This window comes from Brachybacterium sp. GU-2, assembly GCF_030866705.2.
GTDB lineage: Bacteria > Actinomycetota > Actinomycetes > Actinomycetales > Dermabacteraceae > Brachybacterium > Brachybacterium conglomeratum.
On record NZ_CP133037.2, the window covers coordinates 113362 to 168462 of the forward strand.

A 55101-nucleotide genomic window follows, 5' to 3' on the forward strand; every position below is an offset into this window, starting at 1 on the left:
GCCGCGCGTGCTCAGACCGTTCTCCGCCCAGGTCAGGAGCTTGTCGCCGGCGCGCCTCGAGCGGATCCGGCCGGTCAGCGGCCCGGCGCCGCGACCCACGTGATGGGAGATCAGGTCCCCGCTGAGCGCGGCCGCGATCGTCACCGCAATCAGCACCAGCGCCTGCGGCGACTCCTGCGCGACCGCATAGGCGCCTGCGGTGATCACCACCGTCTCCCCGGGGAAGACCGGGAAAACCGAGTCCGCCGCGACGATCGCGAAGAGCAGGACGTACAGCCACGGCGAGGCCATGACCGCCTCGACCAGGTGGAGGACGGAGTCCATGCGGGCGATCACCTCGGGGTTCGGGAGAGGGGCGGACCGACCGAGGCTAGGGTCCCCCGCCGCATGTTCCCTGGGCGGACGCCCCGGGTTCCCTGGACGTCCCCCTCGTAGAATCGGGACATGGACGACCAGTCACCTCCCGTCGAGTCGGCGGTCCGCGGCGCCGCCCGCGCCGCGAAGGACGCCCAGCCCGTGCTGGCGCGCCTCCGCCGCGCCGAGAAGGACGCGCTGCTGCACGCCATGGCCGAGGCGCTCATCGCCCGCGCCGACGAGATCGTCGCCGCCAACGCCCGGGACCTCGCCGCCGCCGACGAGTCGGGCATGGCCGCCGGCCTGCGCGACCGGCTCGCCCTGGACCCGCAGCGGATCGCGTCGATCGCGCAGCAGCTGCGCGACGCCGCCGCGCTGCCGGACCCCGTCGGCGAGGTGGTGCGCGGCTCCGTGCTCGCCAACGGACTCGAGCTGCGTCAGGTGCGGGTGCCGATGGGCGTGATCGGGATGGTCTACGAGGCGCGCCCGAACGTGACGGTCGACGCCGCCGGCCTCGCGCTGAAGGCCGGCAGCGCCGTCGTGCTGCGCGGCGGCTCCGCGGCGCTGCACTCCAACACCGCGCTGATCGCGGTGCTGCGGGACGTGCTCGCCGAGCGCGGGCTGCCGGCGGATCTCGTCGTCGGGATCGACGCGCACGGCCGCGAGGGCGCCGACGTGCTCATGCGCGCCCGCGGCCTGGTCGACGTGCTGATCCCGCGCGGCGGGGCGGGCCTGATCCGCCGCGTGGTCGAGAACGCCCAGGTGCCCGTCATCGAGACCGGCACCGGCACCACCCACGTGCTGGTGGACGCGAGCGCCGACCTCGACCAGGCCGAGCAGATCGTGCTCAACGCCAAGACCCAGCGGGTCGGGGTGTGCAACGCGCTGGAGACGCTGCTGGTCCACCAGGACGTCGCCGCCGAGGCGCTGCCGCGGCTCGGCACCGCACTCGCGGAGGCCGGGGTGCGCCTGCACGTGGACGAGCGGGCGGCCGCGCTGCTGCCGGCGGGCGTCGAGCACGTCCCCGCGACGGAGGAGGACTGGGACGTGGAGTATCTCGCCCTCGAGCTCGCCGTCGCCGTCGTCGACGACCTCGACGCCGCGCTTGCGCACATCCGCGCCCACTCCTCGGGCCACACCGAGTCGATCCTCACCCGCGACCTCGTCTCCCAGCAGCGCTTCCTCGCCGAGGTCGACTCCGCCGTGGTCATGGCCAACGCCTCCACCCGCTTCTCCGACGGCGGGGAGTTCGGCTTCGGCGCGGAGATCGGGATCTCCACCCAGAAGCTCCACGCCCGCGGCCCGATGGGGCTGAGCGAGATCACCGCCACCAAGTGGCTGGTGGTCGGCCATGGCCACGTCCGCCCGTGACCCCACTCCCACCCGGCGGGTTCCGGCCGGCACCCCGCCCGCGCTGTGGGATGATGGGCCGGTCACTCGAGGAAAGGCCTTCTAGAACATGATCGACCAGCTCATGATCCTCGCCGAGTCCGGCGCCGGCGCGAGCGAGGGCATCCCCGCACCCTTCATCGGGATCGGTGCGTTCGCGATCCTGATGACCATGCTGGCCATCACCTGGCTCACCGGGGGTGCGCACCACCGCAGCCTCGACAAGAAGCACGACGCGGACACCGACTCGGACACCGACCGCTGAGACCGGTGGAGCTGCAGCGACGACGGATCGGCGTGATGGGCGGGACCTTCGATCCCATCCATCACGGCCACCTCATCGCCGCCAGCGAGGTGCAGAGCGTCTTCGCGCTCGACGAGGTCGTGTTCGTGCCCACGGGCCGGCCCTGGCAGAAGGCGTCGCAGGAGATCTCCGACCCGGAGCACCGCTACCTGATGACCGTCGTCGCGACCGCCGCGAACCCGGTCTTCACCGTCTCGCGCGTGGACGTCGACCGGCCCGGCGCGACCTACACGATCGACACGCTGCGCGAGCTGCACGCCGAGCACCCCGACGCGGACCTCTTCTTCATCACCGGCGCGGACGCCCTCCAGAACATCCTGACCTGGAAGGACACCGAGGAGATCTTCCAGCTCGCGCACTTCGTGGGCGTCACCCGGCCGGGGCACGAGCTGGACACCTCGGGACTGCCGGACGACGGCGTCACCCTGATCGAGGTGCCCGCCATGGCGATCAGCTCCACCGACTGCCGCACCCGCGTCGCCGCCGGCGCCCCTGTCTGGTACCTGGTGCCCGACGGGGTCGTGCAATACATCAACAAGTACGCGCTCTACACAGGAGGTGACGGCCGATGACCGAGCCGGAGACCACCCCGCGGCGCGGCCGCCGCGCCCGCGCGCTGAGCCCCGAGGAGCTCGCCGTCGCCGAGCCGAGCCCCGAGGCCCCGGGACGCCGCGGCGCCGTGCCCCCGCCCGACGCCGACGCGCCCGTGCCCGCCCTGCGCAAGTTCGGCCGCCGTGCCCGCATCATCGAGCTCAGCCACCAGCCCGCCCCGGAGCCCGTCGGCGCCCCCGCGCCCCGCGGCGCGGAGGCGGAGATCGTCCGCGACAGCGACGGCGTCGAGCTCGGCGAGCTCTCCGTCACCGACGCGCCCGATCCGCGCCCCGCACCGCGCTTCGACGGCAAGGTGCTCCACCGCCCCGAGAGCGCGGGCGGCCGCCGCCTGCTGTGGCTGGTGTGGGTGCTGATCGCGCTCGCGCTGATCGCGCTGGTCGCCCTGCTGCTGACCGGCGTGCTCCCGCCCTCGGAGGCCTCGGCCTCCGCCAACGCCCTGCTCGACACCACTCCCGCCCACCTCGTCCTGGAGGACCCCTCAGCGTGACCGCTCCCGAAGAATCCCTCGACCTCGCCCGCGTGGCCGGCCAGGCCGCCGCCGACAAGCTCGCCGAGGAGGTCATCGGCCTGGACGTCTCGGAGCTGGTGGTGATCACCGACGTCTTCCTGGTGTGCAGCGGGGACTCCGAGCGCCAGGTCTCCGCGATCGTCGACGGCGTGGAGGAGGCGCTGCTGACCCAGCGCCGCCGCAAGCCGCTGCGCCGCGAGGGCGAGCGCGACGCGCGCTGGGTGCTGCTGGACTACGGCGACATCGTCGTGCACGTCCAGCACGCCGAGGACCGCGCCTTCTACGCCCTCGAGCGGCTGTGGCGCGACGCCCCCGTGCTCGACCTCCGGATCGACGAGGGCCGCACCGAGTGAGGCCGGCCCATCGCACCCGGCTCGTCCTCGTGCGTCACGGCCAGACCGATCACAATCGGGAGGGCCGCCTGCAGGGACAGGTAGACATCCCCCTGAACGAGAACGGTCGGCGCCAGGCCGAGTCGCTCGCCCGCACCGTCGCCGCCTCCCCACCCGACGTCATCGTCTCCTCGCCGCTGTCGCGCGCCCGCGACACCGCCGCGGCGATCGCGCGCGCCTGCGGGCTCCAGGCCTCCACCGACGAGGCCTTCCTCGAGCGCAGCTTCGGGCAGTGGGAGGGTCTGCGCGGGGAGGACATCCGCAGCCGCTGGCCCTCCGAGCATGCCGACTGGCGCGCCCATCGGTCGATCACGGGCCTCGACATCGAGGACCGCCCCGAGGTGGGCGAGCGCGTCGCCGCCGGCTGCCGCCGCCTGCTGGAGGAGAACCCCGAGAGGACCGTCATGGTCGTCGCCCACGGCGCGGCGATCACGCTCGGGATCACCGCCCTGCTGGGTCTGGACATGCGCGGATTCCGCGGCATCGCCGGGCTCGAGAACTGCCACCGCTCGGTGCTCGAGCCGCTCCATGCGGAGCCGACGGAGGGCCTGATGAGGTTGCTGTCACACAACCTGCCTCCCGATTTCACCTGAGCGGGGACGCGGGGTATTCTCGACGAGTCGCCTGATGGGGCGGCACCCGATACGGGGCTATGGCGCAGTTGGTAGCGCGCTTCCATGGCATGGAAGAGGTCAGGGGTTCGAATCCCCTTAGCTCCACTCGAGAATCTCGTGAGACAGTGACTCGTCAGAAGGGCCCCGGCAGAGCCGGGGCCCTTCTGCTGTGTGCCGGGAGGCTCAGCGCACCGGCTGGCGCTGCACCGTGCGCAGGCGCTCGGGGGCGGCGCGTCGCGCGGCATGCGCGCGAGCACCGGCCCTACTGGTCGTGGGGGCCGAGGAGCGCGTCGGAGATCTGCACACTCAGGATCTGGACGCGTTCAACCTCGCGGTGCGGGAGCTGCTGGACGTGCTCTGAGCTTCCCCTCCTCGACGATCAAGCCGTGCAGCTCCGCCAGCTCCGGCACGGTGAAGGCCGCCTCCTCGAGCGCCGGGACGAGCGCGCGGGCGAAGGCCCGGTAGGTGCCCGGGACCTCGGCGCCGCGCTCGCGTAGAGCCCGCCGCGCGTACTCGTCGCAGAGGAAGGCGGGCCGGGAGAAGCAGAACAGCGAGATCGCATCGGCCGTCTCCTCGCCGACGCCCTCGACGGAGAGGAGCTCGCGGCGGAGGGCGATGTCGTCCAGCCCGTCGGCGACCTCGGCGCGGTCTGCCCACCAGGTGGCGAGCGCGATCACACGGCGGGGCTTCGTGCGCGGGAAGCCGGCCGGGCGGACGAGCTCCCGCACGCGCTCCTCGTCGGCCGACGCGAGCGCGGCCGGTTCCCGCAGCCCGGCGGCGGTGAGCGCGTCGAGGGCCTGCGCCGCCTGGTCCCAGCGGGAGCGCTGGACAAGCACCGCCCCGAGAGCGATCTCGAAGGGCTCCTCGCCGGGCCACCACCAGCCCTGCGGGCCGTGGCGGGCGAGCAGCTCGCGGTGCAGGGCGCGCAGGTCGATCATGCGAGGTAGGTTGTCACGTCCTCAGGGGCGACCGCGAGATGCACCGCCGTGCCGGGGGCGAGATGCCGGGCGGCGGCGTCCAGCGGGGAAAGGTCCGCGGCGAGATCCACGGTGCGCACCCTGACCAGGTCGCCGTGCGGGGTCAGAGAGCGGACGGTGCGGGGGAGCCCCTGCTCGGCGAGGCGCACCGCGGCGGGGCGGAAGGCGGCGAGCACCACGGTGCCGGGGCTGAGAGGGCTCTCCGCCGAGAGGCGGCCGCCGCCCTCGACCTCGATCCGGTGCCCGTCCCATCGGCCCGCGACGAGGTTCAGCCCCGCCAGCCGTGCCGCGAAGGCCGAGCGCGGCCGGGCGAGGACCTCGGTCGTCGGCCCCGCGTCGACCTCCCGGCCCTGCTCGAGCACCACGACGCGATCGGCGAGCGAGAGCGCGTCGAGCACGTCGTGGGTGACGACGATCGCCGTGCGCTCGGCGAGGAATCCGCGCAGCTGCTCGCGCAGCGCGGGCGCGACGTCGACGTCCAGTGCCGCCATCGGCTCGTCCAGCAGCAGCAGCCGGGGATCCGCCGCGAGCGCCCGGGCGATCGCGACCCTCTGAGCCTGACCGCCGGAGAGCTGGGCGGGGCGGCGGGCGGCGAGTTCGGCGAGACCCATCTGCTCGAGATGCACCTCGGCCCGTCGACGCGCCTCCCGGCGCGGGACGCCCTGGGCCCGCAGCGGGAACATCACGTTGCCGAGCACGGTGAGGTGCGGGAAGAGCACCGGGTCCTGGCTCAGGGTGGTGACGCGGCGGTCGTGCGGCGGCACCCAGGTCCGCCCGTCGACCAGGATCCGTCCGTCGAGGGAGACCGAGCCGGAGCTGGGGCGCAGGTCCCCGGAGATCAGCGACAGCGCGGTCGACTTCCCGGCGCCGTTCGGGCCGACGACCGCGAGGGTCTCGCCGTGTCCGACCTCGAGGTCGAGCTCGACGTCGCGCTCGGCGACGGCGGCGCGCAGCACCAGGCTCATGCGCTCCGCCTCCGGTGCGCCAGGGCGATCACCGCGATCGCGACGAGCATCAGCACGAAGGAGAGCGCCACCGCGGCCTCCGGATCGCTCTCGCGCTGCAGGTAGATCTCCAGCGGCAGGGTGCGGGTGGTGCCCTGCAGGGAGCCGGCGAAGGTGATCGTCGCGCCGAACTCGCCGAGCGCACGGGCGAAGGAGAGCACGGTGCCGGAGAGCAGGGCGGGCAGCACCAGCGGCAGCGTGACGTGGGTGAGGACGCGGGAGGGGCGCGCCCCGAGGGAGGCGGCGGCCCGCTCGTAGCGGGTGCCGGCCGTGCGCAGCGCCCCCTCCAGGCTGAGCACCAGGAAGGGCAGGGCCACGAAGGTCTGCGCGAGCACCACCGCGGTGGTCGAGAAGGCGATCTGCACCCCGAGCAGCTCCAGATGCCGACCCAGCAGGCCCTGCCGCCCGAAGGTGTACAGCAGCGCGATGCCCCCGACCACCGGCGGCAGCACCAGCGGGATCAGCACCAGCGAGCGGAGCAGCGACATGCCGCGGCCGTCCGTGCGGGCGAGCAGCAGCGCCATCGGCACGCCCAGCAGCACGCAGAGCGCGGCGCTGGTCAGCGAGGTCTGCAGGCTCAGCCGCAGCGCCGCGAGCGAGGACTCCGAGGTGATCAGGTCCCAGAAGTCGCTCCACTCGACCCGCAGCGCCATCGCCACGAGCGGCAGGACGACCAGCAGCGCGCCGAGCCCGGCGGGCAGCAGGATCCAGCGGGGGAGGGTCCTCATGCGCCGCGGAAGCCGTATCCGGCGAGGACCTTCTGGCCCTCCTCGCCGGTGACGAGGTCGACGAACTCCTGGCCCAGCTGCGGGTTCGCCGAGCCGTCGACGGTGGTGATGGGGTAGGTGTTCACGGCCTCCTGCGCCTCGGGGAAGTCGATCCCCTCGACGGCATCGCCGGCCTTCTCCACATCGGTGACGTAGACCAGGCCCGCATCGGCCTCGCCGCTGGTGACCTTGTTCAGCACGTCCGTGACGGACTGCTCCTCGCTGACGGGGGCGAACTCGAGTCCCGCCGCCTCCTCCACCGTCTCGGTCGCCGCGCCGCACGGCACCTCCGGCGCGCAGACGACGAGGTTCAGGTCGCCAGTGAGGGAGGCGAGGTCCGTGACGCCCGCGGGGTTCCCGGCCGGCACCGCGATCCTCAGCGTGTTCGTGGTGAAGTCGACGGGATCCGCCTCCTCGAGGCCGGCGTCGGTGAGCTTGTCCATGTTCTTCGTGTCCGCGGAGGCGAAGACGTCGGCCGGGGCGCCCTGCTGGATCTGCTCGACCAGCGTGGAGGAGCCGGCGAAGCTGAACTCGACCGTGACGTCCTCGTGCTCGGACTCGAACTGCTCGCCGAGCTCCTCGAAGGGCTCCTGCAGGGAGGCGGCGGCGAAGACGTGGAGGGTGACCGGTGCGGCGGCCGGGTCCTCGGCGGAGCCGCCGGAGCCGCAGGCGGCGGCGGTCAGCGCGATCGCCGCGGCGGCGGCCGCGGAGCGGAGCAGGGTCTTCATGACGGCTCCGCCTCGATCACGACCTGCGTGGCCTTCACGACGGCGCTGGCGACCCTGCCGGCCTCCAGCCCGAGCTCCCGGGCGGCCTCGCTGCTCATCAGCGAGACGACGCGGAAGGGACCGCACTGCAGCTCGACCTGCGCCATCACGGTGTCCATCACGATGTGGGTGACCAGGCCCGTGAAGCGGTTCCGGGCGGAGGAGGCGGTCGCGCCGTGCAGCTCGGGCGTCACCGCCAGCTCCCGGGCGAGACGCGCGACCTCGACCCCCTCGAGCACCTTCCGGCCGCTCGTGTCGTGGGACGCCTCGAGGGTCCCCTTCTCGATCCACCGACGCACGGTGTCCTCGCTCACCCCGAGGAAGGTGGCGGCATCGCGAACCCGCATCTGCGTCATGGGGACCACCATAGCGGCGCAGATGCGGGTGCATGGGACGGAGGTCCTCAGGCGACGAGCAGCACCCCGCCGAGCGCGACCGAGGCGACGAGCACGGTCGAGAGCGCGGCGAGGAGGAAGGGACGCGGACCCACCTGCTTCAGCAGCGAGATCCTCACCCCGGTGCCGAGCGCGAACATCGCCGCGGCGAGCAGGAGGGTCTGCAGCAGCGACCCCGCCTCGAGCACCGGCTCCGGGAGCGGCACGAAGGAGCGCACGAGCACCATGACGAGGAAGCCGACCACGAACAGCGGCACCAGCGGCGGCTGCTTCCCGTCCTTCGCGCCGTGCCGGCGCTGCTGCATCGACATCACCGCCATCACCGGCGCGAGCATCAGCACGCGGGCGAGCTTCACGATCACGGCGACGGTGAGCGCCGCGCCCCCGCCGATCGCGCCGCCCGCGGCGACGACCTGGGCGACCTCGTGGATCGACGCGCCCGCCCAGAGGCCGGCGGTCTCGCCGTCCAGGCCCATCAGCGCGGCGGCCGCAGGCACCAGCGCGATCATCAGGGACCCGCAGAGCACCACCAGCGCCACGGCCGTGACCGTGTCCTCCTCGCGCTCGTCGTCCGGATCCGTGACGCCGGCAGCCGCTGCGACGGCCGCCGCGCCGCAGATCGAGAACCCGCAGGCGATCAGCAGGGTGAGGTGACGGCCGACGCCGACGAGCCGGCCCAGCAGCACGGTCCCGAGGATCCCGACCCCCACCACCACGACCACGACCAGCAGCATCCCGATGCCGAGGGAGGCCAGATCGCCGAGCGCGACCTGCAGTCCCAGCAGCACGATCCCGGCGCGCAGCAGCTTCTTCGAAGCGATCGCGAGACCCGGCGCCGCGGCCCGGGGAGCGGGACGAGGTTCGCGAGCACCACGCCGACGACGATCGCGAGGACCAGGGCGCTGATCCCCGGCAGTAGCGGTGCGACGAGCATCGAGACGACCGCGACGCCGAGGGCGAGCGCGAGGCCCGGCAGGATCGAGGGGGCCGGGGGCGTCGAGGGCGTCGATGTCGAGGGGGTGGCGGGCATGACGTCCACGGTTCCATCGCCTCTGAACTGCCGGTAGTCGGCAGTTCACCAGGAGGGCATATAGTTCTGATATGCCTGCCTCTCTGCCGAACCTGTCGGCCCTCGCCCTGTTCGTGGCCGTGGTGGACGAGGGCGGGCTCGGCGCCGGCGCCCGGCGCGCCGGGATCCATCAGCCCAATGCGAGCCGGATGATCGCCCAGCTCGAGGCGCAGGCGGGCACCGCCCTGCTCGAGCGCGACCCGCGAGGCTCCCGCCCCACCTCCGCCGGGCTGCTGTACGCGGCACAGGCACGGCAGCTGCTCGACGCGGCCGAGCAGTTCTCCGACTGGCTGCGGCACAGCCGCGAGGAGGGCGCGCACGAGCTGCGCGTGGGGGCGTCGATGACGATCGCGGAGCACCTGATGCCCGCCTGGCTGGCCGAGCTGCGCCGCCGCAGCCCGCGCACCCGGGTCGACCTCGAGGTGCTCAACTCCACCCAGGTCCTCGCCGGGGTGCACGACGGGCACCTGCGGCTCGGCTTCGTCGAGACGCCCCGCCTCCCGCGGGACGTGCACACGCTGACGCTGCGTGAGGACGAGCTCGTGGTGGTCGTCGCCCCAGAGCATCCCTGGGCGCTGCGCGAGGGGCCGCTCGAGCTCGACGAGCTCGCCTCGACCCCGCTCGTGGTGCGCGAGGGAGGGTCCGGCACGCGCGAGGCCTTCGAGGAGCTCGTCCCCGCGGCGGGCGGGACCCCGCCCGTCCAGGAGCTCGGCAGCAACGCCGCCGTCCGCATCGCCGTCGCCTCCGGCGCAGGGCCCGCGGTGCTCAGCATGCTCGCCGTCCGCTCCGGGCTCGAGAGCGGGCAGCTGCTGCGGGTGCCGCTGGCAGGCTCCCGTCTGCGCCGCCCGCTGACCGCGGTGTGGAACGGGCCCCGCCGGCTCAGCGGCCCGGCAGCGGATCTCGTCGCCGTCGCGACAGCAGCCACGCCGCCGCCCCGGTGATCGCGCCGAGCAGCGCGCCGTCGCCAGACCCGAGCGCGCGGCCGGGGTACGTTCGGAGGCGACATCGAGAGCAGGGAGGGTGCGACATGCCGATCCTCACCAACACCGCGGAGCAGCCCGAGCAGCCGCGCCGCGGCGCCGTCTGGTCCATCGCCGTGCCCGAGCGCGAGCTGGACTCCAACCTGATCCGACTGCCCGCGGGGAAGAAATCCCCGCCCACATCGGCGCCGAGGTGGACACGCTCGTGCACGTGGTGCGCGGCGAAGGCGTGCTCACGACGGAGGACGGCGAGGAGCTGCTGCGCGCCGGGGACGTCGCGCTGCTGCCCCGCCGCACGGTGCGCGGGTTCCGGGCGGGGGAAGACGGTTTGGAGTACCTCACCGTGCACCGGCGCCGCCGGTCGTTGACGATCCAGGGGCCGCGAGACTGAGCGCGATGCAGCGGACACCCGCGTCCGGACGTGCCGCCGCAGTGGCGCGTGGCGCTGTTCGACGTGAGGGAGCAGGTCAGAAGGGTGGCGGATCCTCGTAGGGAGTACTGCCGGGCTCCTCACCTCGTGCAGCCGGCTCGCCCAGGGCGGGAGGCCCCTTCGGGATCGGCGATCCCGGCGGAGGTGGTGGCGGAGAAGGTGGTGTCTGAGCCAGCGGCGGCGACGGAGGCGTTCGTCGTTCGACGAAGGCCCGCCAGGCGCGGTCGAGGTCCTCGACGGCGAGTCGTGTGCCGAGGTCGATGTCGTCGGCGGTGATGACCTGCTCGCCGCGGGTGCCGATCCGCCAGCGGGTGCGTCCCGGGCCGCGTCCCTCACCGGGCTGTGGCCCGCTGACGGGGACGGGGAGCCTGGTCGGGTCGAGATCGCCGGCGGTCTTCGCCTGATGGTGCTGCCAGCACAGCAGGTGGAGGTTCTCGAGCTCGGTGCGACCACCTCGGGTGGGGTCGGCGTGGACGAACTCCTCGATGTGGTCGGCCTCGGAGGCCCAGGAGACCGGTCGCGTGCAGCCGGGGACCGCGCAGGTCGAGCTGCGCAGGCGGAGATGCTCGAGCATGGCCTGCGTCGGCGGATAGCGGTCCGGGGGTAGCGGCAGGAAGGCTCCCGTGCACGCATCGGTGAGGATCCGGTACCAGACGCTCTCGCCGCCGGCGATCTCCCGCGCGACCGCGGGAGGGAGCGGGATCGTGCCCTCGAGCATGCCGGGGGCGTCGGAGAGGCCCAGCAGGGTGAACACCGGCACGGTGACGTTCAGGCGGAAGCGCGGCGCGGGCACGCGCACGCCGTCGGTGTCGAACTCGGCGTTCAGCATCAGGTCGTAGCGGAGCCGGTCGAGCGGCACGGGGCGCTGGGTCGCGCTCGCGATGCCGTCGAGGTCATAGGGGATCTCGGTCCCCTCCCGCAGGGCGTGACGTTGTGCGGCCTGGATCGCGTGCGCGGTCTCGTCCAGGCGCTTCCAGAACGCGAGGACCTCGGGGATCGGGCCGCGCAGCGACGCCGCTCCGGTCCCGGCGCGCCCGTCAGGGGCGAGCTCGACCTCGCGCGGCAGAGCCTCCTCCGGAGCTGACGGGTCCTGCTCGCGCTCGGCGAGCAGCCTCACCAGGGCGCGCAGCAGAGTGAGGAAGCGCTCGACGGGGATGTCGGCGGGCCAGGCGGTGAGCGCCGCATCCAGCAGCCTCCGGGACTCGTCGCCGAGATCCTCCGACTCGCGCAGCACCTTCTGGAACCACCAGCTGGGCAGCGCACCCGCCTCCAGGCGTGCGAGCGTGCGCGGCAGCTGGTCCACCGCGCGGTGCGCCGCCAGGAGCTCTCGGTGCGCGGCGCCGTTACTCACCCGCAGCGCCATCGCGGCGCGGAGGGTGTCCACGTCGTCCGCGCAGTCCCCGCCCTCGGACTCGATCAGCGCGGCGAGGGCGCGGAGGCGCGCGGCCAGGGCGCGGGCGCTCGCCGTCTTGGCGTCCCAGACCCGCTGGGCCGCCTCGCCGAGCAGCGTGTCCTCCTCGCAGCCGGAGCGTGCGGGGAGGTCCTCCCGCGTGCGCGGCGCGCGGGCACGGACGAGGCGCAGACGGGAGGGGAGGGAGTCGAGAAAGGCGAGGGCGGCCGGGTCGAGGGCGGTGCCGTCGATGTCGGAGCGGTGGGTGTCGTCGTCGCCGGAGCTCGCCGGCGTGCTCGTCGCGGTGCTCATGTCCCCCCCTCAGCCGTCCTGGAATATCTCGAGACTACGGCGTCGGTGTGACAGAAGAAAGGCGTGTGGATGGGTTTCGGAGGTTTCCAGGGGGTATCCACAGAATGGTGCGCTCGGGGTGTGGAAAAGTGGGGTGTGGGGAGGAGGGGTCGCGTGAGGGAGAGGGGGATCTGGGGCGTCATCCACAATCTGAGCTGTGAGTGCATCGTGTGTCGGGGGTGGGGTGCAGGGCGTGTCGCGTGGGGGTGGGACTGTGGGTCGTGTCTTGTTGCTATTCCGTAGAGCCGCATTCTGCGAATGTGTCCAAGAGACTCTCTTCGGCAGTATGTTCCAGGCCTTTCGGTGGATGATGGTCCGGCGGTGCGGAAATGTGCTAGACGTTATATCGCGGTTTCGCCTCGGGCGCGTGCGACGGCCCGACACTCTCGCGTCTCCCGGCCTCGCTCGCGTTCTCCCGGCGACCGCACTCCGTCAGCCTCCGGCTTCGCTCCGCCGCCCGCGGTTCGCGCGTCCTCCCCACGACCAGGCAGACTGGGGGCATGGCTGACCCACAGGATCCCCGCGTCGCGGTCTATCTCGATTTCGACAACATCGTCATGTCCTGGTACGACCGGGTGCACGGACGGCAGGCGTACAGCCGCGACCGCCACCGCATCGCGGAGGACCCCACCGAGCCCGAGATCGCCGAGCGGCTCGCGAAAGCGACCGTCGACGTCGGCGCCGTGATCGACTTCGCCGCCTCCTTCGGGTCCCTCACCCTCACCCGCGCCTACGCGGACTGGTCCTCGCCGGTCAACGCCGTCTACCGCAGCCAGCTCGTGGCCCGTGCCGTCGACCTCGTCCAGCTGTTCCCCGCTGCGGCCTACGCCAAGAACGGCGCCGACATCCGCCTCGCCGTCGACACCGTCGAGGATCTCTACCTCCTGCCCGACCTCACCCACGTCGTGATCGTCGCCGGGGACTCCGACTACGTCCCCCTCGCCCAGCGCTGCCGCCGCCTCGGCCGCTACGTGATCGCGCTCGGCGTCGCCGGCTCCACCGCGAAGTCCCTCGCCGCCGCCTGCGACGAGTTCGAGTCCTACGAGAACCTCCCCGGCGTCGAGCGGCCCTCCGCCCCCGCACGCTCCCGCTCCCGGCGCCTCGGCGGCGGGGACGAGGAGGGACGCGGGACCACGCGCTCCCGCAGCCGGCGCGGCCAGGGCGGCGCCGACAGCACGGACGGCACCGACGGCGCAGAGAGCACCGAGAACAGCGGCGGCTCCGGCTCGCGCCGCGGCGGCCGCGGCCGGCACAGCGGAGCCGACAGCAGCGCGGGCACCGCCTCGCAGGAGATCGAGGACCGCCTCGACGACACGCTCGAGGACGAGGGCGAGGAGGACCCCCGCGAGTCGGCCACCCGCCTGCTCGAGCGCGCCCTCCAGCTCGGCGGCCGCGGCGACAGCGAATGGCTGCACAGCTCGGCCGTGAAGTCCCACATGCGCCGCATGGACCCCTCCTTCAGCGAGAAGGCCCTCGGCTACCGCTCCTTCTCCGAGTTCCTCAAGGCGAACTCCGACATCGCGGTGCTCGAGGAGACCGGGCACGAGCGCCTCGTGCGCGCCAAGGACTGACGGGGGCCGGCGCGCCATGACGACCCTGCTCTCCGACGCCCTGGCCGGGCGCACCGTCATCACCGCAGTGGACCGGCGCTCCGAGGAGCTCGCCGCCGCCCTCGAACGGCACGGCGCCCGCGTCGTGCCCGCCGCCGCGATGTCCACGATCCCGCACGTCGACGACGAGACGCTGCTCGAGCGCACCCGAGCTCTGGTCGCCGCGCCGCCGGACGCGACCGCCGTCCTCACCGGCGTCGGGATGCGCGGCTGGCTCGAGGCGGCCGACGTCGCCGGGCTCGGCGAGGACGTCCGCGCCGCCCTCGGCACCTCCCGCATCCACTCCCGGGGCACCAAGGCCCACGGCGCGGTGCGCGGGGCGGGGCTGGACAGCGTCTTCGTCGCGGCCTCGGAGACCGCGGCCGAGCTCGGCGAGGAGCTGCTGCGCACGGGGGTGGACGGTCTGCGGATCGCCGTCCAGCACCACGGCTCCGGCGACGACGGGCTCGACGAGCTGCTCACCGCGCACGGCGCCGAGGTGGTCAGCCTGACCGTCTACCGCTGGGGGCCGCCGTCGGATCCCGCCGCGCTCACCCGCGCGGCCCGGCTCGCCGGCGCCGGAGGGGCCGACGCCGTTCTGTTCACCTCCGCGCCCGGCGCGACCGGCTGGCTCGACGCCGCCGCACGAGCCGGGACCCTGGACGCGGTGCGGGAGCGCGCCCGGGCGGGCGAGCTGGTGCTCGCGAGCGTCGGCCCCGTGACCTCCGCGGCGCTGACCGCCCGTGACCTGCCCGTCCTGGAGGCGGAGCGGGCGAGGACGGGCTCCCTCGTGCGCACCGTCGTGCAGCACTTCGCCGCACTCTCCTGACAGCAGGAGGCGGGGAGGGGGATACTGGGGCGCCCGGGACAAGGAGGTCGTCCGATGAACACGTTCCTGTGGATCCTCGCCGTCGCCCTCGCCGCGGTCTTCGTGGCCAGCGGCGCGATGAAGCTCCTCGCACCGCGCGAGCAGCAGATCGAGAAGACCCCCTACGCCGAGGACTTCCCCCACAGCGTCATCCAGGGCATCGGCGCCCTGGAGATCCTCGGCGCGCTCGGCCTCGTCGCCCCCGCCCTCACCGGCATCGCCACGATCCTGGTGCCGCTGGCGGCCGCCGGCCTCGCGATCACCATGGTCTTCGCCGCGCTCGTGCACGCCCGACGCGGCGACCCGTTCCGCGCCATGCTCCCCTCGATGCTCCTGGCGCTCGGGTCGGTGGTGGTGGCCTGGTCCCGCTTCGGCCCCTACCCGCTGTGAGCCCCTACCCGCTGTGAGCTGAGCCCGTCCGGCGCCACGCCCGCAGCAGCGCCCGCAGCGCGAGCCCGACCAGCAGCGCCCAGAACGCCGCGCTGATCCCCGCCACCGCGATGCCCGAGGCGGCGATCAGCACCGTCACCCCGGCGGGGAGCTGCTCCTCGGGCTCCGCGAGCGCGGAGCGCAGCGAGGCCACGAAGGTGCCCAGCAGCGCGAGCCCCGCCACCGCCGGGATCACACCCTCCGGGGCGAGCGCGATCAGCTGCGCGAAGGCGGTCGCGCCGAGACCGCACAGCACCAGCACCACGCCCGAGGCGGTCGAGGCGATCCAGCGCCGCTGCCGATCCTCCCCGGCCTCCGGCCCGGCCGCGAGGGCGGCAGTGATCGCCGCGAGATTCACGCCGTGCCCGCCGAGCGGCGCACCGATCATCGTGCCGAGACCGGTGGTCGCCATCGACGCGCGCCACGACACCTCATAGCCGAGGCTCCGCATCACCGCCACGCCCGGCACGTTCTGCGACGCCATCGTCACCAGGTACAGCGGGAGCGCGACCCCCACGACCGCGCCGACGGTCAGCGTCGGGACGGTGAGCTCCACCGCCGGGAGCAGGGGGAGCGGCCGACGGGGAGGGCGCCGCCGTCAGGGACACGACGATCACGACGCTCGCGGCGAGGAACGCGAGCGGGGAGGCCCAGCGCGGTGAGAGCCGCTGCGCGAGCGCCCACACCACGATCACCGGCGCCACCGCGAGCGGATTCGCCGCCACGCCGAGCACCGGGCCCAGGCACAGCTGGAACAGCACCCCGGCGAGCATCGCCTGCGCGATCGGGGTCGGGATCCGGGCCATCAGGGCGCCGAGCGCGGGCACCAGGCCCGTCAGCACGATCAGCGCCCCGACCAGCACGAACGCGCCGACCGCGGCGGGCCAGCCGCCGTCCACCGCGCCCGTCGCCGCGAGCAGCGCGGCGCCCGGGGTGGACCAGGCCACCGTGATCGGCAGACGGGTGCGCAGAGAGAGCAGCATCGAGCACAGCCCCATCAGCACGCTCACCGCGAGCAGTCCGCTCGCCGCCTGCGCGGGCGAGGCGCCGACCCCCTCGAGACCCGCGAGGACGACGACGAAGGAGCTCGTGAACGCGACGAGACCGGAGATGATCCTGGCCGAGACGGGGCGCAGCATGAGCGCAGACTAGGCGGCGGGCGGGGTTGCCCGCGCCACGGTTCGCGGGGAGGATTCCAGGGTGGCTCCCACCGACGTCGTCTCCTGGCTCCTCGACACCGACCCCGCCCTCCGCTGGCAGGTCGAGCGCGATCTGCTGGACCAGCCGGCCGAGGTGTGGGAGGCGACCCGCGCCCGCATCCCCCACGAGGGCTTCGGGGCGCGGCTGCTGGACCACCAGGACCCGGAGACCGGGCTGTGGGCCGGGGGCGCGTTCTTCCCCGCCGGGTTCTTCGACGCCCCCGAGAACCTCGAGCTGCCCGGCCAGCCCTGGACCGCGACCACCTGGTCCCTCACCACGCTGCGCGAATGGGGCATGGACCCCGCTCCGCTCGTCGAGCGCGACACCGCCGCGAAGCTCGCCGAGCACGCGCACTGGGAGCACGACCCCTCCCTGCCCTACTGGGGCGGCGAGGTGGACTGCTGCATCAACGCGATGACGCTGGCCAACGGCCTCTGGCTCGGAGCCGACGTCTCCGCCCTGCCCCGCTGGTTCCTCGCCCACCGCATGGACGAGGGCGGCTGGAACTGCGAGTGGGAGGACGGCTCGACGCGCGCGAGCTTCCATTCGACCCTGAACGTGCTGCGGGCCCTGCACGTGCACGAGCAGGCCACCGGCGGCTCGCCCGTGCTGTGCGCCGCGAGGGGCGAGGCGGAGGAGTACCTCCTGCAGCGGCGCCTGATGCGCCGGGCGAGCACCGGGGAGATCGTCGGCCCCTGGGTGGAGCACTTCCTGTATCCGCCGCGGCACATCTACTCCGCGCTGCGGGCGCTCGACCACTTCCGCGAGCGGGATCTGCGCGATCCGCGGATGGCCGACGCCGCCCGGTCCGTCCTCGACGCGCAGCAGGAGGACGGCACCTGGCTCCAGCAGCACCGCCTTCCCGGTGCGGTCTGGTTCGAGGTCGACGTGCCGGTGGGGGAGCCCTCGCCGTGGCTGACCCTGCAGGCGCTGCGGGTGCTGCGCTGGTGGGGCGAGGGCTGAACCGACCGCCCGATCCGTCAGCGTCGCAGATCACAGTTCGATCACCGTGAGCGCTCTGCGGGCGAACCCGCCGCGGCCGCCCCTGGGGGAGGGGTACTGTGCTGGCCACCCCTGTGCGGGTGCGCTGGATCACATCCCCGCCCGTCCCCTGCACGGCATCACCACCCCTGATGCCGACCGGCCTCCTGGAGGACCCCGATGTTCGACGCCGCCATGACCCCCACGCGACGCACCATGCTGCTGACGATGGCCGGGGTCCCCGTGCTGGTGACCGCCTGTGCCCAGACCACCGAGGACGGGGGATCCGACGGCGGATCCGGCGGCGGGGGCGGCGGCGCCCTCACCATCGGCACCACCGACAAGGTCACCGCGCTCGACCCCGCCGCCGCCTATGACAACGGCTCCTCGACGGTGTGGACCCAGTGCTACGCGTACCTGATGAACACCTCCGTCGGCTCCGAGGACGGCGTCCCCGAGCCGGACCTCGCCGAGACCGCGGAGTTCACCAGCGACAACGTGTACACCGTCACCCTCAAGGAGGGGCTGACCTTCGCGAACGGCAACGAGCTCACCAGCGAGGACGTCAAGCACACCTTCGACCGGCAGCTCGCGATCGCCGACCCCAACGGCCCCTCGAGCCTGCTGGGCAACCTCGAGAAGGTCGAGGCGGTCGACGAGCTCACCGTCGAGTTCCACCTCAAGGAGCCCGGCGACCAGACCTTCCCCTACGTGCTGTGCTCCCCGGCCGGCCCGATCGTCGACGCCGAGGTGTTCCCGGCCGACGCCGTGCTCTCCGACGCCGAGATCGTGGACGGGAACGCCTTCTGCGGCCCTTACGCGATCACCAGCTGGAAGATCAACGAGCTGGTCACCTTCGAGGCCTTCGACGGCTACCAGGGGCTGTTCGGCGCGCCGGCGACCGCGAGCGTGTCGATGTCGTACTACGCCGACCAGAACAACATGAAGCTCGACATCCAGCAGGGCAACATCGACTGCGTGTGGCGCTCCCTCTCCGCGACCGACATCGCCGACCTGCAGGGCGACGACGCGGTGACGGTCCACGAGGGCCCCGGCGGCGAGATCCGCTACATCGTCTTCAACTTCCACACCAACCCCTACGGCGAGAAGACCGAGGACCCGGACCCCGACAAGGCCCGCGCCGTCCGCCAGGCGGTCGCCGACCTCATCGACCGCCAGGCCATCGCCAGCTCCGTCTACAACGACACCTACACGCCGCTGTTCTCCTACATCCCCGAGGGCCTGCCCGGCGCCGGCACCCAGTTCAAGGACATGTACGGCGACGGCTCCGGCGGCCCCGACGCCGAACGCGCTCGCGGCCGGCTCGAGGACGCGGGCGTGGAGATCCCGGTGCAGCTGAGCCTGCAGTACAACCCTGACCACTACGGCAACTCCTCCGGCGACGAGTACGCGGCGGTCAAGGGCCAGCTCGAGGCCGACGGGCTGTTCGCGGTGGACCTGAAGTCCACCGAATGGGTGCAGTACAGCGACGACCGCGTCGCCGACGTCTATCCCGCCTACCAGCTGGGCTGGTTCCCGGACTACTCCGACGCAGACAACTACCTCTCGCCCTTCTTCGTCACCGAGAACTTCCTGGCCAACCACTACTCGAACCCCAAGGTCGACGAGCTGATCCAGAAGCAGCGCGGCACCTCGGACCCCGCCGAGCGCGAGGCGCTGTTCGTGCAGATCCAGGACGTCGTCGCCGAGGACATCTCGACCCTGCCGCTGCTGCAGGGCGCGCAGATCGCGGTCTCCACGGCGGAGGTCCAGGGCGTCACGCTCGACTCCTCCTTCAAGTTCCGCATCTCGCCGCTGTCCAAGTGACCGCCGCCCCCGAGACCGAGGTCGAGCACGCCCCCCGACGCCCGCGCCGCCGGGCCTCGGGGGCGGCCTCGGCCGCTACATCCTGCTGCGCTTCCTGCTGATCATCCCGACCGTCTTCATCCTGATGACGGTGGTGTTCTTCCTGATGCGGATCACAGGCGACCCGATCACCGCCGCGCTCGGCGGCCGGCTCACCCCGAGCGAGCTCGCCGCCCGCCGCGCCGAGGCGGGCTACGACCGGCCGCTGATCATCCAGTACTTCGACTACCTCGGCGGGGTGCTGCGCGGCGACTTCGGCACCACCTACACCGACCGCACCCCCGTCACCGAGATCCTCACCACCTACGGGGCGGCGACCTTCGAGCTGGTCGTCTACTCGGTCGTCGTCGCGCTCGTGATCGGGGTGCCGCTGGGGATGATCGCGGCCCGCACCCGCGACCGCTGGCCCGATGCGGTGCTGCGGATCGTGGCGATCCTCGGCTACGCCACCCCGGTGTTCTTCGTCGGCCTGCTGCTGAAGCTCGTGTTCTCCGTCGGGCTCGGCTGGCTGCCGGTCGCCGGGCGGATCTCCACCCGCGGCGAGATCACGATGAGCACCATCCTGAACCCCAGCCCGTTCTTCCTCCTGGACGCGCTGCGGCTCGGGGATCTGGAGCTGCTGCGCGACGTGGTCTCTCACGCGATCCTCCCCGCGGTCGCGCTGGGGATCCTCACCGGGGGATCTTCCTGCGCCTGGTGCGCACCAACATGATCGGAACACTCGAGATGCAGTACATCGAGTCCGCCCGCTCCCGCGGCGTGGCCGAGTCGCGCCTGACCACCCGCCACGCCCTGCGCCCGGCGCTGATCCCGATCATCACCGTGATGGGCATGCAGATCGCGATGATGCTCGGCGGGGCCGTGCTCACCGAGACCACCTTCGAATGGAACGGCCTGGGATACATGCTCGCCGAGTACATGAAGGCCCGCGACTACGTCGCCGTGCAGGGCATCGTCATGATGCTCGCCGTGATCGTCGCGATCTCGAACTTCGTCGTCGACGTGATCGCGGCGCTCATCGACCCGAGGGTGAGGTACTGAGATGACGCTGTCGAACCCCGAGCCCGTCGACGAGGGCGACGCCGCCGGCACCGACCTCGCCGCCGAGTCCGCGTCCGTCGCCGCGACCGCCCGCGCGCCCTGGTACCTGCGCCTGCCGGTGCTCAGCCACCTGCGTCGCAGCGTCGGCCTCCAGCGCGGGATGCTGGTGGCCGGCATGGTGCTGGTGGGCCTGCTGCTGCTGACCGCGCTGCTCGCCCCGCTGCTGGCCCCCTACGGCTTCGCCGACACCGCGGCGGACGGCGAGGCCTTCGGCACCCAGCGGCCCCCGTCGGCCGCCCATCCGCTGGGCACCACCGTCACCGGCTTCGACGTGCTCTCCCGCGTGATCTGGGGGACCCGCACCGCGGTCGCCGTGATGGTCTGCGCGGTCGCGGCCTCCCTGTTCCTCGGCGTCGCGCTCGGACTGCTCTCCGGCTACATGGGCGGCTGGCTGGACCGGGTGCTGGTGATGCTGGCCGATGCGATCTACGCCTTCCCCTCCCTGCTGCTCGCGATCGTGATGTCGATCGTGATCTCCGGCGGGCAGTCCGACGCCTGGGGCGGCATCCTCGCCGCCGCGCTGTCGATCACGGTGGTGTTCGTGCCGCAGTACTTCCGCGTGATCCGCGCCGAGGTGGTGCGGCTGAAGGCCGAGCCCTTCGTCGAGGCCGCGAAGGTGGTGGGCACCGGGCACCGCCGCATCATGGGCACCCACCTGCTGCGCAACGCCACCCGCACCCTCCCGCTGATCTTCACCCTCAACGCCTCCGAGTCGATCCTCACCCTCGCGGCGCTGGGCTTCCTCGGCTTCGGCATCGAGCCGACCAGCGCCTCCGAATGGGGCTACGACCTCAACCGCGCCATGTCCGACGCGACCAGCGGCATCTGGTGGACGGGGCTCTTCCCCGGCCTCGCGATCGTGCTGGCCGTGCTCGGGGTGACCCTCGTGGGCGAATCCGTGAACGACCTCAACGACCCGCGGCTGCGCACCCGGCGCCGACGCCGACGCAGCGAGAGGACGGTGGCCGCATGAGCCAGGCCCCAGCACGTCTCGAGATCCGGGACCTCGACATCCGCTTCGCGACCGACGGCGGCGAGGTCCACGCTGTGGACGGGGTCAGCCTCGAGGTCGCACCCGGGGAGATCCTCGCCGTGGTCGGGGAGTCCGGCTCCGGCAAGTCCGTCACCGCCCGCTCGGTGCTGGGGCTGCTGCCGGAGACGGCGGAGGCCACCGGCACCGTCCTGGTCTCCGGCACCGACGTCGTGCGCCTGACCGCCGCGCAGATGCGCCGGCTGCGCGGCGAGGACGTCTCGATGATCTTCCAGGAGCCCTCCAGCGCCCTGAACCCCGTCTTCCCGATCTGGTGGCAGATCGGGGAGGGGCTGCGCGCCCATCGCGGGCGGATCTCCCGCAGGGAGATCCGGGCAGAGGCCGTCCGGGCGCTCGAGTCCGTCGGGATCCCTGACGCGGCCGAGCGCATCGACCGCTACCCGCACGAGTTCTCCGGCGGGCAGAAGCAGCGCATCATGATCGCGATGGCGCTCGCGCTCGGCGCCGAGCTGATCGTCGCCGACGAGCCCACCACCGCCCTCGACGTCACCGTCCAGGCGGAGATCCTGGACCTGCTGCGCGACGTGCGCGACCGCTTCGGCACCTCGATCATCCTGATCACCCACAACATGGGCGTGGTCGCGGATCTCGCCGACTCCGTCGCCGTGATGCACCACGGCCGCGTCGTCGAGCGGGCGACGGCCCGCGAGCTCTTCGCGAACCCGCGCGAGGAGTACACGCAGAAGCTGCTCGCCGCCGTGCCCCATCTCGGCCGGGACTCCGCCTGGAGCGCGCTCGCCCCCGAGGCGCAGCAGGCGCTCGAGGAGGCGGAGCCGCTCGTCGTCGCCCGCGACCTCGTCGTCGAGCACCCGGGCCGGCTGGGCCGCGCCCCCTTCCGCGCCGTCAAGGGCGTGGACCTCACCATCCGCCGCGGCGAGGTGTACGGCCTGGTGGGGGAGTCCGGCTCCGGCAAGACCACCATCGGCCGCGCCATCGCGGGGCTCGAGCGCACCACCGGCGGGAGCCTCGCCGTGCTCGGGCACGAGATGCGCGGGATGCGGGAGCGGAGCTTCACCCCGCTGCGGCGGCGGATCGGCTTCGTCTTCCAGGACCCCGCCACCTCCTTCAACCCGCACCTGACGATCGAGCAGTGCATCGCCGAGCCGCTCGTCGTCCACGAGCAGCAGCTCGACGCCGCCGAGCGCGGCCGCCGCGTGCGCGAGCTGCTCGAGGCGGTGGAGCTGCCGGGCGACTACGCACGGCGCTACCCCCACGAGCTCTCCGGCGGGCAGCGCCAGCGGGTCTCCCTCGCCCGCGCGCTCGTCCTCGGCCCCGAGCTGCTCGTCGCCGACGAGCCGACCAGCGCCCTGGACGTCTCCGTGCAGGCGACCGTGCTGGACCTGTTCCGCGAGCTGCAGCAGCGGCTCGGCTTCGCGGCGCTGTTCATCAGCCACGACCTCGCCGTCGTCGACTCCCTCGCCCACCGCATCGGGGTGCTCTACCGCGGCGAGCTCGTCGAGGAGGGGCACGGACCGGACGTGCTGCAGCGGCCCCAGCACCCGTACACACGCCGCCTCATCGCCTCCCTGCCCGTTCCCGACCCGGCCGAGCAGGCGCGGCGGCGCGAGGCGTACGCGCAGGAATGGGGGAGCGGGCGCGCGGAGGGATGAGGAGGAGGGCCGGGCAAGTTCACCCGATGCTCATGCCCGCGTCCCGGAGCCGGGGGAAGGACGTCATGCCGGAGGGGTTCCACCTACGGGCTCGGCGGCGCCGAGGACCACCGCCTGCGCGGCGCCCGCGTGTTCCGCCTCGACGATAGCGTCGAGGGGATCTACGCCGGGACCGAGCTGCGCCACGCGGCGGACTACGGCATCGACCTCACCGCCGGCACCCTGCCGGGCGAGCCGGCAGAGTTCCCGGCCGGGGTCAGCTGAGCCTCAGCTCCAGATGACGAGCAGGAGTGCTACGACCACGAGGAGCACGACCACGCACCCTCCCCCGGCGAGCACCGACGCGATGATCAGGTTCTGCTGTGCGGAGGACCGGGGCACCGGCTCCGCCGGCGGCGGGGTGACGTGCTGCGAGCCCTGCGGAGGTCCCTGCGGCTCGTCCTGGGGCGGGGGAGTCGGTGCGGTCATGACGGATCCTCCCGGAGTCACCGTGGACGTGTGTCCGCAGGGTAGTCGGGGCGGTGCTCAGCCGGCGTCGGCGCCCGAGAGCGCCTCGAGGACGTCCTCTCCGTACTCGGCGAGCTTCTTCGCGCCTACCCCGCTGACCGTGCCGAGCTGCTGGACGGACTGCGGGGACGTCTCCACGATCCCGACCAGGGTCGCGTCGGAGAAGACCATGTAGGGCGGGATCTGCTTCTCCTTCGCGACCGAGGTGCGCCAGGCGCGCAGCGCCTCGAAGCGCTCCCGCTGGGCGGGTTCGAGGGTCTCGGCGGCGCGGGAGGCGCCGCCGGCGCGTCGGCCGCCGCCGCGCGCACCGCGCTGCGGGGCGCGGTCGACGGCGAGCTGCACGGTCTCCTCGGAGCGGAGCACGGGGCCGGCCTGCGGGCCGGGGACGAGCACGCCGTAGTCGCCCTCCGCATCGAGGACCCCCCGTGCGAGCAGCTGCCGGATCGCGGTGCGCCACTCCTTCTCCGAGAGCTCCTCGCCGATGCCCCATACGCTCAGCTCGTGGTGGCGGGAGGCCAGGGAGCGCTCGGACTCGCGGCCCAGCAGCACGTCCACCACCTGCCCGGAGCCGAAGCGCTGGCCGCGCTCCCGGTCCAGGCGGATCACGGCGGAGAGGAGCTTCTGCGCCGCGACCGTCGCGTCCCAGGTGTGCGGAGGGTTCAGGCAGGTGTCGCAGTTCCCGCACGGGGAGGAGTCCTGGCCGAAGTAGCGCAGCAGCTGCACGCGCCGGCAGTCGACCGTCTCGCACAGGGCGAGCATCGCGTCGAGGTGCGAGCGGGCGTTGCGCTTGAACTGCTCGGAGCTCTCCCCGCCCTCGATGAACTTCCGCTGGCTGACCACGTCGCCGAGGCCGTAGGCCATCCACGCGGTCGAGGGCAGGCCGTCGCGGCCCGCGCGGCCCGTCTCCTGGTAGTAGCCCTCGATGGACTTGGGCAGGTCGAGATGGGCCACGAAGCGCACGTCGGGCTTGTCGATCCCCATGCCGAAGGCGATCGTCGCGACCATGATCAGCCCGTCGGCGCGCAGGAACCGCTCCTGGTGGTCCTGGCGCACCTCCGGCGGCAGGCCCGCGTGATACGGGAGCGCGGGGATGCCGCGGTCGGCGAGCCACTGCGCGGTGGTCTCCACCGACTTGCGGGAGAGGCAGTAGACGATCCCGGAGTCGCCCTCGTGCTCGGCGGTGATCAGGCGCAGCAGCTGCTCGCGCGGGGAGGACTTCGGCTCGATGCGGTACTGGATGTTGGGGCGGTCGAAGCTCGAGACGAAGTGTCGGGCCTGCTGCATCTGCAGGCGCTCGGTGAGCTCGCGGTGCGTCGCCTCGGTCGCGGTCGCGGTCAGCGCGATCCGCGGCACGCCGGGGAAGGCGTCGGCCAGCATCGACAGGCCCAGGTAATCGGGGCGGAAGTCGTGGCCCCACTGGGAGACGCAGTGCGCCTCGTCGATCGCGAACAGCGCGAGCTGCGCGCGCTGCAGCAGCTGGACGGTGCGGGGGAGGACCAGGCGCTCCGGCGCCATGTACAGCAGGTCCAGCTCGCCGGCCAGGAGCTGCTGCTCGACCGCCTGGGCCTCGTGCATCTCGAGGGTGGAGTTGAGATAGGCGGCGCGGATGCCGACGCCCTCCAGGGCCGCGACCTGGTCCGCCATCAGCGCGATCAGCGGTGAGACGACGATGCCGGTGCCCTCGCGCAGCAGCGCCGGGATCTGGTAGCACAGCGACTTGCCGCCGCCGGTGGGCATCAGCACCACCGCGTCTCCGCCGTTCGCGACCTGGTCGATGATCGCGGCCTGCTCGCCCCGGAAGGAGTCGTAGCCGAAGACCCGCGAGAGTATCGCGAGCGCCTCCTCCGTCCGTCCGGCATCCCCCTCGCGCAGGGCGGAGACGGGGTCGGCGGAAGGAGGGGTGCTCATGCCCGCCACTCTAGGCCGCGGGGCCGACGGGCCGCGAGCGGAAGGGCCCGGCTGTGGACGGCGGTGGGGAGTGCTCCCCATCGCTCCGGGACGCCTCCCCGGTTACCCTGCGGTGACACTGGCTTTGGGAGGCGAGGACGGAATGATCCCGCTGCGAGCACGACTCATCGCCCGGCGCCACCGGGAGCTCGTCGGGAAGCCGCTGCGGTCCCGGCGGGTCGGTGCCGGCCCGCTGCTTCCTCTGTTCCTGGCGGGTGTCGTGGTGCTGATCTGGTTGCTGCTGGTGCTCAGCCCGGGCGAAAGCCCTGCTCTGACCATCGGGTTCACGCTCTTCATGGCGCTGCTCATGCTCGGCGTGTATCTGTTCACCATCGACGCGCGACTGGTCGTGTGCGAGCGCGGGATCCTCCTGGGCAGGCTCGTCCCCGGCCTCCCCTTCAGCCCCACCTACGTGATCGCCGGCCGGGAGATCGACCCGCGCACGGTCGCCGTGGTCACCGACGGTGCGAAGACCGCCGCGGAGCTCGGCATGCCGTTCTTCTTCTTCCAGTACAAGACGTTCCCCGGCGCGCTCGGGGTGCACGCCGTCGTGTTCAACGGGCCGTGGGGAGCCGACATCGAGACGCCCCGACAGCCGCGTCACCGCCGCCCGGTGCGCAAGTCGCTGTTCCTGTTCTCCCACCGGAACGCGGCGCGGATCGCGGAGGAGATCCTCCATGCGATCGGCCGCGACGGGGCGATCCCGCCGGGGTTCGCCCCGCACGAAGGACTGCGGCCCATCCCCGTCACGGGGCGGCGCGAGGACGCGGTCGCCCAGATCCCGGGCGCCTGGCCGCCGGACGGCCACCGCTGAGCTCTCACTCGTCCTTCGCCCACACCCCGGTGTCGACCGGTCGGCCGATGGCGAGCGCGGCGAGAAGGCCGACCGCGGCGAGGCCGACGGGAAGCCACATGGCGTCGGCCATCGCCGCGGCGTACGGGGCGTGCAGGAACGGGGGCAGGGAGCCTGCTCCGGACTCCGCGCCCGCAGGCGCAGCGCCCTGGCCCCTGGTCGCCTCACCGAGGCGGGCCGCGATCCGGTCGGCCATGAGCGTCGCGATGCCGGCCGAGCCGAGCACCGAGCCGACCTGCCTCATCTCGTTGTAGACGCCGGATCCGGCGCCGGCCTGCGAGGGCGGGAGATTGCGGGTCGCGGTCAGGGACAGCGGCCCCCAGATGCAGGCGTTCCCGATCCCGATCAGCACGAACGGCAGCAGCAGGACCAGCACGGAGGCGTCCGGGTCCATCAGCAGGGAGAGCCACAGCAGCCCGCCCGCCAGCGAGGCGAAGCCGATCAGCGCCAGCGGTCGCGGGTCGTGGCTCGACATCCAGCGGCCGACCAGCGGCGCGAGGACCAGCGAGAGCACCGCGGAGGGTGCCGTCATCAGCGCCGCTTGCGTCGGCGACATGCCGAGCACCTGCTGGAAGAACAGCGTGGTGGGGATCGCGAAGCTGAGCACGGTCGCGCCCATCATCGCGATCGCCACGTTCGCGACCGAGAAGTTGCGGTCGCGGAACAGCGACAGCGGCACCAGCGGTTCGCGCCGCATCACCGCCTGCCACACCACGAACACCACCAGCACCAGCACCCCGGCGAGGATCATCCCGGGCACCGTCACGGGCACGCCCGTGTCCACGGGGCCGATCACCAGGGAGTCCGTGATCGTGCCCCAGTCGTAGCTGTCGCCCTCCTGGATCCCGAACACCAGCAGGAACAGGCCCGTCGCCGAGAGCGCCACGCCGAGCCAGTCGAAGGAGTGCGAGCGGCGCGGGAAGCGCGGCACGTTGCGGAGCACCAGCGCGATCGCGAGCACCCCGACGGGCACGTTGACGAAGAAGATCCACTCCCAGCCCGGCCCGTCCACCAGCAGCCCGCCGAGGACGGGGCCGACAAGGCTCGCGACCCCTGCCGTCGCGCCCCACACGGCCATCGCCTGACCTCGCCGCTGCGGCGAGAACATGCGGGTGATCATCGACATGGTCTGCGGGGTCATCATCCCCGCACCGAGGCCCTGCACCACGCGCGCCACGATCAGCATCTCCACGCTCCCCGCGAGCCCGCACCACAGGCTCGACGCGGTGAACACGACGAGCCCGACGAGATAGACCGACTTCAGCCCCAGCCGGTCCCCGAGCCGCCCCGTGATCAGCAGCGGCACCGCGTAGGCGAGCAGATAGGCGCTGGTCACCCACAGCAGGCCGGTCAGCTCCGCCCCCAGGTCCTCCTGCATCCGCGGGACCGCGACCGTGACGATCGTGGTGTCGACCAGGATCATGAAGAAGCCCAGCACGATCGACCACAGCGCGGGCCAGGGACGGTCCAGGCGGGGGTCGCGGGCGGGGCTGGGACGCGTGGCGTCGGGCATGCATGTCCTCCAGGAGGGGAGCGGCGCATCGGCGGGGGCGCAGGGGACGAGGCAGAGGAAGAGTACGCCTGGTGCGCTCCTGGCCTGTGCGTCGTCGTGTGAACCGTGCCGGATCGCTCCCGGGCCGATGCTGTAGAACAGGGGAGCGGCAGGGAGCCCGCCGCACCGATCCACCGCGCGAGAGGACAGCCGTGACCAGCACCGAGAGCACCACCACCCCGAGCCTCCCCGCCGGGCGCGTCCAGGACCGGATCGCCCTGGTGACCGGCGCCGCGGGCGGCATCGGCTCCGCGACCGCGCAGCGGCTGATCGAGGAGGGTGCCCGCGTGATCGCTGCCGACCTCGAGCGTCAGCAGGAGGCTCTCGAGGCGCTTCGTGCCTCCCTGCCGGACCCCTCCGCCCTCCTGCCGGTCGTCGCCGACGTCACCGACCGGTCCTCGCTGGACGCCGCCGTGGCGCGCGGGGTCGAGGAGTTCGGGCGGATCGACATCGTCTTCGCCAACGCCGGGGTGCTGCTCCAGGAGCCGCCGGTCGAGGATCTCCCGGACTCCACCTGGCGCACCGTCCTGGACGTGAACCTGACGGGCGTGATGAACACTGCCCGCGCCGTCTTCCCGGTGCTGAAGCAGAACCCGAACGGTTCGGCCGTGGTGCTCGCCTCCTCCACCGCCGGGATCCGCGGCGGCGCGAACTCGTCGGCCTACACCGCGGCCAAGACGGCGCTCGTCGGCCTCGCCGAGACCTGGGCCCACGAGCTCGGCCCCTTCGGCGGCCGGGTCAACACCACCCACCCCACAGCGGTGGGCACCGAGCTGGTGCTGAACCGGGACTTCATGCGGAAGTTCCGTCCCGACCTCGAGGACCCGCAGCCCGCGGACGTCGTCGAGGGCTTCTCGAAGGGCAAGCTGCTGGACGTGCCGTGGATCGACCCGATCGACGTCGCCAACGCGGTGCTCTTCCTGGTCTCCGACGAGGCCCGCTACATCACCGGCGTTCACCTGCCGATCGACGCCGGCTCGACCATCAAGTGGGGCTGAGCGTCGGCCCCATCCCGGCTCCCGCGCCTGACCCGCTGCACCGAGAGGATCCCTCATGACCGCCACCACCGTGCAGGACCTGCTGGACCGCGCCGGCATCGACGACGCGATCAACGCCTACTCCCACGCGCTGGACCAGCGCGACTGGTCGATCCTGCCCGAGGCCTTCACGCCAGATGCCGAGATCGTGCTGATCGACCGCGAGAAGGTGCTCGACCCCCGCTCCCTCGTCGAGCTGCTCTCCCGCAACGACGCGACCCGCCTGGGCGGGCAGCACCTCGTGGGCAAGACCCGTCACCGGATCGACGGCGACAGCGCGCACGCCGTCACCGAGGCGCTGTGGACGACCCTGCAGACCACCGAGGAGGAGGGCACCTTCCTGCTCATCCGCGGCACCGGGATCTACGTCGACGACCTGGTACGCGGCGAGGACGGCTGGCGGATCGCCCGTCGAGAGCTGGCGCTGAAGTCCATCACCCGCGACCGCGTGCAGGTGGCGGAGGCGGACCTCGCCGACATCCGCTACACGCTCGAGAAGGACAGCTGGTACTGAGCGCCCCTCAGCGCGCGAGGTCCGCGGTGGTCGTCTCCGCATGCAGGTCCTTGGCCCGGGTCTCCGGGACCGTGGCCAGCACCACCACGATGGAGACGACCGCCGCGGCGGTGACGTAGAGGGCGAAGTACTGTGGCCCCCAGGTCCCGCCGATCCACGCCTGCCGGGCCGGGACGGTGCCGCCTGAGCAGCGAGGCGCGGCGCCGCCGGGTGTCGGAGATCCGCGCCGAAGAAGGACGTGGCGAAGAAGGAGGCGAGGGTCGAGTAGATCGTCCAGTCGAACATCTCCACGCCGGTGCCGACGAGGGTCTTGGCGAAGGAGCCGCGCCCGACGGGCCGGGCGGGACCAGGGGAAACGAACACTCCGGGCGGCTCGCGCGCCTGCGATGGTCCGCGTCCCCTCCGACGGCGGCCAGCGGATCACCATGATCCCGCTCTTCCGGACGCTCCCGCGGCCGGCGATCGCCGGGCTGACGATGCGTGGCATCCTCGGGTGCACCACGATCGCGCTGATCGCCTCCGGACTCGTCGTCGGGGTGACGCTGCTGATCGTCTCGCTCTGAGCCCGAGGAGGACCCCGCATGCAGGTCGTCGATTCCGTCGAAGGTCTCGAGGCGCTCGGCGACGCGCCCGGGTGCGCGTTCGCCCGTGACCTCCAGGACCCGGTCGTCGAGGCGGCCGTCCGGAGCTGGGACATCCAGGGTCCGCGCACCGACGAGCTCGCCCGTCGGCCCTTCGCGCACCTGACGGGAGGGCGGATCGAGCTCGTGCTGCTCCTGCCGGACTGCGGCGCACAGCACCTGGCCGTGCGGATCCACGCCGCCGCCGCAGGGGTGCTCGTCATGGGGGCGCCGGAGGCGCTGGAGGCGGTGCGCGCGGAGGCGACGGCCGCCGACGGCGTCCGCGAGGCCGTCGTCGGGATGCTGCTGGCCGTCGCGCAGCGCGGCGAGGAGGTGCTGGACGGGTTCGAGGACGAGAGCGAGCAGTTCGAGGACCGCGCCGACGGCTACGCCGCCGCGGCGCAGCGGCGCCTGCTGGGCAGGAGGCGGTCGGAGCTCTTCCGCATCCAGGCGGCCCAGGCCGCGATGCACCGGCTGTGCCTCCCCGAGGAGCAGCTCTCCCAGGAGCTCCCGAAGGAGCTGCGCCACCGGCTGCGTCGGGCCGCGGTCGAGTTCAAGGCGAACAGCTCCGCCGCCGCACGCCTTCACACGGTGCTCGGCGATCTGCTGGCAGAACAGGGCGCCGTCGTCAACGAGCGGCTCACCCTGGTCGCGACGATCTTCATGCCGCTCACGCTCGCGACCGGTTTCTTCGGCATGAACTTCGCCTGGATGCAGGAGCGGACAGGGAGCGCGGCCGCCTTCGTGCTGCTGGGGATCGTGCTGCCGACGCTCGCGACCGTGATCACGCTGGTGGTGGTGCGCCGGCTCACCGGCTCCCGCTGATCCTCTCCCACACCACGGGACCGCCCGCGTCCCAGATCTCCCCGCCGTCCCCGACCACCACCAGCAGCGAGCGGGCCCGGGACAGGCCCACGTACAGCAGCTGCCGTGCCCGCTCCGCGGCGCCGAAGCCGTTGACCGCGAGCACCACGACGGGCCGCTCGAGCCCCTTGAAGCCCAGCACGTGCCCGTAGAACACGTCGGTCGCGGAGAAGAACCCGTCCCAGTAGCCGTCGTACCCCTCGTGCTCGATCTGCGTCCTCTGCTCGGGGTGGCGGCTGCCGGTGGTCAGCAGGGCGATCTGCCCCGGCTCCCAGCCCTCGTCCATCAGCTTCTCGACCGTGTCGTCGGCGGTCGCGACCGCGTCCTCGGCGGAGGAGGCGAGATAGCGCACGGGCGCGCCGGCCGGCAGCCGCGGGGTCTGCTCCACCGGGGTGAGCGGCGCGAAGGCGTGCGCGATCGTGCGGGTGCTGCGCAGGTTGTCGTCCAGCGGGAAGGGGTTCAGCGTGATCGGGGCGCGACCCTCGCGGTCGAAGACGCTCTGGTGCTCGTCGGCGAACACGAACAGGACACCCTCCGCGGGGTCGCGCAGGCAGGGCTGCAGCGCCTCCCACCAGGCGTCGGCGAAGTCCTGTGCCTCGTCGACGACGATCGCGTCGAAGAGCTCTTCCTCGTCGGTCTCGCCCGCGAGCTGCGCGAGACGGGCCGGGAGGTGCTCCTCGTAGTACTCGACCGGGGAGCCGCCGAACTCCTGCTCGGTCTCAGCGCCCCAGCCCACCGGCAGGTCGTGGAAGAGCCCCACATAGGCGGGACGCTCCTGCTCCGGCCAGGTCGCGGAGAGGAGCTGGAAGTGCCTGGCGAGGCCGCGGGAGTAGCACAGCAGCGCGGTGCGGAAGCCGTCCCGGGCGAGCGTGCGGGCCTTGATCATCGCCAGGTGCGTCTTTCCGGAGCCGGCCCCGCCGATGATCTGGGCGCGGTGCTGGAAGCGCAGCAGAGCGATCGCGCGCTCCTGCTCGCGGGTGAGCTGGTTGCCCTCGTCGGCGATCTCCTTCGCCAGCAGCTGCTCGTTCTCGATCGCGCGGTGGGTGCGGCGCAGCATCTTCACGGCGTGCTCGCACTGCGCGGCGTCCAGCGGGGCATAGGCCTCCCGGGTCTGCGAGTTCAGGGCGTGCACGATCCGGCCCGCGAGGCGGGGCAGGTCGGTCGCGTCCAGCGTGAGGGTGCGCGGCGCCTCGGGCGGGCCCCAGTCCGCGGGCAGCTGCGTGTAGGGCAGCACCGCGAGGTGCACGGCACGACCGACCGGACGGGAGGAGGCGCCGTTGAGGTACTCCAGCAGATGGTGCTTCGCGCGCTGGGCCTGATCGATCGGGGAGCGGGCGAGCTCCCTCGAGCCGGAGCGGTCCGCCTGCCGCCAGGCGCCGTCTTCCAGGGAGACCCGACCGCCCTTCACCTCGATCACCGCGATCCCGATGCCCGGCCAGAGCACCAGCAGATCCGCCTCGACCTCCTCGCCGCGGGCCGTGACGCGCTGCCCGGCGATCAGCACCGCCTCGGCGGGCAGCTGCTCGATCAGGTGCTCCCATACCTCCTGCTCGGCCGCGCTGGCGAAGTCCGGCTGCTCGGGAAGGGTGCGCGGCATGGTGCTCCTCGGTGCGGCGTGGGCGTCCTTGCTGGTGGGACCAGGCTATCGACGTCGACCGACCTCGGTCCATGCAGGGGCCGACTCGCGGGGCGGTGCCCTAGTCTCGGGGCATGGCAGCTCGCGAGAAGACGATCCGGCGCACCCCGCGACGACCCGCGCCCCGCAGCAGGAAGCTCGAGCAGCACATCGCCGTGTTCGGGGAGAGCGGCAGCGGCAAGACGGTGCTGCTGTCCTCCTTCTACGGCGCGGCCCAGGACGCCACCGGACGCGGGCCCGGGACCGGTAGGCAGCTCTACGACCTCGTCGCCGACGACACCACCCAGGGCGACCGGCTGCTGAAGAACTACTTCCGGATGGAGAACTCCGCCGAGGTCCCCGCCGGGAACCGCTTCCGCGCCGAGCCCTATCGCTTCACCCTCTCGCTGCGCAGCACCCCCAGCGCCGCCGAGCGCAAGGCGATGCCCGTCGACGCCGTGCAGCTGGTGTGGCACGACTACCCCGGGGAGTGGTTCGAGCGCTCCGTCAGCGGACCGGAGGAGGAGCGACGGCGCGTCGAGGCCTTCCGCGCCCTGCTCGTCTCCGACGTCGCGCTGCTGATGGTCGACGGGCAGAAGCTGAAGGACGCGGGCGGTGAGGAGGAGCGCTACCTCAAGGCGCTCTTCCACACCCTGCGTACGGGCCTGGTGCGGCTGCGGGACGAGATCCTCGTCGGCGGGAAGGAACTGGTGCGCTTCCCCGCATCTGGGTGCTCGCCCTGTCCAAGGCGGACCTGCTGCCGGAGTTGGACGTGGACCGCTTCAAGGCGCTCGTGCTCGAGAAGGCCGCCGACGAGCTCGGCCAGCTGCGCGAGGCGATCGAGTCGATGGTGGTCGGCGACGAGGCGCTCGCCGTGGGGGAGGACGCGCTGCTGCTGTCCTCGGCACGGTTCACGCCGGGACGCATCGCCGTGCGCGAGAGGATCGGGGTGGACGTGATCCTTCCGCTCGCCGCGATGCTGCCGTTCGAGCGGCATGTCACCTGGGCCAGGCGGCAGGAGATCCCCGCGAAGGTGGCCCGGGAGCTCGCCGAGAACGCCGGCACCATCGGCACCGGGGCGATGGCGCTGGCGATGTTCGGCGCCCGCCACCGCCTGCCCGGACGGCTCGGTCTGATCTCCACGGCGCTCGCGACCGTGGTGCCGCTGCTCAGCAAGGACATGGTCCAGGACGCCGCCTCGCTCGCGGGGGAGAAGCTCCGGGGCGTCCACGACCGGGCGCTCGAGAAGAAGCAGAGCCTCGCCGCGATCCTCACGGGCTTCAAGATCGATCTCGAGCGCGCCGAGCGCGAGGGCGTGCTGCGCCGGAGCAGGCGATGATCCTGCTCTGGGCGACCCGCGGCCGGACCTGGGGCTTCCGCTTCCTCCCCGTCGACGGCACCGGCCCCGACGCGGATCCGCTGCCGCTGTACGAACGGGCCTTCTCCGGACACGAGGACGAGGACGAGGGCTGCTGGAGGACGGACGGGCTGCTCGCCGTGCGGCTGCGCGATCCCGAGGTGCGCGCAGATGAGGCCGGACGCGTGATCCCGCACGAGCTCGTGCTCGACGGCGCGGGCGCGGACGGGATCATCTCTACGGCCGACGTCGTCCGGCAGGTCTGGCCGCTGCTCGCCGAGCGCTACGCCGCGCTGTGGGACGGCCCGGCTCCGAACTGACGGGGTCGCCGAAGTGACCGAGGCGCCGTGACCTGTCTGTGACCTGGGGGATCGCAGTTACCCTGTGATCTGCCTTCCATTGCAGGTGTTCAGGACTTCGACTGTCCCACCGCTGCTGCAAGATTCAAACTGCAGGCCCCACGCGGTCGATCGACCCACTCGGTCACGGAGCATCCGCACACCGCAGCAGGCCTCTCCTCCCAGCAGTACCCCTCGGCGCCCCCGCGCCCGGGGGCTTCCGAATCCTGTCCAGAGAGGACACCCGCTGTGAACAGCACCCTCCCCCCGTCCCCGGAGCCCGGCGCTCCCGATCCCTCCTCCGCGCCCCAGTTCGGGATGCCCGCCGGCGCCCCCGCCCCGGCCCCGCAGAAGAAGAAGCGCGGCAAGTGGTTCATCGCCGGCGGCTGCGGCTGCCTCGCGATCATCGCGCTCGCGATCGCCGGCTGCAGCGCGATCGTCGCGACGAGCTCCGGCGACGGCGAGGACTCCTCGACCACCACCGAGGCCGCTCCTGCCGCGGTCGAAGAGGAGTCGCCCGCCGAGGAGGCCGCGCCCGAGGAGGCGGCGACCGACGAGGAGGTGCCCGCCGACGAGGAGGCTCCTGCGGAGGGGGACGTCCCCGCGGAGTACACCTCGGCGCTGAACAGCGCGGAGTCCTACTCCGAGACGCTGCACATGTCCAAGCAGGGCATCTTCGACCAGCTCACCTCCGAGTACGGCGACCAGTTCTCCGAGGAGGCGGCGCAGTATGCGGTCGACAACCTCGAGGCCGACTGGAACGACAACGCCCTGAAGTCGGCGGAGAGCTACTCCGAGACGCTGCACATGTCCAAGCAGGGCATCTACGACCAGCTCACCTCCGAGTACGGCGAGCAGTTCACCGAGGAGCAGGCCCAGTACGCGATCGACACCATCGTCGCGGACTGGAACCAGAACGCCCTGGAGTCCGCCAAGTCCTACCGCGACACGATGGACATGTCGCCCGAGGCGATCCGCGACCAGCTCTCCTCCGAGTACGGGGACCAGTTCACCCAGGAGGAGGCCGACTACGCCGTCGAGAACCTCGACGGCTGAGGCCGCGGGCACCCGCCCGCACACCCATGACGGGGCGTCCGCCGCACGGCGGGCGCCCCGTCGCGCATCCGCCGCACGGCGCCGGTGCCAGGACGACCATGGCCGTCGGGCATCGACTCGGTGAAGCTCTGCCCTGAAGCGGGCGAACCCCCTGGTCACCTCTGAGTTCGGCGTTACGGTCGGTCGCGGTCCCGACCCCGAGCCCAGGAGAGCCCCATGGCCGTCGCCCCCGCCCGTCGCACCGTCCTCACCGGCCTCGGCGCCGCCGGGGGCGCCGCCCTCGCCGCGGCCGCCGCCCCGGCGGGCGCCGCACCCGCGCAGAACCCCTCCCGAGCGCTGATCGGCCGCGCAAAGCGCGACGAGCTCCACGTGATGAGCTTCAACATCCGCTACGACCGCTCCTCGGGCGGCGGCACCGTCGAGGGCGACCCCGACCACTGGCCGACCCGTCGGCCGCTGCTGATCGAGCTGCTCGAGCGGGAGAAGCCCACCCTGCTCGGCATCCAGGAGGCGCTGTACGGGCAGCTGACCGCGATCGAGTCCGCCCTGCCGCGCCACCGCAGCATCGGCTACGGCCGCGAGGGCGGCAGCGCCGGCGAGTACTCCGCGATCTTCTACGACAGCACCCGCCTCGAGGTGCTGCAGTGGGACCAGTTCTGGCTCTCCGACACCCCCGAGGTGATCGGCTCGGCCACCTGGGGCAACACCGTCACCCGCATCGTGGTCTGGGCGCGGATGCGCGATCTCGCCTCCGGCGCCGAGTTCGCGATGATCAACACCCACTTCGACCATCGGAGCGAGCCGGCTCGGATCCGCAGCGCCGACGCGATGATCGATCTCTTCCAGGGCGGCGAGCTCGACGGGCTCTCCACCATCGTCACCGGCGACTTCAACTCCCATGCCCACGACTCCGGCGCCTACACGACGCTGGTCACCGACGGGCCGACGGTCGACACCTGGGACTCCGCAGCGCAGCGCGTCACCCCGGCGTGGGGGACCTTCCCCGGCTACGAGGACCCGGTCGAGGACGGCGACCGCATCGACTGGGTGCTTACCACCGACGGCCTGGTCACCACCAAGGCGGCGATCAACGTGTGGCGCGACGCGTCCGGTGCCTACCCCTCCGACCACGCCCCGGTCCAGGCTCTGATCGAGCTGCCCTGACCGGAGAGCGCGTGCGCCGAGGTCAGGGCATCGAGCCGAGGAGCTCCGCGACGGCGTCCTCGACCGCGGCGTCCATCTCGGCGTCGTCGATGGTCGCCGTGCCGTCGCCGCTCTGCGGCCCGTAGTCCCCGAAGCTCGCATGGCTCGCCCCGGCGATCTCGACCATCTCGGCTCTGCCCGGCAGGGCGTCGCGGTGCTCGGCGATCTTCTCCGGCGTGGACAGTCCGTCCTCGCTGCCGGAGAGGCTCAGCACGGCACCTCCGACGTGGAGAGGTCCGCGGCGGATCGACGATCACGACCGTCACGCCGAGCTCGGTGACCAGCCCGGAGAGTCTCGCCGAATAGGCGGGCTGGGCACGCGCGGACGCCAGCAGACCCTCCCCGGAGCCGGCGGTGAACGGTCAGGTCCCGGCGAAGGTGACCGTCGCGGCGACGACCTCCTCGGGAGCGCCCTTGTCGACGGACCGCTGCACCGTCCAGGTCTCTCCCTCGACGGCGAAGGTGTTGGTGATGTCCTCGTCGGTCAGCAGCTCGGAGCCGTCGTCGCAGGAGTACCGACTGAACATGTCCTCGAAGTGCTGGTCGTGATCGTGGGAGATCGGCTGGCAGGTCACGCCTCCGGGCAGCGTCACCTGGAGAGGCAGGGCGTCCTCGTTCGCGGGCATCGTCCCGGCATCCTCCGCGGCCTTGTCCGAGGCGAAGCTGATCGCGTTGCGGCCCGGGGCGTTCGTGATGCAGTAGACGAGGTTCTCGGCCTCGACCTGGCAGGCCAGGGCGCTCGCGGCCGTCGGGCCGCAGCTGAAGAAGCCCTCCTGGTCGGAGTAGTTGGCGGGGGAGAGTGTGCGGCGGACGGCGTGCATGGTGATCCCCCTCGAATCGACGTGCACGGCCCCGCCCCGAGCCCACCCTCGTGATGGACGACTGTCCGAGTGGGGCCGATCACCATTGGACCGATTCGCCCGATGCGGCGCAAGGGGCGAGAGGGGGCGACAAGGCGCTCAGCGCTTGTGGTAGAGCGCCTTGCGCAGGAAGCGCGGCTCGGAGGTCACCGAGATGCCGAGGTTGCGGAAGATGCCCTCGTCCACCGTCCCGAGGATCGTCGTCGTGTGCACGTCGCAGCCGGCCAGGCTGCGCAGCTGGTCGATGGCCTGCCGGGCGTTCTCGTCGCTCGAGGCGGAGACCGACAGGGCGATCAGCACCTCATCGGTGTGCAGGCGGGGATTGCGCGAGCCGAGGTGCTCGGTCTTCAGGGTCTGGATCGGCTCGATCGAGGAGGGGGAGAGCAGCTGCACCGCATCGTCCAGCCCCGCCAGATGCTTCAGGGCGTTCAGCAGCATCGCCGCCGAGCAGCCGAGCAGGGCAGAGGTCTTGCCGGAAACGATCGTGCCGTCGGCCAGCTCGATCGCTGCACCCGGCTCGCCGGTGCGCGCCTCGACCGCGAGCGCCGGCTCGACGACCGAGCGGTCGCTCGGCGAGCAGCCCGCCTTCGACATCACCATCCCGATCCGCTGCGAGACGACGTCGTCCTCGTCCTGGATCCGCTCGTGCATCAGCGCCTTGTAGTAGCGGCGGATGATCTCCTGGCGCGCCGCCTCCCGGCAGACCTCGTCGGCCGTGATGCAGGACCCGGCGAGGTTCACGCCCATGTCGGTGGGGGAGGCGTAGGGGGAGGAGCCCGTGAGCTTCTCGAGCAGGGTGCGCAGCAGCGGGAAGACCTCGACGTCCCGGTTGTAGCTCGTGACCTGGGTGCCGTAGGCGGGGAGATGGAAGGGGTCGATGAGATTCAGGTCGTCGAGATCCGCCGTCGCCGACTCGTAGGCGAGGTTCACCGGGTGCTCGAGCGGCAGGTCCCAGATCGGGAAGGTCTCGAACTTCGCGTAGCCCGAGGGGATGCCGCGCTGGTGGTCGTGGTAGATCTGCGAGAGGCAGGTGGCGAGCTTGCCCGAGCCCGGTCCGGGCGCGGTGACCACGATGAGGTCGCGGCTGGTGATCGTGTACTCGTTCGCGCCGAAGCCCTGCTCCGAGACGATCCGCGCCGTGTCCTGCGGATAGCCGGGGATCACCCCGTGGCGTGCGACGGTGAGGCCCAGGCGCTGCAGGCGCTCGATGAACGCGTGGGCGATGTGGTTCTTCTCCTCGAGCTGGGTGAGGACCACGTTCTCGACCAGGAAGCCCCGCTCGCGGAAGACGTCGATCAGCCGCAGCACGTCGTCCTCGTAGGTGATGCCCAGATCCGCACGGACCTTCTGGCGCTCGAGGTCCTTCGCGTTCAGGCACACGAGGATCTCGAGCTCGTCCCGCAGCCGCTCGAGCATCGCGATCTTGTTGTCCGGCGTGAAGCCGGGCAGCACCCGTGAGGCGTGGTGGTCGTCGAAGAGCTTGCCACCCATCTCGAGGTAGAGCTTCCCGCCGATCTCCTCGCGGCGCTGCTGGATGTGGCGGGACTGCAGCTCGATGTACTTCTCGCGATCGAACCCGATCCGTGCGCCGGGATCCTCCGGGGAGGAGGCGGTGGGCGAGGCAGGGGAGCGGGGTTCCGAAGCGGTCACCCCGGCACGCTAGCACCGCGGGGCCCGACGCGGACCATCACCGGGGGTCTTCCGAAGACGGCAGGTGGGCGAGAGCACGAGAGCGTCTCATCGCAGGTCATGGACGGGATCCGCCGCGTGACGAGCAACGGGGTGCGCGAGGGCCTGATCCTGATGGAGCCGGACCGCATCGACGAGCGCCTCGCGCCCGTGATCGAGTCCGGGCTCCCTTCGTCGCGATCGCCAAGCCCGAGGAGTTTCCGCAGGGCTCCGCGGTCGACCTCGACTTCGAGAAGCTCGGCCGGATGGTCGTCGAGCGGGCGCTCGAGGAGGAGTGCAACCGGCTGCTGCTCTTCGGGGCGCCCGCGCTCGTGGAGCCGCAGTGGCTCGCGGGCTGAGCGACCCGGCGGGGTGAGCCGATGCACAACCCGACGGCGAGAACTGACCCTTTGGGCACCCTTAAGCTCTCCATATGCCTCCGGAGATCGCGCCCCGCACCGCCCACGACCTCCTCGACGCGATCCTGGCCCCGTCGGGCGAGGTGGCGGCGGACGTGCTCCGGCCCGCAGTGCGCGAGCACACCCGCGAGCGCCCCCGGGTCGACGCGGCCGGGTTCACCCGCACCGGCGCGCGCCTCGCCGAGCTCGACGAGCACGGCAGGATCCGCGCCGACGCCGTCGCCGCCGTGCCCCGATGAGCCCGGAGCACTTCGACGCGGTGATCGTCGGGGGCGGACCCCGCGGCGTCGCCACCGTGCTGCGCCTGGTCGCGCGCGTCCGCGCCGAAGGGGCCGCGCCGTTGCGCGTCGCGCTCCTCGACGCCCTCGCGATCGGACCCGGCGCGACCTGGCGCCTCGACCAGCCGGCGGCGTACCTCAACAACACCCAGGCCGACGCCACGACCGTCCATCCCGACGACTCGACCCGCATGAGCGGCCCGCCCGCCCCCGGGCCCGACCTCGTGGACTGGGCGCGGCGGGTCCGGGCCGAGGGCACGCACCCGGCGGGGGAATGGGTGGTGGAGGAGGCGTCGGCGCTGACCGGCGCGACCTTCCCCACCCGGCGCCTGCAGGGCGTCTACTACCGCGACCAGCTCGAGGCCGCCGCGGGGACGGGCGCCGTCGAGCTCACCGAGGTCCTCGGCCGCGCCGTCGCCCTCGAGGGCACGGGCGCGCAGCGCACCGTCGTGCTCGAGGACGGTCGCCGGCTCAGCGCGCCCGCCGTCGTCCTCGCCCAAGGGATGGTGCAGGGGCGGCGGAGCCGCGAGGTGGAGGAGCTGGCGGGCTTCGCCGCACGTCACGGCCTGCGCTACGTCGAGCCCGGCATGCCGGCGGAGCGGGACTTCACGGGCCTCCCCGCGGGGCAGGACGTGCTGGTGCGCGGGCTCGGCGCGAACCTCTTCGACGTCCTCGGGCAGCTGGCCGAGGAGTGGGGCGGCGCGTTCGAGGCCGTCGAGGGCGATCCGCACGGCCGTCTGCGCTATCTGCCCAGCGGCCGAGAGCCGCGCCTGCTGGTCGGCTCGCGGCGCGGCGTCCCTTACCGCTCCAAGCCCGAGGGCGGGCGCTCCGTGCGCCCCTTCGTGCCGCGCTGGGCGAGCCCGGAGTGGTTCGCAGCCCTCGCCGCCCGCGGCGGCATCGACTTCGCCGACGAGGTGTGGCCGGTGCTCGGCCGCGAGTTCGCCCGCGTCTACCTCGAGGCGCTGGGCGAGCTGCGCCCGCAGGCCGTCGGCGGCGACTGGCTCGCCGGGCTCGAGGCCGCCTCGACCGTCGAGGAGATCGACGCGGTGCTCGAGGCCTCGATCGGTGAGGAGGAGTGGGCCTGGGCCCTCGAGGAGCTGCATCGGCCCACCCGCGGCGAGGAGGTCGGCCCGGACGGCTGGGCCCGCCTGGTGCGCCGCCTGGTCCGCGACGAGCTCGGCTCCATGTCCGATCCCTGGCGCCACCCCCGTGCCGCGGTCAACGGGGCGATGGGGGCGCTGCGGCGTCAGGTCGGTCTCCTCACCGCCCGCGGCGCCTTCACGGGCGTCTCGCTGGCCCGTGACGTGCTGGGATGGTTCGACGGCGACTCGCTCGCCCTCGCCTCGGGCCCGCCGGCGGAGCGGGCGCGCCTGGTGCTGGCGCTGCTGGAGGCAGGGGTGGTCGAGCTGCTCGGACCCGGCACCGCGGTCGAGGCCGACGAGGACGCGGGGCTCTTCCGCGCCTCCTCCGCCGTGAGCGGTCGGGAGGTCTCCTCCGGGGTGCTGCTCGAGACACGGATGTCCAAGGGGAAGGTCCCCGACACGGACGATCCGCTGCTGCGTGCCCTGCTCGACTCCGGCCGCGCCCGGATCCACACCGTGGAACGGGGTGGCGACCCACTCGATGGAGGCGACCGGCGCGGAGATCGCCGAGGACGCCGAGGGCGGGCACAACCTGGTCTCCGCCGACGGGAAGGTCGATCGCGCGGTCGTGGTGCTCGGCATCCCCGCGCAGTCCACCCAGCCGGGCTCGGCGATCGGGGCGGCCCCGGGGGTGCCCTCGCCGCTGCTCGCTGGAGCGGACGTCGCGGCGCGACAGATCATGACCCGGGCACAGATGTCGGCGCGCCTCTGAGGACCGGTTTCGGGAGAAGGTCGCGCGTGCGACCGAACCTAGCAGTGACTGCGGCCACGGTCGTTGTCGGACCGTGACGCCTGCCGATGGAGGGTTTCGCGTCCGGCGGGGTTCACTTCCTGCGCGGGTCGACGGAGGAGGTCATCTTCGCGCCGCAGGCCGAGTACACCCGGCGCCTGCTCTCCGACGTCCCCGACCTGCGCGGCAGCCTCAGGACGCAGCCGGGGGAGCCAGCAGCACGGAGAAGGTCGCCAGGGTGCGCTCGAGCTCGACCGAGGGCTCGAGCAGCCACTGGATCTGCAGGCCGTCGGAGGCCGCGATGAGGAGGGCCGCCATGTCGGCGGGCTCGACATCGTCGCGGACCGTTCCGGCGGCCTGCTCTGCGGCCAGGCGCTCGGTCAGCTCCGTGCGGATGCGCTCGAAGCGGTCGGTGAAGAACTCGTTCGAGGGCGTGCCGTCGGCGGCCAGCGCCGAGGCGACCAGGGTCGTGTACAGCTCGACCATGCCGGGCACGCCGATGTTGATCATCGCGGCCTTGACCAGCACGTCCACCGCCGACTCCGCGGCGTCGCCCGAGGTGTCGCGCTTCGCCTCGGCGTGCTCGTAGACCGCCACCAGCAGCTGCTCGCGGGAGTCGAAGTAGTGCAGGAGCGCCGCGTGGGACACCCCGATCGCCGTCGCGATCCGGCGCAGCGAGGTGCCGTCTGCCCCTCGCGCGCGGAACACCTCGGCGGCCTGCTCGAGGATCTCCTGCCGGCGGGCGACGCCCTTCTCGTACGAGCCGGCCCGGCCGATGACGGGCCGGGCGCGCTTCTCCTCGCTGGTCATCCCTCGATCCTATCCAGGGCGGGACCTGGCTCCCGCGCGACCCACCGGGCAGTCGGCGGTGCGGGAGGGACCGCTCAGATGTCGCGGAAGGTCTCGATGCGCGCGCCGAGCTTGTTCAGGCGCTCGGCGAGGTCCTCGTAGCCGCGGTTGATGACGTAGACGTTGCGCAGCACGGAGGTGCCCTTCGCGGCGAGCATCGCCAGCAGGATCACGACCGCCGGACGCAGCGCGGGCGGGCACACCAGCTCCGCGCCGGACCAGCGGGTGGGTCCCTCGAGGAGGACGCGATGCGGGTCCATGAGCTTCACGTTCGCGCCGAGCTTGGTGAGCTCGGTGAGGTAGATCGCGCGGTTCTCGTACACCCAGTCGTGCAGCAGCGTCTGCCCCTGCGCGGTCGCCCCGATCACGGCGAAGAAGGGCAGATTGTCGATGTTCAGGCCCGGGAAGGGCATGGGGTGGATCTTGTCCGCCGGGGCGCGCAGGTCGCTGGGATGGGTGGTGATGTCCACCAGGCGGGTCTTGCCGTTCTCCGCCAGGTACTCCTCGGAGCGGTCGTAGCGCAGGCCCATCTCCTCCAGCAGGGCGAGCTCGATCTCCATGAACTCGATCGGCACGCGGCGCACGGTGATCGAGGAGCGGGTGACGATCGCGGCGGAGATCAGGCTCATCGCCTCGATCGGGTCCTCGCTCGGGGCGTAGTCGACGTCGGTAGAGATCGAGGAGGTGCCGTGGACGACCAGGGTGGTGGTGCCGATGCCCTGGATCCGCACGCCGAGCTTCTCGAGGAAGAAGCACAGGTCCTGGACCATGTAGTTCGGGCTCGCGTTGCGGATGATCGTCTCGCCCTCGTACAGGGCGGCGGCCAGCAGGGCGTTCTCCGTGACGGTGTCGCCGCGCTCGGTGAGCACGATCGGGCGGGTCGGGCCGGTGCCGACGGCGGTGGTCGCCTGGTAGTTGTGGTCGGTCGCGACGACGTCCAGGCCGAAGTGGCGCAGCGCCGCCATGTGCGGCTCGACGGTGCGAGTGCCGAGGTCGCAGCCCCCGGCGTAGGGGAGCTGGAACTTCCCCGCGCGGTGCAGCAGCGGGCCCAGGAACATGATGATCGAGCGGGTGCGGCGCGCGGCGCCCTCGTCGATCGAGCTGAGGTCGAGGGTCGCGGGGACGCGCAGCTCGAGGTCGCCCAGCTCGTTCAGCCAGGTGGCCTTCACACCGATGGAGGTCAGCACCTCGAGCAGTCGGTTGACCTCCTCGATGCGCGCGACCTTGCGCAGCACGGTGGTGCCGGTGTTCAGCAGCGAGGCGCACAGCAGCGCGACGCCGGCGTTCTTGGAGCTCTTGACGTCGATCGCGCCGGAGAGCGTGGTCTCGCCGTGCACGCGCAGATGGCTCGGGCCCGAGGTGCCCATGCCCACGATCTCCGAGTCCAGTGCCCTGCCGATCCGGGAGATCATCTCCAGGGTGAGGTTCTGCTGGCCCTTCTCGATGCGGTTGATCGCGCTCTGGCTGGTGCCGAGGGTCGTGGCGAGCTGGGCCTGCGTGAGACCGGACTGCTGGCGCGCGTCGCGCACCAGAGCGCCGATCCGGGGAGGAACTCCGTGGTCTCAGTCATGCGCCGACAGTAACTCATAGATGAGATACCAGCAGGTCGCGGCTGGTGGGTTCCTGGTCACGTCGGCCCGTGCCACGCCCTGATCAGGCGCCGAGCAGCACCGGGAGGTCCTCGACGTGTCCTCCCACCCGGTAGGAGACGGCCGGATCGTAGGGCGCGAAGCGCAGCGGCATCCCGGCCTCCGCGGGGGTGCGGTCCGCCTTGCGGTTGTTGCACCCCTTGCACGCCGAGACGAGGTTCGTCCAGGAGGAGCGACCCCCGCGGGAGACGGGCAGGATGTGGTCCACGGTGGCCAGCAGCGCCTCGCACGCCGGCGCGCGCGAGACGCTGCGGCCGCAGTACGCGCAGGTCCAGTGGTCCCGCTCGTGGACCGCGCGATAGCTGAAGCCGACGGAGCGGCGCCCCGCCCCCTCGACCCAGGCGCCGCTCAGCTCGCGGGTGAGCTCGAGGGCTAGGGGCACGATCCGCTGGTCGACCATCGTGAGCTCGACGGGATCGGCGACCTCGCGGCGGATCATCCCGAAAGCGTGGCGCACCGTGGTGGTGTGGAGCAGCTCGCCGATCCCGGTCTTCGGGTCGTAGCCGAGGTTGTAGACCCTGACCTGGGGCATCGCGCCACCTCCTTCCCGTCGTCGTCGAAGTGCGACGGCCCGGGAGCACAGGAGGAGCTCGTGGACCGAGCACATGCATCGTCCCCCGCCGGGCCGGGCGGGTCCATCGGATTCTCGCGAGCCCCCGCGACGGGAGGGTGACGATCGCCTGCACAGCGCACGAACAGCGCGTACCGCGCCTGTACGCAGAAGCTGCTGGACGCGGGTCGCTCCGGCGCGGCGGCCTGTGAGCGCTGGAATCCCCGGCGGTGGGACGGCATGCTGGGGGAATGGCGCAGCAGGAGCAGGGACGGGAGGAGCGGGACCGCGTGCTGTCCGAGTACGGGGCCTGGCGCCTGCGGACCGACGAGGACGCCCCCGCCCTCGACGAGGTGCGCACCCTCGAGACCCTGCTGCGGCTGAAGGCCGAGCGGCTGGGGAGCCCGGAGGTGGGGCTGTGGACCGCCGCACTCACCCGGGAGCTGCTGACCGAGGTGGTGCCCCGCACCGTCGTCCAGCCGCGCGAGCAGCTGATGGACATGGTGCCGGTGCTGCGCCGCCTGATCGACTTCCTCGTCGAGACCGGCCGATGGGCGCCCGGCTCGATGCGCGAGGCCGAGGCGCCGGCTCTGCTGCACGAGCTCGAGTTCGCCGCGCTCGAGGCCGCCGACGATCCCACCCGCCGCTCCTTCTCCACCAACGTGCTGGGCCACGGGCTCTCGCTCGGGGTGGACCTCGAGGACGAGGAGGCGCTCGCGGACTACCTGCACTGGTTCCACTCCCTGCCCGACGCGGAGCGCCTGGCCGTCTCCGGCACCGGCCGGCTCGCGCAGCCCTCGACACCCTTCGACCCGCTGCTCGAGCGCGCGCTGCGCCGCCGCGACGAGGCGGAGGAGCGGGACTGGCCCTGGTTCCTGCCGGCTCTCGAGGACGACGGCGAGCCGCTCGGCGAGCTCGCCGAGCAGGAGGGCGTCGGCCCCTATCTCGACTGCCCCCTGGTGCGGCGGGCCGTGGGCGTCCTGGAGGTGATCGGCGAGGGGCGGCGCGCGACCGCGACCGGCGCACCGGGGAGGGAGACCACCGCGGAGCTGCTCGAGCACCTCGGCCTCGACGGCGGCGCCCGCAGCCTCTGGGACCGGCCGGAGCTGGCCGGGGTGTGGACCACGCTGCTGGACGGCGGCTGGCTCGAGCTCGCGGACGGCCGGGTCCGCGCCGCCGTCGGCCCGGTCCCGGCGGCAGCGCCGGAGGACGCCGAGGGCTTCGTCGAGTTCGGACACGCGCTGATCACCGCCGCGCTGCTGGGCCGTCGGGCCCGCGGCGCCGAGGACGGCGGGTTCCGCGGCATGCCCGACATCATCGCGGCGCTCCTGGTGGCCTGCGGGGACGAAGGGCTGCGCCTCCCGCCCGGTCCGGAGCTGCCGCCTCCGGAGCACGAGCCCCGCGCCCTCGCGCGGCTGCTGCACGTCATGCACGACCTCGGCGACCTCGCCGACTGCGGGGTGCTCACCCATGAGGACGGCGTGTTCCGCGGCGGCCCGGCGGTGATGCTCGCGCTCGTCGGCCTGCTGCGCCGCGACGGGGAGGCGGACCGGAGCGACCGGCCCTGATGTCGTGCGGTGCCCGGAGGATCCAGGGCACGTGACCTCGTCGACCGGTTCCCGCCGTTCGTCGACGATTCCCTGGCCGTCTCCGGTGCACGCCCTCCGCCGGTCCTCGACAGCTGAGGACCGGGCGGGCCGTCCCCGACAGCACGGGAGCCGCCCCACCCGGAGGTGGAGCGGCTCCCGGAGCTGCGCGCGAGGGCGGGGTCGGTCAGCGCACCCCGCGCATGGCCCGACCGACGGGCTTCGCGACCAGCAGCATGAGCACGCCGATCGCGATGGTCACGGCGCCGAGCACGCCGAAGTAGCCCACCTCGTTCTCCGCGGAGTAGAAGCCCGCGAGCGCGCCGGAGAGCGCGGTGCCGAGCGCCACGGAGAGGTTGTACAGCGCCATCATCATCACCGGGTACGACCGCGGCGCGAGCTTCGTGGCCAGCGAGAGGCCGACGGGGGAGAGCCACAGCTCGCCGACGGTCGCCACCAGCATGATCATGGCGATCCACAGCACCGGCACCGAGACGACGGCGGCCATCGGCAGGAACAGCAGGAAGGCCGAGCCCATCAGGATGATGCCCACACCGAACTTGCGCGGGGTGATCGGCTGGCGCGTGCCGAGCTTCGTCCACAGCGCCGCCATCACCGGGGCGAGCACGATGATGAAGAACGGGTTGAAGGACTGCACCCACGAGATCGGCATCTCCCAACCCAGGATCTCGCGGTCCAGGCGGGTGTCCGAGTACAGGGTGATGACCGTGAACTGCTGCTGGAACAGCGCGAAGAATGCGGCCGTGCCGATGAACAGCGGGATGAAGGAGACCACGCGGGAGCGCTCGTCGGAGTCGAGCTTCTTCGAGGCGAGCAGGATCGCGAAGATCACGACGGCGCCGACGACGGCGAGGGCCGCGACGACGGTCGCGAGGTTCTGGGCGTTCAGCACGCCGGTCGCGGCGAGCACTGCCACGAGGACCACGGCGCCGACGGCGATCAGGGCCCACAGGGGTCGCTGCGCGCGGGGCAGCGGATCCGGGACGGTGTGCACGCTCGCAGGAAGTCCCTTGCGGGTCAGCACGTACTGCAGAAGGCCGATCGCCATGCCGACCGCGGCGAGGCCGAAGCCGAGGTGGAAGCCCCACTGCTGCTGGGCGATGCCCGTCACCAGCGGACCGAGGAGGCCGCCGATGTTGATGCCCATGTAGTAGATCGAGAAGCCGGCGTCGCGGCGCGGGTCGTCGCGCGTGTACAGCGCGCCGACCAGCGTGGCGGCGGTGGACTTCAGACCGCCCGAGCCCACGCCCACCAGCAGCAGACCGAGGCCGAGGCCGACCACGCCCGGCACCAGCGCCAGGGCGATATGGCCGAACATGATCATCACGGCGGAGCCGAAGAGGGTCCTCTCCGGGCCGAGCAGGCGGTCGGAGACCAGCGCACCGAGGATCGAGAAGAGGTAGACGGAGCCGCCGTAGGCGCCGACGATGCCGAGGGCGGTGCCCTCGTCGATACCGAGACCGCCGTCGGTCGCGGCGAAGTACATGTAGATCGCGAGGATGCCCTGCATTCCGTAGAAGCTGAAGCGCTCCCACAGCTCGACGCTGAACAGGTTCGCGAGCGGGCCGGGCTGGCCCATGAAGGTGCGGCCGCTGGGGTTGTGCGCCTCAGGCATGTCGGCGGGGTCCACGGTGATCCCGGCGGCGTCGCCGGGCGTCCGCTCAGGGGGCTGGACGGAGGGATCTGGAGGGGTCGGAGAATTCACGGTGAGCCATCCTGCGCCTCACCCGTTCACGGTGCAACGCGGCGACCGGGCGATGTGAGCAGTCCATCCCATCCCGCTGAGCAGAATGCGGGATCCGATCCCTCAGACTGATGGCTCCTGTGCTCGCCCGGGGGTGGGGGCGAGGCTCGGCAGCTCCCTGATACCGAACTCCGTCCGCAGCACGCGCGAGGCTGCGTGCAGCCCCGCCATCCCGTGCACGCCCGGCCCCGGAGGCGTCGCCGAGGAGCACAGGTACCAGCCCGTGCGGCCCAGGCGGTAGGGGTCCGGCAGCGGGGTGGGCCGCGCGATCATCCGCGCCATCGTCACCCTGCCCTGGGAGATGTCACCGCCGACGAGGGCGGGGTTGTGGTGGATCATCTCCGCCGCGGGCACGGCGCGGGAGGCGACCACGAGGTCGCGGAAGCCGGGGGCGAAGCGCTCGATCTGCGCGGTGACCCGCTCGGACGGGTCGGTGCGGTCCCCGGCCGGTGCATGCGCATAGGTCCACAGCGGTCGCAGCCCGCCACGGATCCGTGCGGGATCGACGACGGACGGGTCGCTGACCAGGGTGAGAGGACGGTCGGGGAAGCGCCCGGAGGCGACCTCCGCCTCGGTGCGGGCCATCTCGGCCCGGGTGCCGCCGAGATGCTGGGTCCCGGCACGGCCGACGTCGGGATCCCGCCACGGCACCGGCCCGGACAGCACGAAGTCGACCTTGGCGGCGCCGTCCCCGTGGGGCACCTTCCGCAGCATCGCCTCGAGGGGGCGGGGGAGCCGGTTGGCGAGGACGTCCGCGGCGGCGGGTGCGGGGATGTCCAGCAGCACGGCGCGGGCCGGGGGCACGTCCCGCCAGGTCTGCACATGGTGTCCGGCGGTCACGGTCCCGCCGTGGGCGCGCAGGTCCGCCACCAGCGCGTCGACGATCGCCTGGGAGCCGCCGACGGGGATCGGCCAGCCCGCCCCGTGCGCGATGGTGCCCAGCAGCGAGGCGGTGGCGCCGAGCGCGAGGGAGGGAAGCTGTCCGATCGCGTGCGCCGCCACCCCGGTGAGCAGGCCGCGGGCGCGCTCGGTGCGGAAGGGGAGGTCCCAGGCCGGGGTGCCCTGGAGGGCGAGCAGGGAACCGAACAGCGGGGCGGCGCGCAGGGTCCGCGCGGTCAGCAGCGCGGAGGGCACCGAGCGCTTGTCGCCGAGGGCGAGCTCGACGACGAGGTCCTGGTCGCGGGAGAGCGTGCCCAGCAGCGCGCGCCAGGCCGGTCCGTCGGCGCCGAGGCCGTCGGCGGTCCGCTCCACATCCCGCCAGGCGATCGCGGCGGGGGCGTCGTCGAGCGGCTGCGCGTAGGAGGCCTCGGGGGCGATCGCGCGCACGCCGCGCGCGGCGAGGTCGAACTCCGCGAAGAAGGGGCTGGCGAGCGCGAGGGGGTGCACCGCGGAGCAGAGGTCGTGGACCACGCCGGGCGCGAGGCCCAGGTCGAGGGTCCGCGCCCCGCCCCCGATCGTCTCCTGCGACTCGAGGACGTGGACCGTGAGCCCGGCCCGGGCCAAGGTGACCGCGGCCGCGAGACCGTTAGGGCCGGAGCCCACGACGACGACGTCCGTCTCTGCGGCGGGCGAGGTGCTCATGCGCGCCAGCCTAGTGGGCCGCGCTGCGACAGGGCAGGGCGCACGTCTTGAGGCGCCGACGGGAGCCCGGCACGGATTTACGTAATACGGAAGTAGCGTAATGTGGAGGGCATGCAGACCACCACCGCCCAGTCCCCGTCCGCCGAGGCGCCCGCCGCGCGCCGTCCCCGGGCGCCGCGCCCCCAGGCCGTGCTCGAGGTGCTGGGCAAGACCCGCATCTCCCCGCGCCTGCTGCGCCTCACCCTCGGCGGCGAGGGCTTCACCACCCTGCACCGCAACGACCAGACCGACGCCTACGTGAAGCTCCTCCTTCCCGCCCCCGGCTCCGGTCTGCAGCCCCCGTACGACCTCGACGCCCTGCGCGCGGAGAGCCCCGAGCTGCTCCCGACCCGCCGCACCTACACCGTGCGCCGCTGGGACGATGCGGCGCAGCAGATCGAGATCGACGTGGTCCTGCACGGCGATTCCGGCGAGGACGACCACGGCGTCGCCGCCCGCTGGGCCGACGAGGCCCAGCCCGGCGACCTGATCGCCATGAACGGCGCCGGCGGCGGCTGGTCGCCCGCGGCCGACGCGACGAGCCACCTGCTCATCGGCGACCACGCCGCGCTGCCCGCGATCGCCGCCGGCCTCGAGGCGATGGACCCGGACGCCCGCGGCCTCGCTCTGATCCACCTGGACCACGAGGAGGACCGCCTCGAGCTCCAGCACCCCGAGGGCGTCGAGCTGCGCTGGGTGCTCGGCGCGCGCGAGCAGCTGCTCGACGAGGTCGCGGCGCTGGACCTCTCGGACCACGAGGGCCTGGACGTCTTCTGCCACGTCGAGCGCGGCATCACGAAGCAGCTGCGTCGTCTCCTGGTCAAGGACGCCGGCATCCCCCGCGAGCAGATCTCGATCTCCGCCTACTGGGCGCTGGGACGCATCGAGGACCAGTTCCAGGCCGAGAAGCGCGAGCCCATCGGGGCTATCGACTGAGCGACGTACTGCGAGGAACGAGCGGTAGGAGCTCAGTCAGAGGGACGGGGTCTGAGCGACGTACTGCGAGGAACGAGCGGTAGGAGCTCAGTCAGGAGGGACGGAGTCTGAGCGACGTACTGCGAGGAACGAGCGGTAGGAGCTCAGTCAGGTGAGCGGAGATTGAGTCGGCGCGGCTGACTCCGCGCCACACTTCGTCACGTTTCTCGCCGCGCCCGCCCGCGCCGGCGCACGATGGATCGCACAGGAAGGACATCGAGCACGGCAGGGAGGCGCCATGAGCACCGCAGGCATCCACGCGGGTTGGACGCGGGCAGACACGCACCGCGCCCTCACCCCACCGATCTACGCCTCGAGCGCCTATGCGCAGACCAACCACTCGTCCCTGCGCGCCCTGTTCGAGCGACGCGCCGACGGCTTCGCCTACTCCCGCTCCGGGAACCCCACCACCGAGGTCCTCGAGCAGCGGATCACGGCGCTCGAGGGCGGGATCGGGGCGATCGCCGTCGCCTCCGGACAGGCCGCGACGACGATCGCGCTGTGCGCCCTCGCGGCCCCCGGCGGGCACGTCGTCGCCTCCTCGCGCCTGTACGGCGGCACCACCGAGCTGCTCGACGACACCCTCGCCGATCTCGGCGTGACCACCACCGTGGCGGACCCCTGGGACCTCGAGGCGTGGGGGGCGGCGTTCACCCCGCGCACCCGCGCCGCGATCGTCGAGTCGATCGCGAACCCGGGAGCGCAGCTGCTGGACCTGGACGCCCTCACCTCCATCGCGCACGCCCATGACGTCCCGGTGATCGTCGACTCGACCCTCGCCAGCCCCGCTCTCTACCGTCCCGGCGACCACGGCGCCGACGTCGTCGTCCACTCCGCCACGAAGTACCTGTGCGGCCACGGCACCACGATCGCGGGCCTGATCGTGGACACCGGACGCTTCGACCCGCGGCGATGTCCCGAGCGGTGGGAGCGCCTGACCACCCGCAACCGCCGCTTCGGCGTCACCTTCGCCGACGAGTACGCGCGCGGCGGCTCGGGGCTGCTCGCCTACGCCCGCGCCAAGTACGTCACCGATCTCGGGGCGACCCTGCCTGCGACCAGCGCCCAGCAGATCCTCGTCGGCATCGAGACGCTCGACCTGCGTCTGCGGAAGATCAGCACCGATGCGACCGCGCTCGCCGGACGTCTCGCCGCCGCCGGCGAGGTGGCCGAGGTGCACCATCCCTCGCTCCCCGGCCGGCCCGACCGGCATCTCGTCGCCCGGGACTTCCCCCGCGGCACCTCGGGCGTGTTCTCGATCGACCTGCACGGCGGCGAGGACGCGGCGGCGGCCTTCTGCGACGCGCTGGAGCTGTGGTCCCTCGCCGTGAATCTGGGCGATGCCCGGTCGCTGGTCTGCCATCCGGCGAGCACCACGCACTCCCATCTCACCCCCGCCCAGCGGGAGGCCTGCGGGGTAGGGGAGGGGACCGTGCGCCTCAGCGTCGGCCTCGAGGACCTCGAGGACCTCTGGGCGGACCTCTCCCGCGGGCTCGAGGCCGCCCGCGCCGTCCTGCCCGAGACGCGCGCCGTCACGGCGTGAGCCTGCTCGCCTCCGGGAACACCGCAGGCCGCAGCCGGGTTGCGCCGGACATGGACCTTCTCGACGCCGTCGTGATCGGGGCCGGGCAGGCAGGCCTCTCCGCCGCCTACCACCTGCGCCGCCGCGGCATGGATGACGTCGTCGTGCTCGACGCCGAGGACGGTCCCGGCGGGGCATGGCGTCACCGCTGGGACAGCCTCACCATGGCCACCGTCAACGGGATCCGCGAGCTGCCCGACGCCCCGGCCCCGGAGATCGGCGCCGACGTGCCCGCGAACATCGCGGTGCCCGCCTACTTCGCCGAGTTCGAGGCGCGCACGGGGCTCGAGATTCGTCGGCCCGTGCGCGTCACCCGCGTCGAGGACGATCCGGCGGGTGCGGGGAGCGCCAGGGGCCGCTGCTGATCCACTCTGTCGGCGCGGACGGCCAGGCGCTGCCCGTGCTGCGCACCCGTGCGGTGCTGAACGCGACCGGCACCTGGACCCGGCCCTTCGTGCCCGCGGTTCCCGGTGCGGCGGGGTTCCGCGGCCGGCTGCTGCACACCGCCGAGTACGTCGCCGCCGACGAGTTCGCCGGTCAGCGGGTCGCGGTGGTCGGCGGTGGGATCAGCGCGCTCGGCCACCTCCAGGAGATCGCCGAGGTGGGCGAAACTCGCTGGTACACGCGCCGCGAGCCGATCTTCCGCGAGGACGAGTTCACCGAGGAGGCCGGACGCGAGGCCGTCGCCGGGGTGTGGGACGCGGTGCGGGAGGGGCGCCCGGTCGGCAGCGTCGTCTCCCACACCGGGCTGCTGTGGACCCCGGCGCTGCGCCGCGCCGCCCGCCGCGGGATCCTGGACCGTCGGCCGATGTTCTCCCGGATCGTGCCGGGCGGCGTGATCGAGGCCGACGGGACGCGCACCCCGGTGGACGCGATCCTCTGGGCCACCGGGTTCCGGCACGAGCTGCGCCACCTGCGACCGCTGGGCCTGACCGGACCGCTCGGCGGGATCGCGATGGACGGCACCGCCGTCGCCGCCGATCCCCGCATCCACCTCGTCGGCCACGGCCCGGGCGCCTCCACCATCGGGGCGAACCGTGCCGGGCGCGCGGCCGTGAACCGCCTGGTCCGCGACCTCGAGGCCGGCCTCGGCGCCTCCCTCGACCGGGAGCTCGTGCGCGCCTAGGGTGGCGCCATGGATGCTCCCACCGCCCTTCCTCCGCTGCCCGAGGACGGACTTCAGCGCGTGCTGTGCGTCGTCGCGCACCCCGATGACATGGAGTACGGCGCCTCCGCCGCCGTGGCCGCCTGGACGGCCGCGGGGGTGGAGGTGTCCTATCTGCTGCTGACCCGCGGCGAGGCCGGGATGGCGGAGCCGCCCGAGATCGTCGCGCCGCTGCGGGAGACGGAGCAGCGCAGCGCCTGCGCACAGGTCGGCGTGGAGGACCTGCGCCATCTCGACCACCCCGACGGGATGCTCGAGCACGGCCTGGCGCTGCGCCGGGACATCGCCCGCGTGATCCGGCAGGTGCGCCCCGACCTCGTGCTCACCGCGAACTTCGAGGTCGAGGCGTACGGCGGGCTGAACCAGGCCGATCACCGGGTCGCGGGCCTCGCCGCCGTCGACGCCTGCCGCGACGCCGCGAACCCGTGGGTGTTCCGCGAGCTGGCCGAGCAGGAGCACCTCGCGCCCTGGAGCACGAGGACGCTCGCGGTGGCCGGGCACCCCGCTCCCACCCACGCCAAGTGCGTCGGACAGCGCGAGGTCGACGCCGCGGTCGCTTCCCTGCGCGCGCACGGGGCCTATCTCGCGCACGTCGCCGACCATCCTGTCCCGGAGGAATTCATCCCGGAGATCCTCCGTCAGGGCGGTGCCGCCGCGGGCACCGAGCACGCCGTCGTGCTGCGCGTGCACGAGCTCTGAGCGCGGGACCGAACGGTCGGCCGCCCCCTGGCCGCCCGGCGCGCAGGCTCCTACGGTGGGAAGGCCAGCAGGATTCGCCACGGAAGGACTCTCCCATGACCACGACCATGCACGACGGACTCTCCCTCGAGCAGGTCCGAGAGCTCGCCGCCCAGCTGCGGGTCGACTCGATCCGCTCCTCGACCGCCGCCGGCTCGGGACATCCCACCTCCAGCCTGTCCGCCGCCGACCTGCTGGCCGTCCTCATGTCGCGCCACCTGCGCTACGACTGGGATGACCCTGAAGCCCCCGGCAACGACCATCTGATCTTCTCGAAGGGACACGCCTCGCCCCTGCTGTACTCGGTGTTCCGGGCGGCCGGCGTCGTGTCCGAGCAGGAGCTGCTGGAAGGCTACCGACGCTTCGGCGAGCGGTTCGAGGGGCACCCCACCCCTGTCCTGCCCTGGGTCGACGTTGCCACCGGCTCGCTCGGGCAGGGACTGCCCGACGGCGTCGGCATCGCTCTGGCTGGCGCGAAGCTCGAGCAGGCCCCGTACCGGGTCTGGGTGCTCGCCGGCGACAGCGAGCTCGCCGAGGGCTCGATGTGGGAGGCCCTCGCGACCGCCTCCCACTACGGCCTCACGAACCTGGTGACCCTCGTCGACGTGAACCGGCTCGGCCAGCGCGGCGAGACCGCGCTGGGATGGGACATGGACACCTACGCCGCCCGCGTCGAGGCATTCGGTGCGGAGGCGGTCGTCGTCGACGGACACGACCTCGAGGCGATCGACGCCGCCCTCGCCCGTGCCGACGATGACCTCGAGCGTCCGCTGGTGATCCTCGCCCGCACCGTCAAGGGCAAGGGGATCCCCGGGGTCGAGGACGAGGAGGACTGGCACGGCAAGCCGATGCCCGAGGACCGCGCCGAGGAGGCGATCGACGCGCTCGGCGGCGTCCGCTCGGTGCAGGCGCGCGGCCCCCGACCGCCCGAGGTCGAGCGCCCCGCCCCGTCGCGCGGGCCGGTCGAGCTGCCGACCTTCGAGGTGGGGGAGGAGCTCGCCACCCGCAAGGCCTACGGTCCCGCCCTGGTCGCACTCGCGGACGCCGACCCGCGGGTGGTCGCG

General features: G+C 72.7%; 54 protein-coding genes, 1 tRNA gene and 3 pseudogenes (2 of these 58 cut by a window edge). 36 read left to right on the forward strand and 22 right to left on the reverse strand.

Annotated elements, in window-relative coordinates; translation table 11 throughout:
* On the reverse strand, window positions 1–324 hold the 5' portion of the coding sequence (locus tag RBL05_RS00535) for a DedA family protein (protein ID WP_308741000.1). It extends 297 nt beyond the left edge of the window; only the first 324 of its 621 coding nucleotides appear in the window; it begins with the start codon at window positions 322–324; its stop codon lies beyond the left edge, outside the window.
* A 120-nt stretch (window positions 325–444) separates the two neighbouring features.
* Here RBL05_RS00535 and RBL05_RS00540 point away from each other — a divergent pair, with 120 nt between their 5' ends.
* From RBL05_RS00540 to RBL05_RS00570, 7 genes are all read left to right on the forward strand, one after another.
* On the forward strand, window positions 445–1725 hold the full coding sequence (locus RBL05_RS00540) for a glutamate-5-semialdehyde dehydrogenase (protein ID WP_308740999.1): 1281 nt from the start codon (window positions 445–447) through the stop codon (window positions 1723–1725).
* A gap of 88 nt (window positions 1726–1813) precedes the next feature.
* Window positions 1814–2008, forward strand: a complete 195-nt coding sequence (locus tag RBL05_RS00545) for a hypothetical protein (RefSeq protein ID WP_010551794.1) — start codon at window positions 1814–1816, stop codon at window positions 2006–2008.
* A gap of 35 nt (window positions 2009–2043) precedes the next feature.
* The gene (gene nadD, locus RBL05_RS00550; RefSeq protein WP_318604324.1) at window positions 2044–2619 is read left to right on the forward strand and encodes a nicotinate-nucleotide adenylyltransferase; all 576 of its coding nucleotides are present in this window, start codon (window positions 2044–2046) and stop codon (window positions 2617–2619) included.
* The gene (locus RBL05_RS00555; RefSeq protein ID WP_308740998.1) at window positions 2616–3146 is read left to right on the forward strand and encodes a hypothetical protein; all 531 of its coding nucleotides are present in this window, start codon (window positions 2616–2618) and stop codon (window positions 3144–3146) included. Before nadD ends, RBL05_RS00555 begins: the two co-directional genes overlap by 4 nt.
* Complete coding sequence (rsfS, locus tag RBL05_RS00560) at window positions 3143–3520, forward strand: ribosome silencing factor (RefSeq protein ID WP_308740997.1); 378 nt, start codon at window positions 3143–3145, stop codon at window positions 3518–3520. The genes RBL05_RS00555 and rsfS overlap by 4 nt, the downstream gene beginning before the upstream one ends.
* Window positions 3517–4152 (forward strand): histidine phosphatase family protein, encoded by a 636-nt coding sequence (locus tag RBL05_RS00565; RefSeq protein ID WP_308740996.1) that lies wholly within the window; start codon window positions 3517–3519, stop codon window positions 4150–4152. Before rsfS ends, RBL05_RS00565 begins: the two co-directional genes overlap by 4 nt.
* Before the next feature lie 53 nt (window positions 4153–4205).
* Window positions 4206–4278, forward strand: a tRNA-Ala gene (locus tag RBL05_RS00570).
* Window positions 4279–4496: 218 nt separating this feature from the next.
* Here RBL05_RS00570 and RBL05_RS00575 read toward each other — a convergent pair.
* Genes RBL05_RS00575 through RBL05_RS00600 form a run of 6 tightly spaced genes read right to left on the reverse strand, consistent with a single transcriptional unit; the run spans window position 4497 to window position 8871 of the window.
* Window positions 4497–5111 carry an endonuclease III domain-containing protein gene (locus RBL05_RS00575; protein WP_308740995.1) on the reverse strand — a complete coding sequence of 205 codons (615 nt, stop codon included), beginning with the start codon at window positions 5109–5111 and terminating at the stop codon, window positions 4497–4499.
* Entirely contained in the window at window positions 5108–6115 is a 1008-nt protein-coding gene (locus RBL05_RS00580; protein WP_308740994.1) for a sulfate/molybdate ABC transporter ATP-binding protein, read from the reverse strand. Before RBL05_RS00580 ends, RBL05_RS00575 begins: the two co-directional genes overlap by 4 nt.
* Window positions 6112–6882: an ABC transporter permease gene (locus RBL05_RS00585; protein ID WP_318603940.1), complete on the reverse strand. Its 771-nt coding sequence runs from the start codon at window positions 6880–6882 to the stop codon at window positions 6112–6114. Before RBL05_RS00585 ends, RBL05_RS00580 begins: the two co-directional genes overlap by 4 nt.
* Window positions 6879–7649 (reverse strand): molybdate ABC transporter substrate-binding protein, encoded by a 771-nt coding sequence (modA, locus tag RBL05_RS00590; RefSeq protein ID WP_308740993.1) that lies wholly within the window; start codon window positions 7647–7649, stop codon window positions 6879–6881. The genes RBL05_RS00585 and modA overlap by 4 nt, the downstream gene beginning before the upstream one ends.
* On the reverse strand, window positions 7646–8044 hold the full coding sequence (locus tag RBL05_RS00595) for a TOBE domain-containing protein (RefSeq protein WP_263312261.1): 399 nt from the start codon (window positions 8042–8044) through the stop codon (window positions 7646–7648). Before RBL05_RS00595 ends, modA begins: the two co-directional genes overlap by 4 nt.
* A gap of 47 nt (window positions 8045–8091) precedes the next feature.
* Window positions 8092–8871 (reverse strand): YeiH family protein, encoded by a 780-nt coding sequence (locus tag RBL05_RS00600; protein ID WP_308740991.1) that lies wholly within the window; start codon window positions 8869–8871, stop codon window positions 8092–8094.
* A gap of 313 nt (window positions 8872–9184) precedes the next feature.
* Here RBL05_RS00600 and RBL05_RS00605 point away from each other — a divergent pair, with 313 nt between their 5' ends.
* Both RBL05_RS00605 and RBL05_RS00610 read left to right on the forward strand, forming a co-directional pair.
* Window positions 9185–10093 carry a LysR substrate-binding domain-containing protein gene (locus RBL05_RS00605; protein ID WP_308740990.1) on the forward strand — a complete coding sequence of 303 codons (909 nt, stop codon included), beginning with the start codon at window positions 9185–9187 and terminating at the stop codon, window positions 10091–10093.
* Window positions 10094–10325: 232 nt separating this feature from the next.
* Entirely contained in the window at window positions 10326–10523 is a 198-nt protein-coding gene (locus RBL05_RS00610) for an AraC family ligand binding domain-containing protein (RefSeq protein WP_318603941.1), read from the forward strand.
* Between the two features lie 76 nt (window positions 10524–10599).
* On the opposite strand, the gene RBL05_RS00615 is transcribed toward RBL05_RS00610, so the two are convergent.
* Entirely contained in the window at window positions 10600–12264 is a 1665-nt protein-coding gene (locus RBL05_RS00615; RefSeq protein WP_308740988.1) for an HNH endonuclease signature motif containing protein, read from the reverse strand.
* A 539-nt stretch (window positions 12265–12803) separates the two neighbouring features.
* Between RBL05_RS00615 and RBL05_RS00620 the strand changes: the two genes are divergently transcribed.
* From RBL05_RS00620 to RBL05_RS00630, 3 genes are read left to right on the forward strand one after another with little or no spacing between them, the layout of a single operon-like run.
* The gene (locus RBL05_RS00620) at window positions 12804–13874 is read left to right on the forward strand and encodes an NYN domain-containing protein (RefSeq protein WP_318603942.1); all 1071 of its coding nucleotides are present in this window, start codon (window positions 12804–12806) and stop codon (window positions 13872–13874) included.
* A gap of 16 nt (window positions 13875–13890) precedes the next feature.
* Complete coding sequence (locus RBL05_RS00625; protein WP_308740987.1) at window positions 13891–14721, forward strand: uroporphyrinogen-III synthase; 831 nt, start codon at window positions 13891–13893, stop codon at window positions 14719–14721.
* A gap of 54 nt (window positions 14722–14775) precedes the next feature.
* Entirely contained in the window at window positions 14776–15150 is a 375-nt protein-coding gene (locus tag RBL05_RS00630; RefSeq protein ID WP_308740986.1) for a DoxX family protein, read from the forward strand.
* Between the two features lie 4 nt (window positions 15151–15154).
* Here the strand turns inward: RBL05_RS00630 and RBL05_RS00635 are convergent, their stop codons facing one another.
* Both RBL05_RS00635 and RBL05_RS00640 read right to left on the reverse strand, forming a co-directional pair.
* Entirely contained in the window at window positions 15155–15706 is a 552-nt protein-coding gene (locus RBL05_RS00635) for a benzoate/H(+) symporter BenE family transporter (RefSeq protein ID WP_318603943.1), read from the reverse strand.
* On the reverse strand, window positions 15621–16328 hold the full coding sequence (locus tag RBL05_RS00640) for a benzoate/H(+) symporter BenE family transporter (protein WP_318603944.1): 708 nt from the start codon (window positions 16326–16328) through the stop codon (window positions 15621–15623). Before RBL05_RS00640 ends, RBL05_RS00635 begins: the two co-directional genes overlap by 86 nt.
* Window positions 16329–16389: 61 nt before the next feature.
* On the opposite strand from RBL05_RS00640, the gene RBL05_RS00645 reads away from it, so the two are divergent.
* The 6 genes and pseudogenes from RBL05_RS00645 to RBL05_RS00670 all read left to right on the forward strand — a co-directional run bounded on the left by RBL05_RS00645 (window position 16390) and on the right by RBL05_RS00670 (window position 23262).
* On the forward strand, window positions 16390–17352 hold the full coding sequence (locus tag RBL05_RS00645; RefSeq protein WP_308740983.1) for a squalene cyclase: 963 nt from the start codon (window positions 16390–16392) through the stop codon (window positions 17350–17352).
* A gap of 198 nt (window positions 17353–17550) precedes the next feature.
* Window positions 17551–19197, forward strand: coding sequence for an ABC transporter substrate-binding protein (locus tag RBL05_RS00650; protein ID WP_308740982.1), 1647 nt, complete (start codon window positions 17551–17553; stop codon window positions 19195–19197).
* 79 nt (window positions 19198–19276) lie between these two features.
* A pseudogene (locus tag RBL05_RS00655) lies at window positions 19277–20277 on the forward strand (ABC transporter permease).
* A 1-nt stretch (window position 20278) separates the two neighbouring features.
* Window positions 20279–21310, forward strand: a complete 1032-nt coding sequence (locus tag RBL05_RS00660) for an ABC transporter permease (protein ID WP_308740980.1) — start codon at window positions 20279–20281, stop codon at window positions 21308–21310.
* Window positions 21307–22998 carry an ABC transporter ATP-binding protein gene (locus tag RBL05_RS00665; protein ID WP_308740979.1) on the forward strand — a complete coding sequence of 564 codons (1692 nt, stop codon included), beginning with the start codon at window positions 21307–21309 and terminating at the stop codon, window positions 22996–22998. The genes RBL05_RS00660 and RBL05_RS00665 overlap by 4 nt, the downstream gene beginning before the upstream one ends.
* Before the next feature lie 129 nt (window positions 22999–23127).
* On the forward strand, window positions 23128–23262 hold the full coding sequence (locus RBL05_RS00670; protein ID WP_308740978.1) for a hypothetical protein: 135 nt from the start codon (window positions 23128–23130) through the stop codon (window positions 23260–23262).
* Between the two features lie 3 nt (window positions 23263–23265).
* Here the strand turns inward: RBL05_RS00670 and RBL05_RS00675 are convergent, their stop codons facing one another.
* Window positions 23266–23466, reverse strand: coding sequence for a hypothetical protein (locus RBL05_RS00675; protein ID WP_308740977.1), 201 nt, complete (start codon window positions 23464–23466; stop codon window positions 23266–23268).
* A 57-nt stretch (window positions 23467–23523) separates the two neighbouring features.
* Window positions 23524–25413: a DNA helicase RecQ gene (gene recQ, locus RBL05_RS00680; protein WP_308740976.1), complete on the reverse strand. Its 1890-nt coding sequence runs from the start codon at window positions 25411–25413 to the stop codon at window positions 23524–23526.
* 142 nt (window positions 25414–25555) lie between these two features.
* Between recQ and RBL05_RS00685 the strand changes: the two genes are divergently transcribed.
* The gene (locus tag RBL05_RS00685) at window positions 25556–26266 is read left to right on the forward strand and encodes a hypothetical protein (RefSeq protein WP_308740975.1); all 711 of its coding nucleotides are present in this window, start codon (window positions 25556–25558) and stop codon (window positions 26264–26266) included.
* A gap of 4 nt (window positions 26267–26270) precedes the next feature.
* Here the strand turns inward: RBL05_RS00685 and RBL05_RS00690 are convergent, their stop codons facing one another.
* Complete coding sequence (locus RBL05_RS00690) at window positions 26271–27818, reverse strand: DHA2 family efflux MFS transporter permease subunit (RefSeq protein ID WP_308740974.1); 1548 nt, start codon at window positions 27816–27818, stop codon at window positions 26271–26273.
* A 191-nt stretch (window positions 27819–28009) separates the two neighbouring features.
* Here RBL05_RS00690 and RBL05_RS00695 point away from each other — a divergent pair, with 191 nt between their 5' ends.
* The 4 genes from RBL05_RS00695 to RBL05_RS00710 all read left to right on the forward strand — a co-directional run bounded on the left by RBL05_RS00695 (window position 28010) and on the right by RBL05_RS00710 (window position 30853).
* Window positions 28010–28855: an SDR family oxidoreductase gene (locus RBL05_RS00695; protein ID WP_263310158.1), complete on the forward strand. Its 846-nt coding sequence runs from the start codon at window positions 28010–28012 to the stop codon at window positions 28853–28855.
* A gap of 55 nt (window positions 28856–28910) precedes the next feature.
* On the forward strand, window positions 28911–29408 hold the full coding sequence (locus tag RBL05_RS00700) for a nuclear transport factor 2 family protein (protein ID WP_263310157.1): 498 nt from the start codon (window positions 28911–28913) through the stop codon (window positions 29406–29408).
* Between the two features lie 386 nt (window positions 29409–29794).
* The gene (locus tag RBL05_RS00705) at window positions 29795–29971 is read left to right on the forward strand and encodes a hypothetical protein (protein WP_308740973.1); all 177 of its coding nucleotides are present in this window, start codon (window positions 29795–29797) and stop codon (window positions 29969–29971) included.
* A gap of 18 nt (window positions 29972–29989) precedes the next feature.
* Window positions 29990–30853 (forward strand): CorA family divalent cation transporter, encoded by an 864-nt coding sequence (locus tag RBL05_RS00710; protein WP_308740972.1) that lies wholly within the window; start codon window positions 29990–29992, stop codon window positions 30851–30853.
* Here RBL05_RS00710 and RBL05_RS00715 read toward each other — a convergent pair.
* Entirely contained in the window at window positions 30837–32489 is a 1653-nt protein-coding gene (locus RBL05_RS00715) for a nuclease-related domain-containing DEAD/DEAH box helicase (protein ID WP_308740971.1), read from the reverse strand. The genes RBL05_RS00710 and RBL05_RS00715 overlap by 17 nt on opposite strands.
* Before the next feature lie 113 nt (window positions 32490–32602).
* Between RBL05_RS00715 and RBL05_RS00720 the strand changes: the two are divergent.
* From RBL05_RS00720 to RBL05_RS00740, 5 genes and pseudogenes are all read left to right on the forward strand, one after another.
* Window positions 32603–33118: pseudogene (locus tag RBL05_RS00720) on the forward strand (TRAFAC clade GTPase domain-containing protein); the annotation flags it as partial.
* Between the two features lie 119 nt (window positions 33119–33237).
* The gene (locus RBL05_RS00725; RefSeq protein ID WP_318604325.1) at window positions 33238–33846 is read left to right on the forward strand and encodes a hypothetical protein; all 609 of its coding nucleotides are present in this window, start codon (window positions 33238–33240) and stop codon (window positions 33844–33846) included.
* Window positions 33843–34184 carry a hypothetical protein gene (locus RBL05_RS00730; protein ID WP_318603945.1) on the forward strand — a complete coding sequence of 114 codons (342 nt, stop codon included), beginning with the start codon at window positions 33843–33845 and terminating at the stop codon, window positions 34182–34184. Before RBL05_RS00725 ends, RBL05_RS00730 begins: the two co-directional genes overlap by 4 nt.
* A gap of 267 nt (window positions 34185–34451) precedes the next feature.
* A complete protein-coding gene (locus RBL05_RS00735) occupies window positions 34452–35258 on the forward strand; it encodes an Ltp family lipoprotein (protein ID WP_308740968.1) in 807 nt (268 codons plus the stop codon).
* A gap of 216 nt (window positions 35259–35474) precedes the next feature.
* Complete coding sequence (locus RBL05_RS00740; protein WP_308740967.1) at window positions 35475–36422, forward strand: endonuclease/exonuclease/phosphatase family protein; 948 nt, start codon at window positions 35475–35477, stop codon at window positions 36420–36422.
* Window positions 36423–36444: 22 nt separating this feature from the next.
* On the opposite strand, the gene RBL05_RS00745 is transcribed toward RBL05_RS00740, so the two are convergent.
* The 3 genes from RBL05_RS00745 to RBL05_RS00755 all read right to left on the reverse strand — a co-directional run bounded on the left by RBL05_RS00745 (window position 36445) and on the right by RBL05_RS00755 (window position 38971).
* Complete coding sequence (locus tag RBL05_RS00745; protein WP_308740966.1) at window positions 36445–36675, reverse strand: alpha/beta hydrolase; 231 nt, start codon at window positions 36673–36675, stop codon at window positions 36445–36447.
* A 148-nt stretch (window positions 36676–36823) separates the two neighbouring features.
* Complete coding sequence (locus RBL05_RS00750; RefSeq protein ID WP_308740965.1) at window positions 36824–37282, reverse strand: hypothetical protein; 459 nt, start codon at window positions 37280–37282, stop codon at window positions 36824–36826.
* Between the two features lie 138 nt (window positions 37283–37420).
* On the reverse strand, window positions 37421–38971 hold the full coding sequence (locus RBL05_RS00755; protein WP_308740964.1) for a DUF1846 domain-containing protein: 1551 nt from the start codon (window positions 38969–38971) through the stop codon (window positions 37421–37423).
* A gap of 451 nt (window positions 38972–39422) precedes the next feature.
* Here RBL05_RS00755 and RBL05_RS00760 point away from each other — a divergent pair, with 451 nt between their 5' ends.
* Together RBL05_RS00760 and RBL05_RS00765 are read left to right on the forward strand one after the other, a co-directional pair.
* Window positions 39423–39647, forward strand: coding sequence for a hypothetical protein (locus tag RBL05_RS00760; RefSeq protein WP_308740963.1), 225 nt, complete (start codon window positions 39423–39425; stop codon window positions 39645–39647).
* Entirely contained in the window at window positions 39644–41617 is a 1974-nt protein-coding gene (locus tag RBL05_RS00765; RefSeq protein WP_308740962.1) for an FAD/NAD(P)-binding protein, read from the forward strand. Before RBL05_RS00760 ends, RBL05_RS00765 begins: the two co-directional genes overlap by 4 nt.
* 133 nt (window positions 41618–41750) lie before the next feature.
* On the opposite strand, the gene RBL05_RS00770 is transcribed toward RBL05_RS00765, so the two are convergent.
* From RBL05_RS00770 to RBL05_RS00780, 3 genes are all read right to left on the reverse strand, one after another.
* Window positions 41751–42368: a TetR/AcrR family transcriptional regulator gene (locus RBL05_RS00770; protein ID WP_308740961.1), complete on the reverse strand. Its 618-nt coding sequence runs from the start codon at window positions 42366–42368 to the stop codon at window positions 41751–41753.
* Between the two features lie 74 nt (window positions 42369–42442).
* Window positions 42443–43936: a UDP-N-acetylglucosamine 1-carboxyvinyltransferase gene (locus RBL05_RS00775; RefSeq protein WP_318603946.1), complete on the reverse strand. Its 1494-nt coding sequence runs from the start codon at window positions 43934–43936 to the stop codon at window positions 42443–42445.
* 124 nt (window positions 43937–44060) lie between these two features.
* The gene (locus tag RBL05_RS00780; protein ID WP_308740960.1) at window positions 44061–44588 is read right to left on the reverse strand and encodes an HNH endonuclease; all 528 of its coding nucleotides are present in this window, start codon (window positions 44586–44588) and stop codon (window positions 44061–44063) included.
* Window positions 44589–44857: 269 nt separating this feature from the next.
* On the opposite strand from RBL05_RS00780, the gene RBL05_RS00785 reads away from it, so the two are divergent.
* Window positions 44858–46174: a hypothetical protein gene (locus RBL05_RS00785; RefSeq protein ID WP_308740959.1), complete on the forward strand. Its 1317-nt coding sequence runs from the start codon at window positions 44858–44860 to the stop codon at window positions 46172–46174.
* A gap of 205 nt (window positions 46175–46379) precedes the next feature.
* On the opposite strand, the gene RBL05_RS00790 is transcribed toward RBL05_RS00785, so the two are convergent.
* Entirely contained in the window at window positions 46380–47828 is a 1449-nt protein-coding gene (locus RBL05_RS00790) for a peptide MFS transporter (RefSeq protein ID WP_308741149.1), read from the reverse strand.
* Window positions 47829–48020: 192 nt separating this feature from the next.
* Window positions 48021–49538 (reverse strand): phytoene desaturase family protein, encoded by a 1518-nt coding sequence (locus tag RBL05_RS00795; protein WP_308740958.1) that lies wholly within the window; start codon window positions 49536–49538, stop codon window positions 48021–48023.
* A gap of 111 nt (window positions 49539–49649) precedes the next feature.
* Here RBL05_RS00795 and RBL05_RS00800 point away from each other — a divergent pair, with 111 nt between their 5' ends.
* The 5 genes and pseudogenes from RBL05_RS00800 to RBL05_RS00825 form a co-directional block, all read left to right on the forward strand.
* Window positions 49650–50513 carry a siderophore-interacting protein gene (locus RBL05_RS00800; protein ID WP_308740957.1) on the forward strand — a complete coding sequence of 288 codons (864 nt, stop codon included), beginning with the start codon at window positions 49650–49652 and terminating at the stop codon, window positions 50511–50513.
* A 277-nt stretch (window positions 50514–50790) separates the two neighbouring features.
* Complete coding sequence (locus RBL05_RS00805; RefSeq protein WP_318603947.1) at window positions 50791–52095, forward strand: O-acetylhomoserine aminocarboxypropyltransferase/cysteine synthase family protein; 1305 nt, start codon at window positions 50791–50793, stop codon at window positions 52093–52095.
* A 50-nt stretch (window positions 52096–52145) separates the two neighbouring features.
* Window positions 52146–53260, forward strand: a pseudogene (locus tag RBL05_RS00815) (FAD-dependent oxidoreductase).
* Between the two features lie 9 nt (window positions 53261–53269).
* Window positions 53270–53998: a PIG-L deacetylase family protein gene (locus tag RBL05_RS00820; RefSeq protein ID WP_308740955.1), complete on the forward strand. Its 729-nt coding sequence runs from the start codon at window positions 53270–53272 to the stop codon at window positions 53996–53998.
* A 95-nt stretch (window positions 53999–54093) separates the two neighbouring features.
* Window positions 54094–55101, forward strand: the 5' portion of a protein-coding gene (locus RBL05_RS00825) for a transketolase (RefSeq protein ID WP_308740954.1). 861 nt of this gene lie beyond the right edge of the window; 1008 of the gene's 1869 nt are visible here — the first part of the coding sequence; the start codon lies at window positions 54094–54096; the stop codon falls past the right edge of the window.

Excerpts from the sequence above, each read along its gene's own strand:
- RBL05_RS00540 (WP_308740999.1), top strand. The coding sequence starts at position 445 with ATGGACGACCAGTCACCTCCCGTCGAGTCGGCGGTCCGCGGCGCCGCC.
- RBL05_RS00545 (WP_010551794.1), top strand. The coding sequence starts at position 1,814 with ATGATCGACCAGCTCATGATCCTCGCCGAGTCCGGCGCCGGCGCGAGC.
- nadD (WP_318604324.1), top strand. The coding sequence starts at position 2,044 with ATGGGCGGGACCTTCGATCCCATCCATCACGGCCACCTCATCGCCGCC.
- RBL05_RS00555 (WP_308740998.1), top strand. The coding sequence starts at position 2,616 with ATGACCGAGCCGGAGACCACCCCGCGGCGCGGCCGCCGCGCCCGCGCG.
- RBL05_RS00575 (WP_308740995.1), bottom strand. The coding sequence starts at position 5,111 with ATGATCGACCTGCGCGCCCTGCACCGCGAGCTGCTCGCCCGCCACGGC.
- RBL05_RS00580 (WP_308740994.1), bottom strand. The coding sequence starts at position 6,115 with ATGAGCCTGGTGCTGCGCGCCGCCGTCGCCGAGCGCGACGTCGAGCTC.
- RBL05_RS00585 (WP_318603940.1), bottom strand. The coding sequence starts at position 6,882 with ATGAGGACCCTCCCCCGCTGGATCCTGCTGCCCGCCGGGCTCGGCGCG.
- modA (WP_308740993.1), bottom strand. The coding sequence starts at position 7,649 with ATGAAGACCCTGCTCCGCTCCGCGGCCGCCGCCGCGGCGATCGCGCTG.
- RBL05_RS00595 (WP_263312261.1), bottom strand. The coding sequence starts at position 8,044 with ATGACGCAGATGCGGGTTCGCGATGCCGCCACCTTCCTCGGGGTGAGC.
- RBL05_RS00605 (WP_308740990.1), top strand. The coding sequence starts at position 9,185 with ATGCCTGCCTCTCTGCCGAACCTGTCGGCCCTCGCCCTGTTCGTGGCC.
- RBL05_RS00615 (WP_308740988.1), bottom strand. The coding sequence starts at position 12,264 with ATGAGCACCGCGACGAGCACGCCGGCGAGCTCCGGCGACGACGACACC.
- RBL05_RS00620 (WP_318603942.1), top strand. The coding sequence starts at position 12,804 with ATGGCTGACCCACAGGATCCCCGCGTCGCGGTCTATCTCGATTTCGAC.
- RBL05_RS00625 (WP_308740987.1), top strand. The coding sequence starts at position 13,891 with ATGACGACCCTGCTCTCCGACGCCCTGGCCGGGCGCACCGTCATCACC.
- RBL05_RS00630 (WP_308740986.1), top strand. The coding sequence starts at position 14,776 with ATGAACACGTTCCTGTGGATCCTCGCCGTCGCCCTCGCCGCGGTCTTC.
- RBL05_RS00640 (WP_318603944.1), bottom strand. The coding sequence starts at position 16,328 with ATGCTGCGCCCCGTCTCGGCCAGGATCATCTCCGGTCTCGTCGCGTTC.
- RBL05_RS00650 (WP_308740982.1), top strand. The coding sequence starts at position 17,551 with ATGTTCGACGCCGCCATGACCCCCACGCGACGCACCATGCTGCTGACG.
- RBL05_RS00660 (WP_308740980.1), top strand. The coding sequence starts at position 20,279 with ATGACGCTGTCGAACCCCGAGCCCGTCGACGAGGGCGACGCCGCCGGC.
- RBL05_RS00665 (WP_308740979.1), top strand. The coding sequence starts at position 21,307 with ATGAGCCAGGCCCCAGCACGTCTCGAGATCCGGGACCTCGACATCCGC.
- RBL05_RS00675 (WP_308740977.1), bottom strand. The coding sequence starts at position 23,466 with ATGACCGCACCGACTCCCCCGCCCCAGGACGAGCCGCAGGGACCTCCG.
- recQ (WP_308740976.1), bottom strand. The coding sequence starts at position 25,413 with ATGAGCACCCCTCCTTCCGCCGACCCCGTCTCCGCCCTGCGCGAGGGG.
- RBL05_RS00685 (WP_308740975.1), top strand. The coding sequence starts at position 25,556 with ATGATCCCGCTGCGAGCACGACTCATCGCCCGGCGCCACCGGGAGCTC.
- RBL05_RS00690 (WP_308740974.1), bottom strand. The coding sequence starts at position 27,818 with ATGCCCGACGCCACGCGTCCCAGCCCCGCCCGCGACCCCCGCCTGGAC.
- RBL05_RS00700 (WP_263310157.1), top strand. The coding sequence starts at position 28,911 with ATGACCGCCACCACCGTGCAGGACCTGCTGGACCGCGCCGGCATCGAC.
- RBL05_RS00705 (WP_308740973.1), top strand. The coding sequence starts at position 29,795 with ATGGTCCGCGTCCCCTCCGACGGCGGCCAGCGGATCACCATGATCCCG.
- RBL05_RS00710 (WP_308740972.1), top strand. The coding sequence starts at position 29,990 with ATGCAGGTCGTCGATTCCGTCGAAGGTCTCGAGGCGCTCGGCGACGCG.
- RBL05_RS00715 (WP_308740971.1), bottom strand. The coding sequence starts at position 32,489 with ATGCCGCGCACCCTTCCCGAGCAGCCGGACTTCGCCAGCGCGGCCGAG.
- RBL05_RS00730 (WP_318603945.1), top strand. The coding sequence starts at position 33,843 with ATGATCCTGCTCTGGGCGACCCGCGGCCGGACCTGGGGCTTCCGCTTC.
- RBL05_RS00740 (WP_308740967.1), top strand. The coding sequence starts at position 35,475 with ATGGCCGTCGCCCCCGCCCGTCGCACCGTCCTCACCGGCCTCGGCGCC.
- RBL05_RS00750 (WP_308740965.1), bottom strand. The coding sequence starts at position 37,282 with ATGCACGCCGTCCGCCGCACACTCTCCCCCGCCAACTACTCCGACCAG.
- RBL05_RS00760 (WP_308740963.1), top strand. The coding sequence starts at position 39,423 with ATGCCTCCGGAGATCGCGCCCCGCACCGCCCACGACCTCCTCGACGCG.
- RBL05_RS00765 (WP_308740962.1), top strand. The coding sequence starts at position 39,644 with ATGAGCCCGGAGCACTTCGACGCGGTGATCGTCGGGGGCGGACCCCGC.
- RBL05_RS00770 (WP_308740961.1), bottom strand. The coding sequence starts at position 42,368 with ATGACCAGCGAGGAGAAGCGCGCCCGGCCCGTCATCGGCCGGGCCGGC.
- RBL05_RS00780 (WP_308740960.1), bottom strand. The coding sequence starts at position 44,588 with ATGCCCCAGGTCAGGGTCTACAACCTCGGCTACGACCCGAAGACCGGG.
- RBL05_RS00785 (WP_308740959.1), top strand. The coding sequence starts at position 44,858 with ATGGCGCAGCAGGAGCAGGGACGGGAGGAGCGGGACCGCGTGCTGTCC.
- RBL05_RS00790 (WP_308741149.1), bottom strand. The coding sequence starts at position 47,828 with ATGCCTGAGGCGCACAACCCCAGCGGCCGCACCTTCATGGGCCAGCCC.
- RBL05_RS00795 (WP_308740958.1), bottom strand. The coding sequence starts at position 49,538 with ATGAGCACCTCGCCCGCCGCAGAGACGGACGTCGTCGTCGTGGGCTCC.
- RBL05_RS00800 (WP_308740957.1), top strand. The coding sequence starts at position 49,650 with ATGCAGACCACCACCGCCCAGTCCCCGTCCGCCGAGGCGCCCGCCGCG.
- RBL05_RS00805 (WP_318603947.1), top strand. The coding sequence starts at position 50,791 with ATGAGCACCGCAGGCATCCACGCGGGTTGGACGCGGGCAGACACGCAC.
- RBL05_RS00820 (WP_308740955.1), top strand. The coding sequence starts at position 53,270 with ATGGATGCTCCCACCGCCCTTCCTCCGCTGCCCGAGGACGGACTTCAG.